At 68.7% G+C, this 57,671-nt stretch carries 47 protein-coding genes and 1 pseudogene (1 of these 48 running past the window's edge); 16 read left to right on the top strand and 32 right to left on the bottom strand.

Features of this window, described 5'->3' with window-relative positions:
• From ACIREI_RS00240 to adh, 5 genes are all read left to right on the top strand, one after another.
• Nucleotides 1-136 carry the 3' end of an APC family permease gene (locus ACIREI_RS00240; RefSeq protein ID WP_403325456.1) on the top strand. Its footprint begins 1,361 nt before the window's first position, so the window shows 136 of its 1,497 coding nt (coding positions 1,362-1,497); its start codon lies beyond the left edge, outside the window; it ends in the stop codon at nucleotides 134-136.
• Nucleotides 133-1,143 (top strand): acetamidase/formamidase family protein, encoded by a 1,011-nt coding sequence (locus ACIREI_RS00235; RefSeq protein ID WP_403325455.1) that lies wholly within the window; start codon nucleotides 133-135, stop codon nucleotides 1,141-1,143. Before ACIREI_RS00240 ends, ACIREI_RS00235 begins: the two co-directional genes overlap by 4 nt.
• 39 nt (nucleotides 1,144-1,182) lie before the next feature.
• A complete protein-coding gene (locus ACIREI_RS00230) occupies nucleotides 1,183-1,782 on the top strand; it encodes an N-acetylmuramoyl-L-alanine amidase (protein ID WP_403325452.1) in 600 nt (199 codons plus the stop codon).
• 119 nt (nucleotides 1,783-1,901) lie between these two features.
• On the top strand, nucleotides 1,902-3,188 hold the full coding sequence (locus tag ACIREI_RS00225) for a GAF domain-containing protein (RefSeq protein WP_403325450.1): 1,287 nt from the start codon (nucleotides 1,902-1,904) through the stop codon (nucleotides 3,186-3,188).
• Between the two features lie 104 nt (nucleotides 3,189-3,292).
• Complete coding sequence (gene adh / locus ACIREI_RS00220) at nucleotides 3,293-4,816, top strand: aldehyde dehydrogenase (RefSeq protein WP_403325447.1); 1,524 nt, start codon at nucleotides 3,293-3,295, stop codon at nucleotides 4,814-4,816.
• A 162-nt stretch (nucleotides 4,817-4,978) separates the two neighbouring features.
• Here the strand turns inward: adh and ACIREI_RS00215 are convergent, their stop codons facing one another.
• Entirely contained in the window at nucleotides 4,979-6,367 is a 1,389-nt protein-coding gene (locus tag ACIREI_RS00215) for a tyrosine-type recombinase/integrase (RefSeq protein WP_403325445.1), read from the bottom strand.
• Nucleotides 6,364-6,561: a helix-turn-helix domain-containing protein gene (locus tag ACIREI_RS00210; protein WP_365357412.1), complete on the bottom strand. Its 198-nt coding sequence runs from the start codon at nucleotides 6,559-6,561 to the stop codon at nucleotides 6,364-6,366. The genes ACIREI_RS00215 and ACIREI_RS00210 overlap by 4 nt, the downstream gene beginning before the upstream one ends.
• Nucleotides 6,562-7,689: 1,128 nt before the next feature.
• Between ACIREI_RS00210 and ACIREI_RS00205 the strand changes: the two genes are divergently transcribed.
• Genes ACIREI_RS00205 through ACIREI_RS00195 form a run of 3 tightly spaced genes read left to right on the top strand, consistent with a single transcriptional unit; the run spans nucleotide 7,690 to nucleotide 11,377 of the window.
• Nucleotides 7,690-8,442, top strand: coding sequence for a TnsA-like heteromeric transposase endonuclease subunit (locus tag ACIREI_RS00205; protein ID WP_403325442.1), 753 nt, complete (start codon nucleotides 7,690-7,692; stop codon nucleotides 8,440-8,442).
• Entirely contained in the window at nucleotides 8,439-10,328 is a 1,890-nt protein-coding gene (locus ACIREI_RS00200; RefSeq protein WP_403325440.1) for a Mu transposase C-terminal domain-containing protein, read from the top strand. Before ACIREI_RS00205 ends, ACIREI_RS00200 begins: the two co-directional genes overlap by 4 nt.
• Nucleotides 10,325-11,377: a TniB family NTP-binding protein gene (locus ACIREI_RS00195; RefSeq protein WP_403325438.1), complete on the top strand. Its 1,053-nt coding sequence runs from the start codon at nucleotides 10,325-10,327 to the stop codon at nucleotides 11,375-11,377. The genes ACIREI_RS00200 and ACIREI_RS00195 overlap by 4 nt, the downstream gene beginning before the upstream one ends.
• A gap of 771 nt (nucleotides 11,378-12,148) precedes the next feature.
• On the opposite strand, the gene ACIREI_RS00190 is transcribed toward ACIREI_RS00195, so the two are convergent.
• Entirely contained in the window at nucleotides 12,149-14,221 is a 2,073-nt protein-coding gene (locus ACIREI_RS00190) for an NB-ARC domain-containing protein (protein ID WP_403325435.1), read from the bottom strand.
• Between the two features lie 254 nt (nucleotides 14,222-14,475).
• A complete protein-coding gene (locus ACIREI_RS00185; RefSeq protein WP_403325432.1) occupies nucleotides 14,476-14,910 on the bottom strand; it encodes a hypothetical protein in 435 nt (144 codons plus the stop codon).
• A 1,020-nt stretch (nucleotides 14,911-15,930) separates the two neighbouring features.
• Here ACIREI_RS00185 and ACIREI_RS00180 point away from each other — a divergent pair.
• Nucleotides 15,931-16,794, top strand: coding sequence for a reverse transcriptase domain-containing protein (locus ACIREI_RS00180; protein WP_403325429.1), 864 nt, complete (start codon nucleotides 15,931-15,933; stop codon nucleotides 16,792-16,794).
• Nucleotides 16,794-17,360, top strand: coding sequence for a group II intron maturase-specific domain-containing protein (locus ACIREI_RS00175; protein ID WP_403325426.1), 567 nt, complete (start codon nucleotides 16,794-16,796; stop codon nucleotides 17,358-17,360). The genes ACIREI_RS00180 and ACIREI_RS00175 overlap by 1 nt, the downstream gene beginning before the upstream one ends.
• 247 nt (nucleotides 17,361-17,607) lie before the next feature.
• Here the strand turns inward: ACIREI_RS00175 and ACIREI_RS00170 are convergent, their stop codons facing one another.
• Nucleotides 17,608-20,220 (bottom strand): NACHT domain-containing protein, encoded by a 2,613-nt coding sequence (locus ACIREI_RS00170; RefSeq protein WP_403325424.1) that lies wholly within the window; start codon nucleotides 20,218-20,220, stop codon nucleotides 17,608-17,610.
• 525 nt (nucleotides 20,221-20,745) lie between these two features.
• Between ACIREI_RS00170 and istA the strand changes: the two genes are divergently transcribed.
• Both istA and istB read left to right on the top strand, forming a co-directional pair.
• On the top strand, nucleotides 20,746-22,383 hold the full coding sequence (istA, locus tag ACIREI_RS00165) for an IS21 family transposase (protein ID WP_403325421.1): 1,638 nt from the start codon (nucleotides 20,746-20,748) through the stop codon (nucleotides 22,381-22,383).
• The gene (gene istB, locus ACIREI_RS00160) at nucleotides 22,380-23,168 is read left to right on the top strand and encodes an IS21-like element helper ATPase IstB (RefSeq protein WP_403325418.1); all 789 of its coding nucleotides are present in this window, start codon (nucleotides 22,380-22,382) and stop codon (nucleotides 23,166-23,168) included. Before istA ends, istB begins: the two co-directional genes overlap by 4 nt.
• A gap of 6 nt (nucleotides 23,169-23,174) precedes the next feature.
• Here istB and ACIREI_RS00155 read toward each other — a convergent pair whose 3' ends face one another.
• The 3 genes from ACIREI_RS00155 to ACIREI_RS00145 form a co-directional block, all read right to left on the bottom strand.
• Nucleotides 23,175-24,023 carry a hypothetical protein gene (locus ACIREI_RS00155; RefSeq protein ID WP_403325415.1) on the bottom strand — a complete coding sequence of 283 codons (849 nt, stop codon included), beginning with the start codon at nucleotides 24,021-24,023 and terminating at the stop codon, nucleotides 23,175-23,177.
• 1,793 nt (nucleotides 24,024-25,816) lie between these two features.
• On the bottom strand, nucleotides 25,817-26,707 hold the full coding sequence (locus ACIREI_RS00150) for a DUF5655 domain-containing protein (protein WP_403325412.1): 891 nt from the start codon (nucleotides 26,705-26,707) through the stop codon (nucleotides 25,817-25,819).
• A 701-nt stretch (nucleotides 26,708-27,408) separates the two neighbouring features.
• Nucleotides 27,409-28,248 carry an NAD(P)H-binding protein gene (locus tag ACIREI_RS00145; protein ID WP_403326835.1) on the bottom strand — a complete coding sequence of 280 codons (840 nt, stop codon included), beginning with the start codon at nucleotides 28,246-28,248 and terminating at the stop codon, nucleotides 27,409-27,411.
• Between the two features lie 81 nt (nucleotides 28,249-28,329).
• Here ACIREI_RS00145 and ACIREI_RS00140 point away from each other — a divergent pair, with 81 nt between their 5' ends.
• Nucleotides 28,330-29,175, top strand: a complete 846-nt coding sequence (locus ACIREI_RS00140; RefSeq protein WP_403325409.1) for an AraC family transcriptional regulator — start codon at nucleotides 28,330-28,332, stop codon at nucleotides 29,173-29,175.
• A gap of 32 nt (nucleotides 29,176-29,207) precedes the next feature.
• On the opposite strand, the gene ACIREI_RS00135 is transcribed toward ACIREI_RS00140, so the two are convergent.
• From ACIREI_RS00135 to ACIREI_RS00090, 10 genes are all read right to left on the bottom strand, one after another.
• Entirely contained in the window at nucleotides 29,208-30,086 is an 879-nt protein-coding gene (locus ACIREI_RS00135) for an NAD(P)-binding domain-containing protein (RefSeq protein ID WP_403325406.1), read from the bottom strand.
• 53 nt (nucleotides 30,087-30,139) lie between these two features.
• The gene (gene mftF, locus ACIREI_RS00130; RefSeq protein WP_403325403.1) at nucleotides 30,140-31,540 is read right to left on the bottom strand and encodes a mycofactocin biosynthesis glycosyltransferase MftF; all 1,401 of its coding nucleotides are present in this window, start codon (nucleotides 31,538-31,540) and stop codon (nucleotides 30,140-30,142) included.
• Nucleotides 31,537-32,313: a mycofactocin-coupled SDR family oxidoreductase gene (locus tag ACIREI_RS00125; RefSeq protein ID WP_403325401.1), complete on the bottom strand. Its 777-nt coding sequence runs from the start codon at nucleotides 32,311-32,313 to the stop codon at nucleotides 31,537-31,539. Before ACIREI_RS00125 ends, mftF begins: the two co-directional genes overlap by 4 nt.
• Complete coding sequence (gene mftE, locus ACIREI_RS00120) at nucleotides 32,310-33,026, bottom strand: mycofactocin biosynthesis peptidyl-dipeptidase MftE (RefSeq protein ID WP_403325399.1); 717 nt, start codon at nucleotides 33,024-33,026, stop codon at nucleotides 32,310-32,312. Before mftE ends, ACIREI_RS00125 begins: the two co-directional genes overlap by 4 nt.
• Nucleotides 33,023-34,264 (bottom strand): pre-mycofactocin synthase MftD, encoded by a 1,242-nt coding sequence (gene mftD, locus ACIREI_RS00115; protein WP_403325397.1) that lies wholly within the window; start codon nucleotides 34,262-34,264, stop codon nucleotides 33,023-33,025. Before mftD ends, mftE begins: the two co-directional genes overlap by 4 nt.
• A gap of 17 nt (nucleotides 34,265-34,281) precedes the next feature.
• Entirely contained in the window at nucleotides 34,282-35,538 is a 1,257-nt protein-coding gene (mftC, locus tag ACIREI_RS00110; protein ID WP_403325395.1) for a mycofactocin radical SAM maturase, read from the bottom strand.
• Between the two features lie 21 nt (nucleotides 35,539-35,559).
• Nucleotides 35,560-35,844 carry a mycofactocin biosynthesis chaperone MftB gene (gene mftB / locus ACIREI_RS00105; RefSeq protein ID WP_403325393.1) on the bottom strand — a complete coding sequence of 95 codons (285 nt, stop codon included), beginning with the start codon at nucleotides 35,842-35,844 and terminating at the stop codon, nucleotides 35,560-35,562.
• Nucleotides 35,844-35,966: a mycofactocin precursor MftA gene (gene mftA, locus ACIREI_RS00100; RefSeq protein WP_403325391.1), complete on the bottom strand. Its 123-nt coding sequence runs from the start codon at nucleotides 35,964-35,966 to the stop codon at nucleotides 35,844-35,846. Before mftA ends, mftB begins: the two co-directional genes overlap by 1 nt.
• A gap of 39 nt (nucleotides 35,967-36,005) precedes the next feature.
• Complete coding sequence (locus ACIREI_RS00095) at nucleotides 36,006-36,872, bottom strand: mycofactocin-coupled SDR family oxidoreductase (protein WP_403325389.1); 867 nt, start codon at nucleotides 36,870-36,872, stop codon at nucleotides 36,006-36,008.
• A gap of 145 nt (nucleotides 36,873-37,017) precedes the next feature.
• The gene (locus ACIREI_RS00090) at nucleotides 37,018-38,100 is read right to left on the bottom strand and encodes an LLM class flavin-dependent oxidoreductase (RefSeq protein WP_403325386.1); all 1,083 of its coding nucleotides are present in this window, start codon (nucleotides 38,098-38,100) and stop codon (nucleotides 37,018-37,020) included.
• A gap of 1,358 nt (nucleotides 38,101-39,458) precedes the next feature.
• Between ACIREI_RS00090 and ACIREI_RS00085 the strand changes: the two genes are divergently transcribed.
• A complete protein-coding gene (locus tag ACIREI_RS00085) occupies nucleotides 39,459-40,319 on the top strand; it encodes a mycofactocin-coupled SDR family oxidoreductase (RefSeq protein ID WP_403325383.1) in 861 nt (286 codons plus the stop codon).
• A gap of 341 nt (nucleotides 40,320-40,660) precedes the next feature.
• Here the strand turns inward: ACIREI_RS00085 and ACIREI_RS00080 are convergent, their stop codons facing one another.
• From ACIREI_RS00080 to ACIREI_RS00020, 13 genes and pseudogenes are all read right to left on the bottom strand, one after another.
• On the bottom strand, nucleotides 40,661-41,191 hold the full coding sequence (locus ACIREI_RS00080) for a zinc-binding dehydrogenase (protein ID WP_403326833.1): 531 nt from the start codon (nucleotides 41,189-41,191) through the stop codon (nucleotides 40,661-40,663).
• 199 nt (nucleotides 41,192-41,390) lie between these two features.
• A pseudogene (locus ACIREI_RS00075) lies at nucleotides 41,391-41,618 on the bottom strand (alcohol dehydrogenase catalytic domain-containing protein); the annotation flags it as partial.
• A gap of 178 nt (nucleotides 41,619-41,796) precedes the next feature.
• Complete coding sequence (locus tag ACIREI_RS00070; RefSeq protein ID WP_403325381.1) at nucleotides 41,797-42,015, bottom strand: SDR family oxidoreductase; 219 nt, start codon at nucleotides 42,013-42,015, stop codon at nucleotides 41,797-41,799.
• Nucleotides 42,016-42,034: 19 nt separating this feature from the next.
• Nucleotides 42,035-42,391 (bottom strand): SDR family NAD(P)-dependent oxidoreductase, encoded by a 357-nt coding sequence (locus ACIREI_RS00065; RefSeq protein WP_403325378.1) that lies wholly within the window; start codon nucleotides 42,389-42,391, stop codon nucleotides 42,035-42,037.
• 3 nt (nucleotides 42,392-42,394) lie between these two features.
• Nucleotides 42,395-42,949, bottom strand: coding sequence for a flavin reductase family protein (locus ACIREI_RS00060; protein ID WP_403325376.1), 555 nt, complete (start codon nucleotides 42,947-42,949; stop codon nucleotides 42,395-42,397).
• Nucleotides 42,950-43,018: 69 nt separating this feature from the next.
• Nucleotides 43,019-44,110, bottom strand: a complete 1,092-nt coding sequence (locus ACIREI_RS00055; RefSeq protein WP_403325374.1) for an LLM class flavin-dependent oxidoreductase — start codon at nucleotides 44,108-44,110, stop codon at nucleotides 43,019-43,021.
• 372 nt (nucleotides 44,111-44,482) lie between these two features.
• Entirely contained in the window at nucleotides 44,483-45,775 is a 1,293-nt protein-coding gene (locus ACIREI_RS00050; RefSeq protein WP_403325371.1) for an aspartate aminotransferase family protein, read from the bottom strand.
• Between the two features lie 46 nt (nucleotides 45,776-45,821).
• Nucleotides 45,822-46,163 (bottom strand): cupin domain-containing protein, encoded by a 342-nt coding sequence (locus ACIREI_RS00045; protein WP_403325369.1) that lies wholly within the window; start codon nucleotides 46,161-46,163, stop codon nucleotides 45,822-45,824.
• 201 nt (nucleotides 46,164-46,364) lie between these two features.
• Complete coding sequence (locus tag ACIREI_RS00040) at nucleotides 46,365-47,873, bottom strand: flavin-containing monooxygenase (protein WP_403325367.1); 1,509 nt, start codon at nucleotides 47,871-47,873, stop codon at nucleotides 46,365-46,367.
• 61 nt (nucleotides 47,874-47,934) lie between these two features.
• Nucleotides 47,935-48,813, bottom strand: coding sequence for an alpha/beta fold hydrolase (locus ACIREI_RS00035; RefSeq protein ID WP_403325365.1), 879 nt, complete (start codon nucleotides 48,811-48,813; stop codon nucleotides 47,935-47,937).
• A gap of 442 nt (nucleotides 48,814-49,255) precedes the next feature.
• Nucleotides 49,256-50,743, bottom strand: coding sequence for an APC family permease (locus ACIREI_RS00030; protein ID WP_403325362.1), 1,488 nt, complete (start codon nucleotides 50,741-50,743; stop codon nucleotides 49,256-49,258).
• Nucleotides 50,744-51,387: 644 nt separating this feature from the next.
• Nucleotides 51,388-51,513: a hypothetical protein gene (locus ACIREI_RS00025; protein ID WP_403325359.1), complete on the bottom strand. Its 126-nt coding sequence runs from the start codon at nucleotides 51,511-51,513 to the stop codon at nucleotides 51,388-51,390.
• A 1,127-nt stretch (nucleotides 51,514-52,640) separates the two neighbouring features.
• On the bottom strand, nucleotides 52,641-53,612 hold the full coding sequence (locus ACIREI_RS00020; RefSeq protein ID WP_403325356.1) for a helix-turn-helix transcriptional regulator: 972 nt from the start codon (nucleotides 53,610-53,612) through the stop codon (nucleotides 52,641-52,643).
• A 619-nt stretch (nucleotides 53,613-54,231) separates the two neighbouring features.
• On the opposite strand from ACIREI_RS00020, the gene ACIREI_RS00015 reads away from it, so the two are divergent.
• Nucleotides 54,232-55,440: a saccharopine dehydrogenase family protein gene (locus ACIREI_RS00015; RefSeq protein WP_403325354.1), complete on the top strand. Its 1,209-nt coding sequence runs from the start codon at nucleotides 54,232-54,234 to the stop codon at nucleotides 55,438-55,440.
• A gap of 250 nt (nucleotides 55,441-55,690) precedes the next feature.
• Nucleotides 55,691-56,455, top strand: a complete 765-nt coding sequence (locus ACIREI_RS00010) for a transposase family protein (protein WP_403325351.1) — start codon at nucleotides 55,691-55,693, stop codon at nucleotides 56,453-56,455.
• Nucleotides 56,456-57,469: 1,014 nt separating this feature from the next.
• On the opposite strand, the gene ACIREI_RS00005 is transcribed toward ACIREI_RS00010, so the two are convergent.
• Nucleotides 57,470-57,671: transposase (locus tag ACIREI_RS00005; protein WP_403325348.1), on the bottom strand; the 202-nt coding region annotated here is incomplete at its 5' end.

The raw sequence follows: 57,671 nt of genomic DNA, 5'->3' as shown, positions 1-57,671 counted from the left end.
GTGGATGGCGGCCGGAGTCGTGGTGCTGGTCGTGCTGATACGGCGCCACCCCGGGCGCATAGCGGAGACCGCCCGCGTGCACCTTGACGACCCCTCTCCCACCGGCCTGCCGCAGAACGGAGCTGTGCAGCGATGAGCGACCCCAGGATCCTGACCGTGCGACCCGAGCCGGGCGAATACGCCTGGACGTTCGGCGGCGCACCTCCCGTGGCGCGCATCGCACCCGGCACGGTCCTCGACCTGTACACGGAGGACTGCTTCGCCGGGCGGGTGCGATCGGAGAAGGATCTGGTGTCGGAGGTGTGCGAGTTCCCCTTCCTCAACCCGCAGACCGGTCCCTTCCACGTCGAGGGCGCCGAGCCGGGTGACACGGTCGCTGTGCATTTCGTGTCGATCGAACCGGCCCGGGACTGGGCCGCGTCGACGACGGTCCCGTTGTTCGGGGCACTGACCTCCACGCACACCACGGCCACGCTGCAGCCGCCGCTCCCGGAGACCGTCTGGATCTGGCAGCTCGACCGGACCCGACGTACGGCGCTGTTCCGGGCGCACGACAGTGACATCGAGGCCGAGCTGCCCATGGACCCGATGCACGGCACGGTCGGGGTGGCGCCCGCCAATCTGGAGGTGCGCTCGGCCCTGGTGCCCGACGCGCACGGCGGGAACATGGACACGCCCGAGATGCGGGCGGGCGTCACCTGCTACCTCGGGGTGAACGTCGAGGGCGCGCTGCTCAGCCTCGGCGACGGGCACGCCCGGCAGGGCGAGGGCGAGACCTGTGGGGTGGCGGTCGAGTGCGCGATGAACACCGTGGTGATCGTCGAGTTGCTCAAGGGGCTCGCCACGCCCTGGCCCCGCATCGAGTCGGACACGCACATCATCTCGACGGGTTCGGCCCGGCCGCTGGAGGACGCGTTCCGGATATCCCAGCTCGATCTGGTGCGGTGGCTGGTGCGCGACTACGGGTTCGGTGAGCTGGACGCCTACCAGTTCGCGACCCAGACCGTCGAGTCGCCGCTGGCCAACGTCTGCGACACCAACTACACGTGCGTGGCCAAGATCCGCAAGGAGTGGCTTCCCGCGCGCGAGACGCACCGCGGCCTTCATGCGCGGCTGCGGGAGACGGCAGCGGCTCTGCGCTGAGCACACCGGCCGACCTCAACTTCGAAAGGCAATCCCCCTTTGGAACGCGCGAGACCACGACCCAGTCGACGGCACATCCTGCAGGGCACCGCCCTGGCCGCCGTCCCGTATGCCCTGCTCCCCGAGCGGCGGGCCGGTGCGCATGTCCCGGCACCGGACTACCCACTCGCCGCTTGGCGACCGGCGAGCACGTCCAACTACACGGTGGCGAACCGCCCCACGACCCACCAGATCGACCGGGTGATCATCCACGTGACCCAGACCACCTACCGCAACACCCTGTTCGTCTTCGAGCGCCCCGAGAAGAAGGTGTCCGCCCACTACGTCGTCCGGTCAGGAGACGGACACACGTCCCAGTGCGTCCGTGAGGCGGACATCGCCTGGCACGCCGGGGACTGGGACCACAATGCGCGCAGTATCGGCATCGAGCACGAGGGATGGGTGGACCAACCCGGCTTCTTCACCGGCGTCATGTACGAGAAGTCGGCCCTGCTGACGGCGGCGATCTGCGAAAAGTACGGCATCCCCAAGGACCGGGAGCACATCATCGGGCACTACGAGGTTCCGGGCACCGATCACACCGATCCCGGCCCGCACTGGGACTGGACGCGCTACATACGACTGGTCAACTCGGCCTGAGGCCGGTCGAACCCGCCGAACCGGTGTGCGCCGTTCAGGTGTCCCCCGTCGAAAAGGTTGTCCGCCCGCGTACCCGGAGTGACGATGTCCCCAGCCGCATCGCCTTCCGGGAGGCCGAGTTGACGGATCCGTGGGTGGCCCTAGAACCGGGAGCCGACCCCGCCGAGCGTGTCCGGGTACTGCGTCGTGCGCATGAGACGTTCACCGAGGTGGGCACCGTGCCGCAGCCGGTGCGTTCCGTGGTGGCCGACTCGTGGCGGCGGTCCGCGCGGGCCGGGGTGGGCCCGGACGGGACGGCGAGCGTGGAGCTCGCGGACAGCGATCTCGGCGCCTATCGCGCGGAACATCCGTTGGCGCGGGTGATGCCACTGTTCCGGGAGCTGCTGGGCACGTTCGCCGCCGACGGCGAGCATCTGCTCGCGGTGTGCGACGCGCACGGCAGGCTGCTGTGGGTCGAGGGCCATCCGACGACCCGGCGCCGGGCGGGGCGGATGAACTTCGTGCCGGGTGCGCGGTGGGCGGAGACCTCGGTGGGGACGAACGCGCCGGGCACGGCGGTCGCCGTGGACCGGCCGGTGCAGGTGTTCGCGGCCGAGCACTTCATCCGCCAGGTCCAGCCCTGGACCTGCGCGGCGGCGCCGGTACACGATCCGCGCACCGGGCGGGTGCTCGGGGCGGTGGACATCACCGGCGGGGACGGGCTCGCGCATCCGCACAGCCTGGGGTTTGTGCAGGCTGTCGCGCGGGCCGCGGAGTCCCATCTGGCGCTGCTGGCCCCGCCGATGCCCGCGGCCGACACACCGGAGTTGTCCGCGCTGGGCCGCGACGAGGCGCAGTTGCTCACCGGTGGCCGCCGCGTCAGGCTCAGTCGCCGGCACAGCGAGATCCTGGTGCTGCTGGCCCGTCACCCGGAGGGTCTGACCGGGGACGAGCTGCTGTGCGCGCTGTACGAGGACGAGTCGGTGACGCCCGTGACGCTGCGCGCCGAACTGGCCCGCCTGCGCCGGATGCTCGGCCCCGGGCTGCTCGCCTCGCGTCCCTACCGGCTCTCGGTGCCGGTCGAGTCGGACGTGGCGGTCGTCGAGCGTCGTCTGGAGACCGGTGCGGTCACGGGTGCGGCCATGGCGTACGCCGGCCCGCTGCTGCCCGGTTCCCAGGCACCGGCGGTGGTACGGCTCAGGCGCCGCCTCGCCGACGGGCTCCGTACGGCGTTGATCGCCCGCCGCGACCCCGACCTGCTGGCCGACTGGGCGCACGCGCCGTGGGGCGAGGACGACCTCGACGTATGGCGAGCGCTCGCAGCGGTGCGCCCTACGGCGGCCGTGCGGTCACGACTGGCCGCGCTGGAGTCCGAATTGTCCGCACTGTCCGTACGGCCCGCCTGGGAGCGCCGGCCGCCGCGCTGACCGCACCCTGGTCGCGCGCAACGTACTTGCAACCTCGGCGTCCCTAGCCTCGCGCCGAGAGCTGCCCAACGGCGGGCAGCGCTGCTGCAGGGAGGCAGGCCAGCATGACCCGTTACGCGGCGCCCGGCACCGACGGCGCGATCGTCTCCTACCAGGCGCGCTACGACCACTTCATCGGCGGAGAGTACGTGCCGCCGATCCGGGGGCAGTACTTCGAGAACCCGTCGCCGGTGAACGGGCAGCCGTTCACCGAGATCGCGCGGGGCACGGCGGAGGACGTGGAGCGGGCGCTCGACGCGGCGCACGCGGCCGCCCCCGCGTGGGGCAGGACCTCGGTGACCGAGCGGGCCGACATCCTGCTCAAGATCGCCGACCGTATGGCGGCCAACCTGGAGCAGCTGGCGGTCGCCGAGAGCTGGGAGAACGGCAAGCCGGTGCGCGAGACGCTGGCCGCCGATATCCCGCTGGCCATCGACCACTTCCGCTACTTCGCCGGCGCGATCCGCGCCCAGGAGGGCTCGCTCGGCGAGATCGACGACGACACGGTGGCGTACCACTTCCACGAACCACTCGGCGTGGTCGCGCAGATCATCCCGTGGAACTTCCCGATCCTCATGGCGACGTGGAAGCTCGCCCCGGCCCTGGCCGCGGGCAACGCGGTCGTGCTCAAGCCGGCCGAGCAGACCCCGGCGTCCATCCACTACTGGCTCAGCCTGGTCGCCGACCTGCTCCCGCCGGGCGTGATCAACATCGTCAACGGCTTCGGCGTGGAGGCGGGCAAGCCGCTGGCGTCCAGCCCCCGGGTGGCCAAAGTGGCGTTCACCGGCGAGACGACCACCGGCCGCCTGATCATGCAGTACGCCTCGGAGAACATCACCCCGGTCACCCTCGAACTCGGCGGCAAGTCCCCGAACATCTTCTTCGGCGACGTCTGGGCGGCCGACGACGACTTCCGGGACAAGGCGCTCGAAGGCTTCACGATGTTCGCGCTCAACCAGGGCGAGGTGTGCACCTGCCCGTCCCGGGCGCTGGTCCAGCGCGGCCGGTACGCCGAGTTCATGGAGGCGGCGGTCGCCCGCACCGAGCAGATCAAGACCGGTCACCCGCTCGACACGGACACGATGATCGGCGCGCAGGCCTCCAACGACCAGTTGGAGAAGATTCTCTCCTACCTGGACATCGGCCGGCAGGAAGGCGCCAAGGTCCTCACGGGTGGCGAACGCATCGAGCACGAGGGCGAGTTGAAGGGCGGCTACTACGTCCAGCCGACCATCTTCGAGGGCGACAACCGCATGCGGATCTTCCAGGAGGAGATCTTCGGTCCGGTCGTCTCGGTGACGTCCTTCGACGACTTCGACGACGCCATCAAGATCGCCAACGACACGCTCTACGGGCTCGGCGCGGGTGTGTGGACGCGGGACATCAACACCGCGTACCGCGCGGGCCGCGCCATCCAGGCGGGCCGCGTGTGGACGAACTGCTACCACGCCTACCCGGCGCACGCGGCGTTCGGCGGCTACAAGGGCTCGGGCATCGGGCGTGAGACGCACAAGATGATGCTGGAGCACTATCAGCAGACGAAGAACCTGCTGGTGTCGTACTCGCCGAAGAAGCTCGGCTTCTTCTAGAGGCACGAAAAAAGGCGCCTGACCTGGGCTTTTGCCCGTCAGGCGCCTTTCGCTCGGCCCGCTCAGAGCAAGGCCCGGTTTACGTCGTAACTCCCAGTTCCTCCCACCGCTATCCCGCTCCTGACCAGCTCTTCCGGACCAGTCACGGACCAAAACCCCGACTCACCCCTCACGCGCCGCGCCCTGGCTGACGCGGTCCCACTCCTGCATGGACTGCTCAATCAGCCGGTTGGCCTGCTCCCTGACGCCGTCCAGGAACTTGGCGTAGTGCCGGAAGAGGACCTCGATGCTCTGGCCGGCGCGGCGAGCGCATTCGGCCGGGTCCACACCGGAGTACAACCAGAACGAGATCCCGGCGTGCCGGAGATCGTAAGGCCGCTTGGCCAGCCCAGAGGTGAGTTCCGTGCGGGTCAGGACGTACTTCCGTGCCCGCGCCCACGTCGTGCCATATGCAGCCGCGTCCACGTAGTTACCGGCCTGGTTCCGGAACACCCGACCGTCCGGCGCCACGCCGAACCGTTTGATGTGCGCACGCAGGATCTGCACGAACTGCGGCGGGATGGGCACAGGCCGGGTCGAGGTAGCCGCGCGGCGCTTGAGCGAGTGCACCTCGTGCACCGCGCCGTCGTCCGTCCACTCCTTACCCGCGGTGATGACGCCGCCCGACAGGTTGAGCAGCCCCCACCCGGTCTCGGGCAGATGACACTGGTCGAGCCGGAGGTGAATCACCTCCGCCGGCCGCATGGCCGCGTAGTACATACAGCCGAAGAACGCCTCCAGGTGCGGGCCGCGACCACGCTGCTGAGCAACCGCCGTAAGCAGCCGGGCAACTTGGGCCGGATTGGGGACGGCAGCCGGGTCCACCTCCTCGTTGACCGCCGGAGCGTTCCACCTGAGCCCATTGAGGGGGTTGTCCGTGAAGTAACCTTTCTCCACGGCGATGTTGAGCACTTCGTTGAACGCAGCCCGCTTGCGCCGCGCTGTCTTGGCCGCAGCCGCTTTGCCGTCCAGCTTGCGACACAGGGCGTCCAGCGCCCGTCGCAGCACATCGGCTTCCGAGAGAGCACCGACGGGCAAGGAGTTTCGCTTCAGCCAGTCCAGGGCCTTCCGCCACTCCTCGGTCGGCTCTTGGGCCCATGCCTTCTTGTTGAACGCCCACGAGTACAAGGCCCGCCGCAGCACCCGTGGTTCCGGATAGCTTGCGCCAGGTTGCACCAGGGCAGGCGTGATGGTGGCGAATGCGTCGGCCAGGGTACGGCGGGTGTTTCCCGGGGTACGGTCCCACCGTTGATCGATGTATTCGTGGGCAAGGTCGTACCACGTCGTTCGCTGTTTGATGGCTCGCAGCTCGGACGCCGGCAGACCCGTGTGCTCATCGAAAGGCTCGCCCTCGCGCGCCGCCGTCATCAGCTTCGCGTGCCGGCTCTCGGCGAGCCCGATGGTCATGAACGACTCTGATTTTTCGCGTCCGTTGACCGTCCACCGGACCATAAACGCCTTGCGCCGGTCAGGGCGCTCGCGTATGTCCCAGAAACGGACGTTGTAACTCATCGCCAAGTGTCAAAATCTCTCTCGCACGCGTCCCACCAGGCATCCAGATCTGTGCGACGGCACCGGAGTTCGCCATTGGGCAGCTTGATCATGCGGGGGGCTTGCCCGCGGGCGCGCATGCGGTAGAACGCCGACGGACTCATACGGATCTCCGCAAGAACCTCGGCCAGCTTCAGCGCAGGAGGACGAGCCATGCAATTTCACCTTCGTATTGAGAAAGGCTTCATGCCGAAAATTCACGCGTGCATTGATACGCAGCACAGACCACCCGTCCTACAGGGCCATCCATTGTGGAGTGGCCGATAAAACACAGCGGGGCATCACGAATCGACACAGCGTGGGATTTTCCTCACGACGCACAGGCGAGCAGCCAGGGAGGAGACCTGGCGTAGCAAGCAGCCAGCCAAAGCCGTGGGCATGAAGGCGCGGTCATTGATAGGGCAGCAGGCGGCAGCAGCGCCCTATACCTCCTCGCGAATGCGTGCGGCACTGCCAACTGCGTCCGCCACGACTCCACCACCAAGCACAGCCGAGTGCGAACACCATCAATGCTCTGCACGATCACCGGTTTCGCTAACCGGGGATCGTCTGCTATGTATCGCGCAGCACGAAGAGGGGGTCGTCCATGGACACCCTGTCGTCTCCGTCAGGACGACAGCCGGTAGCACCGGAGAGCGGGGATCGCTCCGTCCGTGACGACCATCAGAAGCCCGTCTTAGGTGAGTCGGCTGAGGCTACGGGCCACGACCCGCTCGGGGGCTCCAACGGCTCGGGCGACTTGTCGGGGTGCGGCTCCGGGGTGCACCGCGACGTGCGCGACAACCACTCGATCACGACGGTAGCCCTGTTGCACCAGGTCCTCCCCGAACAGCCCGGCCGCGCAGGCGCAGAGACACAGCGCCGTGGAGAGCGCGCCATAGTCTTCCGTCTCCTGCGCGGTCCACGCATTCAGAACGCCGAGCACCAAGAGGATGGGAAGAGTGAGGCGAGCGGATCGGAGAGCGGGATTCGGCAGACGGGCCTCCTTGGAACGGGTCTCGGCGGCGAGACTGAGTAGAGCGGGAGTACGGGCTCCCAAGGCGTGCGGCCTGCATGCCGGTCGACCTAAAGCCCGCATCCCTTCACTGACCTGGTGTTTTCCGGGACGTTGTACGTTGACATGGTCCCGGCGGAGGTTCCAGTCCCTTGGGGCTCTTTCTCGTCTGCCGTGGGCGAATCCTGTCCTTTGTCATCCAATCGAGGCGTTTGACAGCGAACCCAGTCGTTTCGGCTTCTCTGACAGTGAATCTAGTCGTGAGGGGTGAGCAGGCTGGGGGTGCCGTATGTCGGTATCGGCTGAGGCGGACGAGGTCGTGCCGTACGTCGAGGTGTCGTGCGTGGAGGGCAAGCGCGAGCGTCGACGACGTCCGCTGTTGGACTGTGTGTCGGTCAGGTTCGAGGACGCTCGTCCGGTACGGCCGTTTCGGTGGCCGCCAGGTGGGCGCCATTTCCCGGGCTGGTACTGGGCGGCGACGACCAGGCAGCACGTCGGCTTCGAGTCGTGGCTGGAGCGGGACCGTCTCGTTCTCATGGACTTCGACCCCGCCGTGGTGGGGATCGCCTCCCAGCCGTTCTGGCTGCACTGGCACGACGGGACGCGTGAGCGCCGGCATGCCCCGGACTTCTTCGTGCGCCGCGCGGATGGCTCGGCCGTGGTCGTCGATGTCCGCGCCGACGATTGGATCGCGCCGCGCGATGCCGCAGCGTTCGAAGTAACGCGCAGGGCCTGCGCCGAGGCCGGGTGGGGCTTCGAGCGGGTGGGGACGCCGGAGCCGGTGCTGCTGGCGAACGTGCGGTGGCTGTCGCGCTACCGTCACCCCCGCTGCCGTCAGCGTCCGGTCGCGGTCCGGCTGATGGAGGTTTTCTCGCAACCGGGACCGCTCTTGTCCGGGGCCGATAGGGCTGGCGACCGGCTCGCGACGCTACCCGTGTTGTTCCACCTGCTGTGGCGGCAGGAGCTGTCCGCCGAGGGGTTGGCGGTCGAGCTGATGGGCCCGCACACGGTCGTGCACCTGGCCAGTGGGGGCGCCAGATGACAGAGGAGGGGCGGCGGGTTCCGCCGACTGCCCGGATCGCAGAGTTCCCCAAGACAGCCGCTGACCAGGCCCGTTGGTGGGAGAGCCACATCCTGGAGGTGCTGCACGGTTTGCCGCCGGATGCTCCCCAAGGGGCAGTGCCGCGACGGGAGTTCGACCCCAGGCTGCACTCGCTGGCTGAACGAGAGCGGGCCAAGGCGGCCGAGTTGACGGCGGCGGGCCATCGGGTGACGGCCAGTGGCATCAAGCAGCGGCGTCATCGCTATCGCCGCGACGGGCTTGTCGGGCTGGCCGACGGCCGGTCGGCCAAGCAGCTGCCCCCCTTCGGCCGGATCGCCCCCGCGGTGGTCGAAGCGATGCGGCAGGCGATCGACGAAACGGGCGATGCCTCCTCAAGGACGATCGGATTCATCATCTGGCGGACGAAACAGATCGTGGCGTCCGGCGAGGATGGCGACGGCATCGAGCTGCCTACGGATCGCACGCTCTACCGGCTGTTCGACAAACTGGCTGCCGGGACACATGCGACCGGCTCGGCAACCACACGCCGCTCGGTGCATGCGCGTCCGGCCGGCCCGTTCGGGGAGGTGCCGGCCGTCGCGCCGGGCGAGTTGATGCAGATCGACTCCAGTCCGCTGGATGTCCTGGTGCGGCTGGACGACGGCATCGCGGAGAAGGTCGAGTTGACCGCTCTCGTCGATATCGCGTCCAGGTCGATCACTGCTGCGGTGCTGCGGCCGACGACGAAGGCGGCCGATGCCTCCGCCCTCGTGGCCCGCAGCATCACGCCGGAGAGGGTGCGTCCGGGCTGGCCGGAGTCACTACGCATGTCTCGGTCGGTACTGCCGCACCGGCGAATGCTGGCCCTGGACGAGCGGCTGGAGCATGCGGCTGCGAGGCCGGTGATCGTACCGGAGACGGTCGTCTGCGACCACGGAAAGGTGTTCATCTCGCACAACTTCCGGGCTTCCTGCCGCTTTTTGGGCATCACGCTGCAGCCGACACACAAGGCGTCGCCCTTCGAGAAGGGAGTGATCGAGAAGACCCTGGGCTCGGTGGCGACGCTGTTCGCGCAGTTTGTCACGGGTTACACCGGCCGATCGGTGGACCGCCGCGGCCGACACTTGGAGGACGGGCCGTTGTGGTCGCTGCCCGAGCTGCAGGAACTGCTGGACGAGTGGATCGTCGCTGTCTGGCAGAACCGGCCGCATGACACCCTGCGCGACCCCGACGCACCGAAGCGGGCCTTCTCGCCGAACGAGAAGTACACGATGCTGCTGGAGTCGAGCGGCTACGTTCCAGCCCCGCTGAGCGGTGAGGACTACGTCGAGTTGCTGCCGGAACGGTGGCAGGCGATCAACGCCTACGGCATCAAGATCAACCACCGCACCTACGACAGCCCCGAGTTGAACCCGCTACGGCGTCAGCGCTCCGGGGTCGCGGAGAAGAAGGGCTTGTGGGAGATCCACCACGACCCCTACGACGTGTCCCGGATCTGGGTACGCGACCGACGCGGCGAGAACGACCGGTGGATCACCGTGTTCTGGCGGCACCTGCACCGCGTTGGCGTCCCGTTCGGCGAAATGGCCTGGGACCACGCCCGCCAACAGGTCCCGGGCGGCAACGAGGCACAAATCGCGGATGCGGCGGCCACCCTGCTCCAACGCGCCCACGACGGCCCCCGAGACGAGAAGAACCCTCCGGCCAAACGGTCTCAGAAAGATCGCCGGGTCGCCGCCCGCACCCGGGCGACCGCCCCGGGCCGGGAGATCCCCGATCCGCCGGCCGACAGCGAACCGACGGATGAGGACACCGACACCTCGCTGGCCAAGGTCATCCCGTTGGGTCTGTTCGACCCGCTTGCCAACCCCTGGAGGCGCCCGTGACCATCTCCAAGCCGGCAGCCCGGCGGACCGTATTGCGGGAGGCCGACGCCGAGGCCGGCCGACAGTTGAACACCCTGACTGGATGGCGCAGGTTCATCGACGGGCCGCCCGCACCCCCGGCCCTGTCGTCCCGGAGCGCTTGGCAGCGAAAGCCAGCGTCCGAGCGGGACCTCTACGACGAAGACCGCCTGGACCACCACGCCCGCATGCTCACGATCGCCACCTCGTTCGTCGAGAAGACGGCGATCTGCGGCCGCCGACTGATCCTGCTCAACCGCCACGCGATCAGCGCCCGCCGTGGGCTGATCGTTTCCGGCCCGGCGGGCACCGGCAAGACCATCGCCATCACCCAGCTGGGACGCTCCCACGAACTCCTTGACCGGGCCCGGCACCCACGCGTCACAGACCGCATCCCGGTCGTCTACGTCACCGTCCCGCCTGCCGCGACCGCCCGCATGATCGCAACCGAGTTCGCGCGCTTCCTGGGCCTGCCGGTGCGGGCCCGCTCGAACATGACCGACATCATCGAGGCCGTGGTCGGCGTCTGCACCGACACGCGCACCGGTCTGGTGCTGGTCGATGAACTCCACAACATCTCGCTCACCAGCCGCCACGGCGCCGAAGTCGCCGACACTCTCAAGTACTTCTCCGAGCGCCTGCCCGCCACATTCGTCTATGCCGGCATCGACATCGCCGAATCCAGCCTGCTGTCCGGGACGCGAGGCGCCCAGATCGCCGGGCGCTTCACCCTGATCCCCTCCCGCCCCTACCCCTACAACAACGAATGGAAGGGCCTGGTCGCCACGATGGAGGACGCCCTGCGGCTGCACGACCACCGCCAGGGCACGCTCACGGACATGGACCGCTTCCTGCACGACCACACCGGCGGCATGATCGGATCCCTCTCCCACGCCATCCGCGGAGCCGCGATCGACGCCATCCTCACCGGCACCGAGAAGATCACCAAGAAGAGTCTCCAGAGCATCCCGCTCGACCACACCGCCCACACCACGGCGTCGATGGCCACGAAGACCGCAACGTCCCGATGAACAGCGAGCTGCCGCCCCGGTTTGCGCCACTACCGGTCCGGCTCCGCCCCTGCCTTGGTGAATCCGCCGATTCGTACATCCGGCGCCTGGCTCGCGCCAACCATCTCAAGCCCAGCTTCCTGCACTGCTATCTCTCCGGCCCACCGCAGTGGTTCGCCAGGCCGCTCCTCGAACACCTCGCCGCGGTCGCAGGCCACTCGCCCGAGGCACTCGAGCGTGCCCTTGCTGACGCCGGCGCCCTGGGCGGCGCCAACAGACCACGCCGACGCCTCCCCAGGAAAAATCCCTTCGCTCAGCGCCAGGACCTGGCGCACCGCATCGCCCAAGAGGCCCTGAAAGGCACACGGATCCGCACGCTCGCAAAGCGCTACAACCTCCGCTGCTGGGACATCCGCTTCGCCCTGGAGATCCCGCGCCTGACCACCAGAGACGGGGCAGCTGGCCGACCCCATCACAGGCAAACTCGCCGACCTGATCGAGAGCATGATCAGCAGAGATCTGAACAAAAGGCAGATCTGGATAGAACTCATGGACCACCACGACTACCTGGTCAAATACCACAGCATCCGCCACTACATCGACTACACGCGATCCCGAACGACATCAGCACCAGCAGACTCGTTGACATCCAATCCAGTCGCCGCAGGTCAGCGCGCCGCACACGACTAACTTCGCTACCAAAGGGCAACCTTGTACCTTGTCATCCAATCGAGGTGTTTGGTAGCTAACCCAGCCATATCGGCTTCTGTGAGGGAGGTCGTGCCCGCAGATTCACCGGTTTCGGGCGCGTTCCTCCCAGTGGGCCAGTTCTTCACGTGTGGCCAAGATCCGGGGATGGTCGGGGCCGAGTATCTGTATCTGCTGGTTCAGCAGGTATGTGAGGGACGCCGCGGCCCCGGCAGCGTCTCCAGCCCGGCCGCGCCAGTGCGCGTGGCCGTGGTGCGCGTCAAACACCTTCACCCAATTGGAGAGCGCCGTCAGATCTTCCAGGCCGCTCCGGTACGGGCCAGTGCCGCCCTCCTTCGGATGCTGGAGCCCACCGTGCTCGCCCAGTACGCGGATCAGATCGGTCAGGAGTGCCTCATACGCCATCGCCGCCCCGTACGGGTTCCCTGACTCGCCCTGCCAGCGTGCGAGTTCGGCCCGTGCGCCGAGGATGTCCGGGGAGTTCGGGTACGAGTGGTGTTGCAGCAAGGACAGGAGTTCGGCGTATGCGGCTACCGCACCGGCCGCGTCACCCGCGGCGCCGCGCCAGCGGCCCAGGGCGGCCCGGGTGTCCAGGGTGCGTTTGTGGTGGGGGCCGAAGAAGCGGCTCTGCTGGTCGAGGATCGCTTCGTACGCTGCCACGGCCCCGGTAGCGTCGCCGGACTCGCCCTGCCAGTGGGCCTGACGGAGACGGGCGAATTCGAGGCCCGGAGAGTAGGGGCCCTGGCGGTGAAGTGCCTCACCGGCCAGCCGCTCGAAGTAGGCGACGGCTGCCTGCGCCTGGCCGGTCGTCCCCAGCACCTCACCGAGGCGGTAGAGCAGGCCGTGGTCGACCGGGCTCGGGCCGTTGCCTTCGAGGCCGGAAAACGCATCGGGTCCGTGGTAGGACCAGCCCGCCCAGAGAGCCGAATCGGCGTGTCTGCGGAGCACGTCGACGGCGTCGCGGAGTACCGGGGCGAAACCGGGGTCCTTGCCGTGCGCGTCGGCAGCCTTCTCCAGTGCTGACGCGACTGTCCTGCCGAGCTTCCGTACGCGATCGGCGGGCAGTGACTCGCGCGTCGCGCGCTGTAGTACCGGGTGCACGCGCACCGCGCGATAGGAGGCGCCTGGTGTGTAGTCGATGATCCCCAGGCGGTCCATCAGACGGAGCGCCCCGCGAACCTCGTCCGCCTCGAGCATCTGGAGCGCAGCGTGACGCTCGTCCGGCCGGAGCATCGGGCCGGATGGCGCGGTGGCGCGGTGTTTGTGGAGGTACTCCGCGGCGGCGGAGTTGTGGAAGACGGATTCGGGCATCCCCGCGTCAGGGAGCAGAGAGGCCAGCTCCAGAAGCGGACGTGCCAGGTCGCCCGAGGGCATCCTGTCTGCCCGCTCCAGCGATGAACGCCACGCCTCGGGTACGGCGAAGTCCTGGTCGTCGGGCAACGCACCGGGGCCGGGCACGAGTTCAGCGAGCGGCTGCCCGCGGCGAGGTCGCCCCCCGTCCCGCTCGCCGGGCCCGCTGAGCAAGTCGTACTCGTCCAGCAGGCGGACATACGCCGCCAAGCCCAGCCCGGCGCCTGCCAGATGGGCAGCGGCCTGCGACAGGGCCAGCGGCAGGTATCCCAACGTATCTGCGAAGGCGGCGAGTTCATCGGCCGCAGCGTCCGTACGCCCGTACTCGGCCAGCACCTCGGCGAGGTAGGCAGACGCCTCGTGGGGCGTGAAACCCGCCACGGGGACCACCAGGCGGTTCAGCCCGGGCTGGGCGACGTCTCGGCGCCGTGTGGTGACCAGGACCTGGCCGTCCGGGTGATCGGGCGGCCACAGGCCCCGCAGATCCTCGGGGTCGACCACGTCGTCAAGGACGATCAGCCAGCGGCGTCGCGCACCCTCGGCGCCAGGCCGCAGCCAGGCGAGGAACGCCTGCGCCCCACGTTCGCTCGCGGCCGTGCCCGAGCCGGTGGCCGTGTCCGTCCCGGTGATCTCGGCCATGGCCTGGGCGTATCCGGCGACGACCGCCATACGGTCGGTGACCGTGACCCACACGAGCAGATCGACCTGCTCATCCCGCCAGGCCCCGCGCGCAATCCGGGCCACCTGCTGCGTCTTGCCCACACCCGCGGTGCCGACAAATACCGTGCAGCGCACGGCGGTCGACACGCCCGCGGTGTCCACCGGCCCCGTGAGCCCCGTGCCCTCGTCGAGCGCGGGACGCGGCTGAAAGCAACGCACCGCAGCCGGAATGACTCCCACGAGAAGCGGCCACGCCGCGGGGGGACGGGAATTGCCGTAATACGAGATCTGGTCGGCGCGCCCGACGGCCACGCCGTGGTGACTGGCCTGGACGACGTGTGACGCCGACGCGGTGGAGTCGGCGGAGGAAGGGAGCGGGCTGGGGTGGTCAGCCGGTTCGTTCAGCCCTGGAACGAAACCGGCGGTGGAGGGGGGCCCAGGTGCACACCTCCGTTGATCACTCCAGCGGCGACCGAGCCGTTGTCGGAGCTGACGTTCAGGTCCCGGCCGACGGCCAGGCTGCCGTCCCCGACGACTGTCCCGGACGCACGGTGTGCGTCCAGCAGCGACTGCAACTCCGCGGTGGCACGGTCGCGTTCCTCCTGCGCGAGGCCCTCAAGAAGGCCCTCGAACCGGGCCTGCCACAGCGCCTCCTGTCGGATGCGGATCCGCTCGGCCGATGCGCCGTCGTTCGCGTCCAGCGTGGCCAGGTCGGCCGCGGTCTGGTCCAGACGCGCCAGTTCACCGGACTCTCGCTCAGCGTCCCCACGCCCGAACCACACAGCCACCCGCCGACGGAACCCCTCCCAGGCATCCGTGCCTGCGGCTTGGACCACTGCGGTTCCTCCGGCGGTCGCCAGTACCGTCAAAGCCTCTGGCAGCACGCGCCATCCCCCTTCCGTGCTGATCGCCAACGATGTCGTTGATCTTACCTTCGGTGCCTGCCTCGCCACCGGGTGGTTTCTTCACTAAGGGTTCGCACGGACGTAGCCGCACCCGATGCCGATCCAGTACCCCGTTCGCTCCGGCACCCCCGTCAGCCGGTACGAAAACGGCACGAGTGACGTCAGAGGTTGCTTAATATCGATCATGGTGGTTTAGCCGTGCCCGCGCGTGTGTCGTGTGCCCGGGACGACTCTCGCGGAGACCGACCTAGCCGCCTTGACATCCAAGTCAGTCGGCCCAGGTCAGCGCGCTTCACACGACTAACTTCGCTGTCAAAGGAGTGCGCCACGAGGCGCTACGCAATCGAGTGGAGGTGAAAGACCTTCTCCTCCGGGCCGTCGCAGCGGCCTGGTGAAGCTGGGGGCAGCCCGGCCCGGGGAACGCCGGGGAGGGTGGCAAGCGGCCCCGACAACGGCGGGACGTGCCGGGACTACCGGACGGCGTGGGTCCGTCTAGCGAGGTCAGAAGGTGTAGCGAGAGCGAACCAGTGGATGAAGCTCCGTAAGCAGCGAGCCGGCTCAAACCTGGTGGATACGGGCCGGTATGCAGCGCGTGACTCGGCCGTCCTCGGGTGGACGGGTCAACTCCGAAGCCGGATTTCCTTTTCCGGTGGGGAGGCCACGTTGAAAGCCTGCGGCGTAGGCGTGGCGATGCTGCCGGAGTAGAGCTGGGCGCCTCCCTGACCGATCGATTGCATGGTGAACGTGGGAACCATCCGCGGTCGCCCGAGCTGCCGGACAGCCAGTTCGGTGGTGGGCAGGCCCGTTGCCGACTGATGGCTGTGGGTGGGGCGGAGGCCCCGTAGTAGTCGCGGGAGTAACGACCCGTCGTGGAGACCGGGAAAGCCGGTCGCAGGGCCAAGGGGGCCAGCAAGTCAGTGGCTGACGTACTGGAATGTCGGGAGGTCGCCGGTGAATACCGACGAGCAGGAGCGCGCCTTGTATGAGGCGGAGCGCCGGGTACTGAAGATCCAGACCAAGCTGCACCGTTGGGCCCGTGGTGATCCTCATCGCAGGTTCGGCGATCTGTTCAATCTCGTTGCCGACCCGGGCTTCCTGCTGGTGGCTTGGGATCGGGTGCGGGGCAACAAGGGTGCACGCACGGCCGGGGTGGACGGACGCACGGCGTCGTCCATCGCGCTGTGGGTGGGAGTCGAGGAGTTCCTCGATGTGCTGCGGTCGCAGATCAAGGACCGCAGTTCCCAGCCCATGCCGGTGCGGGAGCGGATGATCCCCAAGTCGGGCGGCAAGCTGCGTCGTCTGGGGATCGCGACGATCACCGACCGGGTGGTGCAGGCGTCCTTGAAGCTGGCGCTGGAGCCGATCTTCGAGGCGGATTTCCTCCCGTGCTCCTACGGGTTCCGCCCGAACCGCCGGGCTCATGACGCGGTGGCCGAGGTGCGCCTGCTCACGTCCAAGAAGTACGAGTGGATCGTGGAGGGCGACATCAAAGCCTGCTTCGACGAGATCTCGCACACCGCCCTGATGGAGCGGGTGCGAGCACGCGTCGGGGACAAACGCGTCCTGGCCCTGGTGAAGGCGTTCCTCAAGGCAGGCATCCTCAGCGAGGACGGCCTGCTGCGGGACAACGACACCGGCACCCCGCAGGGTTCGATCCTGTCGCCGTTGCTCAGCAACGTCGCACTTTCGGTCCTGGACGAGCACATCGCCCAGGCCCCGGAGGCGCCGGAACTGACCTCAACGAGCGCCGCAGGCGTCGACGCCGAGGTCTGCCCAACTACCGCCTGGTGCGGTATGCGGACGACTGGTGCCTGATGGTTCACGGTACCAAGGCAGACGCCGAGGCGCTGCGCGACGAGATCGCGGAACTCCTCTCCACGATGGGCCTGCGGCTGTCGCAGGAGAAGACTCTGATCACCCACATCGAGCAGGGCCTGGACTTCCTCGGCTGGCGCATCCAACGCCACCGCAAACCAGGCACCAACCGGTACTACGTCTACACCTACCCGGCCAAGAAGGCCCTGCGGGCCATCATGGTCAAGGCCAAGACGCTGTGCCAACAGGTCGGAACGAACCAGCCGCTCGACGCCCTGCTCGCCAGGATCAATCCGGCGGTGCGGGGCTGGTGCGCCTATTTCCGGCCCGGGGTGTCCTTCGCGACCTTCTCCTACCTGCGCAACTACTTGTGGCACATGGTGTGGAGATGGGTGCAGCGCAAGCACCCCAAGACGGGTCGGAGGAAGATCTTCCGCCGCTACTGCGGCCGCAGATCCTGGTGGACTGGTGAGACCCGGGAGTTGTTCAACCCGATCACGGTAGGCACCACTCGCTACCGCTACCGGGGCATGGCGATTCCCACTCCCTGGGACGCCACGGGATGAGGGCAACCACCACGAAGCCCCTCGGGGCTTGTGGAGAGCCGGGTGCGGTGCCAAGTCGCATGCCCGGTTCGGGAAGCGGCTCCGGGGAAACGGACCGGTCGAAAGACCGGCACCGCACCCCGGGCCGACTTCACCAGAACTGTTGTCCTTTGTCATCCTGTAGGATCTCGCGCTCCATGCCGTAATCTCACGGCCAATGCCGTGCGGATGCCGCATACGGCATGGTGGTGAGACTGCGATTCAGAGGTCACCGTCGGCGCGTGCCAGCCGCATGGTGCCGCTGGAGTTCGACGTGTCGGAACTGGTACACAGCGCCGGACTGGCGAAGTACCCCACGATGCTCGTGAGCGTCGGCGAGAAAATCCATCAGCCGCCAGGGCAAGCGATGGCGTACTGCCAGATAGCCGCGCGCGATGAAAAACGAGCCTCCCGCGGTCTGGTTCCAGGCGACTGCGAGGCCGACCAAGATTCCGACCAAAGATCCTATGACTAGGGCACGCAGCAGCTTGGGAACGGTCATGACCCAGTCGACGGACTCCCAGCCGTACCCGTCCGGAGCTGTGGGCGCGAGCTCCGGCGAGGAGGCACACCAGACCACGAGCCCGAGAACGACTGCCACCGCTGCTGCCGTTACCCGGCCAAGCCTGCGGAATGTGCGATGGTCACGTGTAAGGAGCGCGGCCGGTGACGGAGCGCGTGTTAGATCGGCGGCTGCTCCCTTGATGCCCTGGGTGATACCACCTACGAGGCAGTACGCGGCGAGGGCACCTGCCGCAAAGGTGGAACCAAACGAAGGAAGCCCGCTCATCCTGGTCAGGTCGGCTGCGAGTCCTTTGGTGAGTCCCAGTTGGAAGAAGAGCACCGACCACGCCGGCGCGATCACGGCGAGGCCCCCACCCAGGCCGGTCAGCAGACCTCCCCAGTCCCAGGACCACCGTGCGTTCGCCGCTGGCGGTGCCTCGTTGCGGCGCCTGGCCTGCCCAGCCGCTAGGCCCCCGGCAAGCCCGAAGAAGCCCGCCAACCCCAGGCCGAGTGGCAACAGGTCCCATGGCCTTGCGTAGTCCAGCGTCTGAACGTACATGTAGCCAGCACCCAACACGATGCCGAGGAGGGCCGCCCCCCAGCTCCATCGGAGCCCGGAGGTGTGCTCCGCGCCTGCTCGTCTGGCCGCGAGCCCGGAGGCGAGCTCGCCCATGAGCCCCCCGACGAATCCGTAGATGAGGCCGGTCGTCAGCACCTCGCAGGTAAAGGAGTACTGGTAAGAGGCAAAAGCATCGTCCCCGTAGCCGAGTACCGTGCTCGTTGCACCGATCGAGGCGCCGATCAACCCACCGGGAATTCGTCCCGCGAGCCCGCCGGCAAGACCTGCGATCAGCCCACCTGAAGAAGCCTGCACCCACCCCATTCCAGGCGCGTAACGATCGTCCACCCAGAGGGGCAGGTGGGCGCTGGCCTGTTCGATCACCCAGGTCACGGTGCACTCCATCGCACCTGCGAGTACCCCAAGGATCACCAGCGGCAACCAGCTCGGAACTGCACGATGCAGGTGCCACCAAGCCAGGTCAGCGGAGCCGACCTGTACGCGCTCCATATGTCGGGCGAGCCACCGCAATGCTCGTTCCGCCTGTTCGGCGGACCACGGTGAGCGAATCCGCGGGTGGGCGCGGTAGGCCGCGGGCACGAACGCTGCGAGCAGGTGGGCCTCGACGGCTGCCCGGTTGGAGAGCGCCGGGTCGTCCAGCAGTTCGTCGGGGGCCGGGATTTCGTCCGGGGACTCTCCAGTGCGAGGGTTGTAGATGGAACGTGCCAGGAAGATCATCAGAGGTGTGCTCAGTGCCTGGGACACAGGCCCGTCGGATCCCAGGCTATGGACTACGCGGTCCCATCGGGCCGCAGCTGGCGTTCCGGCCCCTCCAGCGTCCCGGCGCAAATAGGCGGCGATCTCGGCGGGATCTAGCGGGAGCAGTTCGATTCCCGCCGCGCCGGTCAACTTGCGCGGGAGCCCCGCGGTGGCAGCGGCCGCCTCGCCGTATTCCGTCACCCGGCTGGAGAGAACCACGGGCTGGCCCGCCGGAAGGGCACTGTTGATCTGATCAAGTGCCGTGCTCCTGCTCGCTGCCGGCAGTTCGTCAAAGCCATCCAGCAGCGGAAGTACGAGTCGGTGCGCCAGGAGAGCTTCAGCGCGGCTTACACCACCGAACGCGTCCGGGCTGCGAGCCGCGAGTTCCTCGAAGTCCTGCAACAGCCGATCCACCAGCCACGATTGGAGATCTTGCCCGGCCGGATCCCACGATGACAGCGTAAACAGCACTGGAACGGGGGTGCCTGGGGATCGGCCTTCCATGAGATCAAGCAGCAGCCGTACCAGCAGCATGGTCTTGCCCGAGCCGGGACCGCCGAGGACTACCAGCCGCTGGGTGGGTACCCGCTCACGGAATACACGCATGATCTGCCTCCCGCTGCCCGCGAGTTCGGCTGGCTCGATCGCCCAGCCCGACGCCGTGGGCCCCGAAACAGCGCGCTGTTCCTCCGCGAGTCGCCGCAGAAGGCCCCACTGCTCTACCAGGCACTCCGGTGCCTCGCGCCATGCGACGGTAAGCGGCCGGGGATCGTGCACACCCCGCACCCCTGCCTCCGCCTCCCACTGGCGGCGCACAGCTACCGCCAACTGGTCGGCGATGGCCTCAAGAGAGGGCTCTGCAGGAGGTGCCGAGCGGCTCGAACGCAGCGCAACCCACGACAGATACAACCCGGCAGCTGTAGGCGACAGCGTCACTGCTGTCTCCGCCGTCGACAGATGAAAAGAGTGCGTCAGCCACAGAGCCCCCGCCGCGCCGCCGACCGCCAGCAGGAGGTACACCAAGCCCACACGACGCAGACGAATGCCAGGTTCCCCCACACCCAGTGAACGATCCGGCCGTATCCAAGTCACATGCGGCGAGAGGACAGCCCACCCGCTCCGCGGCGCCCCGCACAGTCTGGGACGGGTCTGAAGCACCCAGCGGAAGATGGCGCGATCGTGAGACAAAACCTACTGGCCAAGCTGTGAGACCGTCAGAATCGCCGCAGATCACAGCACCGCTACATGCCGCGAACAGTGAGCTCCTACACCAATCGAGGCGCTTGACAGCGAACCCAGCCGCTTCGGCTTCCCTGACAGTGAATCTAGTCGTGAGGGGTGAGCACGCTGGGGGTGTCGTATGTAGAGGTGCCGTGTGTGGCGGGTGGCTAGGGCGGCGTTCAGCGGACCCACCGAGGCGACCCCAACTGGCCCCAACTTGGGGGGCGTTCGGGGGCACTGAGGGGTGGTGGCGAGGCGAAGTGGCCCCACCTCGGGTCTTGCGGTGCCACGGTGGATGTGGTCCGCCGAGGGTGGGTGCTGCGGATGTCCCTGTCCAAGCAGGAGCTGTTCGACCGGCTCCGCCGCGACAGCTGGCAGCAGCAGCTGTCGATCCGGGCGTTGTCGAGGAAGTACGGGGTGCACCGGCGTCTGGTACGGGAGGCGTTGGCCTCGCCAGTGCCTCAGCCGCGCAAGCGGCCCGTACGGATCTCACCGCGGATGGAGCCGTACAAGAAGACGGTCGACGAGTGGCTCCGTGCTGATCTGGAGGCGCCGCGCAAGCAGCGGCATACCGCCAAGCGGATCGGTACGCGGCTGGAGGAGGATTTCGGCGTCACGCTGCCCTACACCACGGTGCGCGACTTCGTCACCGCCCGCCGTCGGGCGATCGCCGAAGAGGGGGTGCCGGTCGAGGGCTTCCTGACCCGGCACAACGCCCCCGGCGCGGACGCCGAGGTCGACTTCGGGGAGGTCTGGGTCGACTTGGCCGGGCAGCGGGTGAAGTGCTACCTGTTCGCGTTCCGCCTGGCCTACTCAGGCCGGTCGGTGCACCGGATCTCCCGCTCCTGCGGGCAGCAGGCGTTCTTCGAGGGACATGTGCACGCGCTGACCGTGCTGGGCGGTGTTCCGGCAGGTCAGGTGCGCTACGACAATCTCACCCCGGCGGTCAGCAAGGTCATGTTCCGCAGCCGGCTGCGCGAGGAGAACCCGAAGTGGACCGCGCTGCGCGAGTTCTATGGCTTCACTCCGTTTTACTGCGAGCCAGGACTTCGCGGCGCGCACGAGAAGGGCGGAGTGGAGGGCCAGGTCGGCTATTTCCGCCGCAACTACCTCACGCCTGTCCCACGCGTGGAGACGCTGGAAGATCTCAACCGGCAGATCGCCGGATTTGAAGCACGGGAGTTGGAGCGTCGGATTGGCTCGCGGATCCGCACGATCGGCCAGGACTTCGCCCGCGAGGCCCCGCACCTGCTGCCGCTGCCGGCCGAGCCGTTCGAGACGGCCATGACCTTCCAGCCGCGGGTCGACCGCTACAGCCGGATCACCGTGAAGATGTGCTCCTACTCCGTCCCGGTCCGGTTCATCGACCGGAAGGTGACCGTCCACTTGACCGGCGACACCCTGGTCGTGTTCGACAACCGGCGCGAGATTGCCCGTCACGTCAGGCTCGCCGGCCGGGGTCTGGAACACCTGGTTCTGGACCACTATCTGGAGGTGCTGCTGCGCAAGCCCGGCGCGCTTCAGGGCTCCGAGGCACTGCACCAGGCCCGCGCCGAAGGCACCTTCACGGCCGAACACGAGGCGTTCTGGGCCCTGGCCAAACAGCAGCTCGGCGAGAGCGAAGGGACCAAAGCCCTGGTCAGGATTCTGCTGCTGCACCGCCATCAGCTGCACGCCGACGTGATCGCCGGCCTTCGTGCCGCGGTCGACCTGAGCAGTTGCAGTGAGGATGTGGTCGCCCTGGAAGCCCGCAAGGCTGCCCAGGCCGCCGGCCGGGCCCCCACCGTCACCGCCACCCCGGCACCGCCGGACCCCTTCGAGCCGCCCGGCCCGCAGCTGCCGCAGGTCAGCCACCTCAGCGCGCGTCGCCTGGCCGAGCCCCTGCCCGAAGACGCCCGCCCTCTGCCCCGCCTGGAGCAGTGGGACGAACTGCTCCACCTGCGCCGGAAGGATTCATCATGACTACCGCTCATCACGCGCTCACCGCCCAGGCGTCCGACGCCGCGATCGACACCGCCTGCCGCATGCTCCGGCTGCCCACCATGCGAGCCCAGGCCGCCGACACCATCGCTCGCGCCGAACGCGAGGGCCTCTCTTACGCCGGCTTTCTCGCCGAGCTGCTGATGGCCGAGTGCGAGGACCGTGACCGGCGCTGGGCCGAACGCCGCATCCGGGCCGCCCACTTCCCGCGCGAGAAGTCCCTGCGCGACTTCGACTACAGCGCCAACCCCAACGTCGACCCGGCCGTCATCCATAACCTGGCCACCTGCGACTGGATCACCAAGGGCTACCCGCTGTGTCTGATCGGGGACTCCGGCACCGGCAAGTCCCACCTGCTGATCGGCTTGGGCACCGCGGCCGCGATGGCGGGCTACCGCGTCCGCTACACCACTGCGGCCAGCCTGGTGAACGAACTCGTCGAGGCCGCCGACGACAAGCAACTCGGCAAGACCATCGCCCGCTACGGACGCGTCGACCTGCTCGAAATCGACGAGCTCGGCTACCTCGAACTGGACCGCCGCGGCGCCGAGATGCTCTTCCAGGTGCTGACCGAGCGGGAGGAGAAGAACAGCATCGCCATCGCCTCCAACGAGGCGTTCACGGGCTGGTCCAAGACGTTCACGGATCCGCGGCTCTGCGCGGCGATCGTGGACCGGCTCACCTTCAACGCCACCCTGATCGAGACCGGCACCGAGTCCTACCGCCTCGCCCGCACCAAAGCGAACCGGACCAGCAGGGCGAAATAGGCCGGTTCATGCGGCAGTGCGGGCATCTGGTGGTGCGAGGACGGCACGAGCCTCCCGGCTCAAGGCGCCGAGTCCGATCACGGCCTCGGCCACCTCCGATCCCATCTCCAGCTGGCGCCACAGCTCGTGCAGTGCCCCGGAGATGTCCCCGCTGCCCGTGAACCGCCGTTGCGCGATGTCCAGGTCGCGCAGCCAGCCGTCCAGATAGGGGTCGGCCGTCAGCCGGGATACGTACTCGTCGATCTGGGCGGCCAGATGTGCGCTCAGCCATGCCCCACCGGTCTCCAGCAGCCTGCTGCGCACGGTCGTGTTCAAAAACGACCAGTGCGCCGCCACTTCCGCCACTGCCGGCACGGCCTGGCTGCCCGGACGCACCGCGGCGCGGAACTCCTCCAGGGCGTGTTCCAGCGTCCCGTCCGTGAGCTGCTGCCGGAGCTCAGCAAGAGCACCGTCGTCCCGGTTCGGCTCCCAGCCATTGAGAGCTGCCTGCGCAGTCCGCTCCACAGCGAGCAGCCCGGAGGCCGCGTCGTCGAGACGAGCCGCAGGGCCGGGGACCAGCCGGGGCACGGACGCGGCGAAATCACCGGCCACCCGCATGGCCAGACGCCGCCCGGCACGGGCTTCCACCGCCTCGGCCTGCACCATGGCCACCCGGTTGAGGACCACCAGGGCCAGCGGGACACCGAACGCCGCGGCCGTCACGGACGAGAAGACATTGGTAAGGAACGCCTTGTCCGCCCAGAATCCCGCGTGATCTCCCCACCAGCCCAGGCCGAGCAGCACCGCGCCGACCGCCCACAGCGCCACGCACCCAACACGCAGCCCGCGCGGCGTCTCGTCCCAGATCCCCCGCACCCGCCCCGCCCCTCCCCGAACGGCTTGATCACCAGCACCCAGACGCTACACCGCCCACTTCGCCGTCAAGCCAGTGGTCCCAAATCAACCCGCTCTCCGGAGCCACCTCGCAACGCCTGATCTTCACCAATCATCCTATAAATGGGGCCAGTTGGGGTCGCCTCGGTGGGTCCGCTGAACGCCGCCCTAGCCACTCGGGGGTCTCCCAGGTGGTCGTCATCAGCCCAGGAGGGTTGGAAACCGCACGAGGGCGGCTGGAGCAGTCTCGCTCGGGTCGAGTCTTCATCAGCCCAGTAGGGTTCGAAACTAGGGACTGCGTTCCAGGCACACGGTCAGGTAGCGGGTCGTCACGAGCCCAAGAGGGTTCGAAACACGATGTCGATGCCCAGCGCCCGCTCGATGCCCGGGTCTTCATCAGCCCAAGAGGGTTTGAAACTAGTGCCGGAATACCGCGACGATCAGCCCGTCCTTGTCGTCATCAGCCCAGGAGGGCTCGAAACGTGAGCATCGTCCGGATCTGAAAGGCTGTCGGGGCCAGCCCAAGAGGTTCGAAACTGGCTCTGCAGAACGGATCGGATGCGCTCCAACTCGTCGTCATCAGCCCAGGAGGGTTCGAAACATGCGCAGGCAGCAGGTGTACAGGAGCAGTAGCAGCGTCGTCATCAGCCCAGGAGAGTTCGCAACATGGTCGAGATCATTGGCGGGCCACTGAGCAGCGAGGTCGGCATCAGCCCAGGAGGGTTCAAGACGTGGAGTGTTCGTGGCCAACGTCGTCCAGGAGCATGGTCTTTATCAGCCCAATAGGGTTCGGAACGCCTGCAGCTCGGCCAGCCCGTCCGTGGGCATGACGTGTCGTCATCAGCTCAAGAGAGTTCGGAACCTGATGTCCTTGCGGACCTGCGTATCTCCGATGCCGGTCGTCATCAGCCCAGAAGGGTTCGAAAGGTGAGCTGGCCGGGGTACGCACCGGTGCAGATCACGCGTCGTCGTTCAGCCCAGGAGGGTTCGTCGTCATCAGCCCAAGAGGGTTTGCAACGACTCCAGGAGGGCCAGCCCGTAGCCCTCAGAGCGGATCCTCATCAGCCCAGGAGGGATCGTAACCGGTGCCACACCGACGGGCCGGCATAGCCGCAGACGTCATCATCAGCCCAGGAGGGATCGAAACTAGTACGAGCGGCTGGTGAGCGCGTCTGGCGCACCGTCGTCGTCAGCACAGGAGGGTTCGCAACGCGAGGATCGTGGCCGCGGCCGTGCCCCAGGAACCGGTCGTCATCAGCCCAGGAGGGTTCGCAACACCGGTCCGGGGACCCATGCGAGGGAGAGGCCGTGCGGGGTCGTCATCAACCCAGGAGGGCTCGCAACTTGACGGGGATCTGGTCGAGCAGCGCGGCGCCCCATGTCGCCATAAGCCCAAGAGTGTTCGAAACTACACCCGTCGTACGGACGACCTGCGCTGGTGGGCGTCGTCATCAGCCCAGGAAGGTTCGAAACGCGTCCTTGTACAGGCGGGCGCCGGCGCGCAGGGCCGGTTGTCATCCGCCCAGGAGGGCTCGAAACCTGGGGAAGGCGTGGGTCACCGGGTTCCCGCTTCGTCTCTCGTCGTCAGCCTAAGAGATTCCGCAACGGCACCACGGGCAGGGCGATACATAGCACGGGATCCCCGGTTAGCGAAACCGGGGATCCGCCGCACTATTGGTGGTCCACCGCCATCCCTGCACGTCGCGTCGAAAGGCACCATCACAAGGACTCACAACTCCACACTCCGCTCGGGCCAACGCGCCAGCGAGCGATCCCTACGCCGCGGCGTAGCTGAGACGGAACAGGTCCTGGGCCCGCTCCAGGTCCCGCTCCGTACGCAGCTGCACCTCCAGGTCACCCGTGCCGTGGTGGCCGAGCCCCGTCACGTCCCGAGTGAAGCCGGGCACGATGTCGACCGCCTTCGGGTCGGCCTTGAGGTAGACGAGGAGCTTGGTCTGCTGCGGCGGGCAGACGCAGGCGAAGTTCCGCAGCCGCTGGTACGCCGCGTACTGCTTGCGCTGGACCCGGGTGATGCCGTCCCCGAGGCCGAGCAGCACCTCGTCGACCGCTTCGGCCAGCTCCGCCAGGGCTCCGCCCTGCCTACGGGCAGGCTTCGCCCCGGCCGCGCGCCGGCGGATCCGCCTTGCCGTGTCCGAATGCCCGGTGACGGAGGCCACGGTCTCAAGGCCGATGAGGTCGTTGCCGAAGTACCGGTAGCGGACCAGGTCGATCGAGCGCCGGTGCTCACGCACGGCGTGCGCGTCGTAGCGGGTGAAGTCGCCGGCGACACAGATCAGACGGGGTGCGCTCCACAGGATCTGGGACGCGGCCGACGCCCCGAATCGGTCGCGGACCAGGTTCCGGAAGGCGTCCTTGTGGGCCATGAGCCACGCCATGTAGTACAGGCCCTGGTTGATCACACCGGCATCCGTGCCGCGCTTGTACTCGACGACCACGGGTGCGAAATTCTCGTCGACTCCCAGTGAGTCAATCCGCCCGCCATCAACGCAGTCGATGACGTACTCGCTCGCCAGGAACCGCACGCCCAGCATTGTCTCCATGTGCGCCTCGATGAGGTCCTGCACATCCGCCTCGACCTCAGCAAGGCGCGGCATGACCTCGGTCACGCCTCTATTCGTCGTGTGGAACAGCTTCAGGCCTGACACCTTCCCCTCCTCGGCTCGGTGATCACCAACGCCGATGAGGTACAGGTTTGTTTCCGCGAGGGGCTTCGGAGTGTGAGATCCTACGTACGGCCCGGTCGGAGAACGCACGCGTCCCCCGGCCACCAGGGATCTACGATTCCCCCATGTGTCCCCCGCGCCCTGGGGGACAGCGCAAGGAAGCTGCGTTTTCGCAGGTCAGCCCCCGTAGCTCAGTGGATAGAGCACGTGCCTTCTAAGCGCCTGCTCCGTCGAAAGACGCCTACTGGTTCGGCGTCATCCCCGTCCTCGCCGAGTCCGCGAGCCACTACGGCATCCACGCCAACGAGATCGCCCGCGCCGGAGCCATCGGCCAGATCCTGCACATGATGGGCCCCACCTCCGCACCGCTGTGGGTCCCGCTCAGCCTCGTCAAGGCCGACCTCGGCGACTTCCACAAGACCGCCCTGAAGTGGGGAATCCCGTCTCGCTCACCTACATCCCGCCTTCGCGCTCCTCACGGGCGCCATCACGATCGCATTAGAAACGCGTGCCGGTGCGGGCAGGGCGAGGGGGCCTGCCCGCACGAACGCGCTCAGGCTCGGCCACTTCGCCGAATCCCGCGAGCGCTCACCGAACTGGGCCAACCAATGGGCGGACTGCAGCGGCAGGTCCACATGAATCCACATGAAGGGGGTCCGGAACTCAGTACGGCCTCGGCACTCTTATGCGTGCCACTTACCGGCTGCTGCGGTGCGCACGACGTAGTCCTCGAACGGCGCGGGTTTTCGGCCGAGGACGCGCCGGACGTCGTCGGTGGTCTGGCGGCCGATCTCGTGTTCGCCGAGAAGGACGAACATCCCCGAGACGTACTCCGCGACCTCGCGAGACAGCCCGCCGTCCACGAGCATGTCGGCGTACTGCTCGGGTGCGACCTGCCGGTAGGCGATCGGCCGGTCCGACGCCGCGGCGATCAACGCCGTCGCCTCGGCGAAGGTCAGGCAACGCGGCCCGGTCAGTTCGTAGGTCTGTCCTTCATGGCCCGGCTTCGTCAGCACCTCGGCCACGACCGCCGCCACGTCCTCGATGTCGATGAACGGCTCAAGGACCTCGTCTCCGGCCGGCAGGGCGAGTTCGCCGCCGAGCAGAGGTTCGGCGAAGACGTCCTCGTCGAAGTTCTGGGCGAAGTTCGACGGCCGCACAATGGTCCAGTCCAGAGACGACTGGCGCACCACCCGCTCGGCGTCCTGCACCTCCTGGCCGAACGCGGAATCCTCCCAGGCATCGGCCGCGCGAGCCGACAGCAGGACAAGACGCCGCAGCCCGAGGGCCTGAGCCCGCTCGACGAACTTGCCCATGGGCCCGGGAGCGGGCGGCGCGACGACGTAGGCGGCGGTCGCGCCGGTGAGTACGGCGTCCCATCCGTCCGGGTCCGCCCAGTCGAAGCGAATGGCGCTTGAGCGCGACACCGGACGTACACGTTCACCGAGGAGCCTCAGGCGCGCGCTTACTCGGCGACCAGTCTTCCCGGTCGCGCCGACCACTACGATCATGTTTTCACTCATGAACCCATTCAAACGCCCACTTCTGGACGCATCCATAGCCACAAAGCCAGTAGACCTTTGCGTTCGTCTAAGCTCAGGGGCATGGATGCGTTCGGTGACCTTCTTCGTGGTGTGCGTTCCCATGGTTCGGTCTTCGGCTACTCGACGCTCTCCGCTCCGTGGTCTGTCGATTTCGTCGAGGGGGCCCCACTGACGTTGTGCGTGATCGTCGACGGCGGCGGATGGATCGTGCGGGAGGGGCAGGAGCCGCTGCGGGTCGCGTTCGGTGACTGTGTCGTCGTCCGCGGGCCCGAGCCCTTTTCCTTCCGTGACGCGAAGGACACCACCGCGGCAATGGTCACCGGCGCCTACCCGGTGCACGGAGAGATCGGCGACCGGCTGATGGAGGCACTGCCACCCGTGCTGCGGGTCCCCGTCGACGCCGATGAGGATGCCGCCGCGGTGGCACGCTTCCTCGCCTCCGAGGTGGCCGCCGACCGGCCAGGGCAGCAGATCGTTCTCGACCGGCTCCTCGACTGGCTGCTCGTCTGCACCCTGCGCGCCTGGTTCGACGACCAGCGTGAATCAGCACCCCCGTGGTATTCGGCCCAGCACGACCCGGTCGTCGGCCCGGTACTGCGGCTCGTCCACTCCGAGATCGGCGCCCCCTGGACCGTCGCCGCGCTGGCTCGACGTGCTGGCGTGTCCCGCGCCACCCTCGCCAAACGGTTCACCGACCTGGTCGGCGAACCACCCCTGACCTACCTGACCCGGTGGCGCATGACAGTCGCCGCCGACCGCCTCGCCGACCAGCCCGACCTGAGCATCGCCGCCGTGGCACACGAGGTCGGCTACGCCGACGCGTTCGCCTTCAGCAACGCGTTCAAACGCGTGAAGGGGGTCAATCCCAGCACCTACCGCGCCCAGGCCCAACGGGTCGCGCGGTGAGCTGAGACCACACACCGACAGGGGCGGTGGGGCTACCCCTGGCTCGCCCGGCTCTTGCGGAGGAGCTCGGCGTAGATGGCGGCGAAGTCCGCGTCCGCTCCGGCCTCGTCACACGTGGAGCGCATCTGCCGCAGCGTCGCCTCAAGGACGCGCGCGTCGATTCCGGTCTCCTTCATGGAGGACGCGACACCTTCGATGCCCGCCAGGTAGACGCCGAGAGTGGCCTCCTCCGCAGTGAAGTCGTCGCGGGCGATCTTCTGCTGCGCCGTGGTCAGGAAGTCCGCGACCAGGGGGAACGCGTTGAGGAACCGGGGCAGTAGCGTGGCAGCCGGGAGGCCGTGGGACTCACCGTAGGCGGCCGCTTCCATCGCGGCGGCCAGGATGGGGGTGGTGAAGGCCAGCGCGGCCTCGCCCATGACATTGGCCAGCTCGACGGCCGTTCCGAGGTGGTCCGTCCCGCCCGCGAGGGGCTGGAGGATCTCACGGTGCGTCTCCCACGCCTCCTGGGACCCCGAGTAATGGATGACCGCGTCCGCGCTTCCGATCTGCGACGGGTAGCACAGCAGGACACCTTCGAGAAGCCGGCCCCCGCGCCCCACGACCTCGGCTTCGAACGCGACGGCCGCGGCGGCGCCACCGGTCGTGAAGTTGACGATGTCCTTGCCGTTCAGGGAGCCCGGCTCGGGCAGGAGCCCCACAGCGGTGTCGTAGCCGAGGACGGTGAGCACGGTCACCGGGCTGGCGGCGATGGCGGCCGCCGCGTAGGGCGCGCACTGTGCGCCCAGGGCTTCCAGCTCACCGGTCCTGCCAGGCGTGCGGTTCCAGACGGTGACACTGCGACCATCCGCGAGGAACTTCCTGGTGATGGCCGAACCCATCTTGCCCATACCCAGGACCGAGACATCCGTCATGGTCGTGATCTCCGTTCAGTCGGTGACGATGGATCTCAAGTGCCTTCGCCCGCTCACTTCTTGTGCGGGAACCTCGGCACCAGACACTTGGCGTCCCTCCGGCGCAGCGCGCCCCACCACAACCCGCCTCCGTACGCGAGGTTGTCGAGTTGCCGGGCCACGACCCATGAAGGGTGAACCGGGCGTCGCAACTCCGAGAGCTGGACCGCCGTGTCCACGACCAGTGCGCTGACGACGGCGCGCCGGGCCGAGGAGCTCACGCATGCCGCGGCGGCGGCCAACGGCCAGCTGTGGCGCACCAGCAGAGCGGCCTCCTGCCGGACGGCCCAGCCCGTGCCCCGCGCTGTCAGCCGCGCCGCGAGGTGGCCCTGCCCCGTGGTGTCGGACAGTGTCCGGCGCAGGCGTGCGTGCGTGGTGACCAGGCAGGCCGCCGCGAGCGGCCAGGACCAGCGGCGGCGCACCAGAAGCGCGGCGGCGCTCAGTGCGGCTACGGGCGGTACGACGGCGGGGGCGACGGTCGTGCCGTGCCGCGCGGCGAGGTCGGCGCCGCCGGTGCCGTACACGAACTTCCGGCCCAGCCACGCCCTGACCGTCGGACGCGCGTCGTGGAACGCGATCTCGGCCGGGTCGTAGCGGACGACGAGCCCCCGGTCGACGAGCCGCCAGACCAGGTCGACGTCCTCGCCGACGCGCAGCGCCGGGTCGAAGCAGTCGCCCAGGTGCTCGACGCGTCCGACGAGACACGCGCTCGGCAGCCAGCCGACCGCGGCGCCGGGCCGGACCGAGCACGGCCGGTGCCCGAGCGCGAGCGACGACGCCTGTTCGTCGTACCGCTCGAACCAACGCGGCCTGGTGGTACGGGACTTGCTGCGCACCAGGGGGCCCACCATGGCCACCGAGGGGTCCGTCAGGTGCCGTGCCAGCCGCCGCAGTGTGCGGGCGGTGACCTCGACGTCGGAGTCCACGAAGGCGACGAGTGGCGTAGCCACCGCACGCAGTCCCGCGTTGCGTGCCCCGGCCGGTCCCGCGTTGTCCGCCAGGGTCACGAGCCTGGCTCCGTGCCGTGCCGCCACGCGCGCCACCGCACCGGGGTCCTCCGAGGCGTCGTCCACCACCACGCAGGTGAGCGGGCTCAGGGCTCCGAGTGCCCGGTCCAGCTGCTCGGGCCGGTCACGCACCGGGATGACGACGGTCAGGTCCGCGGCAGGTGGCACTGTGCTGTCGAACACAGGGTCGGCGATGTTGGCGTCGAGCAGTCGCCGGGCGAGTGTCCCGCTCACGGCGTCACGTACCCGCAGCAGGTCGCCGTCGAGTGCCGCGATCGCGCAGTCGCTGAGCCGGACCAGCCGCAGCGGCGAACCTCCCACGAGCGTCCGGCCTCGCTCGCGGCGCAGCACGTCACGGCGCACGCGGACAGTGAAGCCGTCGGGGAGCACGCGCCGGGCCGTGGTCACAGCGGGTACCCGCCGTCCGCGTGCACGACACCACCGTTGAGGACCACCCCGGCGGGAGAGCAGCAGAAGGCGACGCAGGCGGCCATCTCGTCCGCGGTGATGGGCCGCCGGATGGCCTGATGGGCGACGAGATCCGCCACGTCCGCGTCGTCGTACAGCTCTGCCGTGCGGCGGAGCATGGCGGTGTCGGTCGAGCCCGGGGAGACGGCGACGGCGGAGATCCCGGTGCCCACGAGGTCGGCGGCGAGTCCGCGGACCATGCCCACGACCGCGTGTTTGGCGGCGTTGTAGGCAGCGAGGTGGAACATGCCGTGGCTGCCCGCAGCCGAGGCCACCGCGACGAACCGGCAGCCGCCCGGATCCGGACCGGCCAGCATGCGCGGGACCGCCACCACGGCGGTGTTCCACACGCCTTTGGCGTCGATGTCCCACAGCAGGTCCAGTTCGTCCTCGGCCGTCTCCCAGAGGGGAGAGCCGCCGGCGACGACACCGGCGGCGGCCACGGCCGCGTCGAGCCGCCCCCAGCGGGCGACGGCCGTGTCGGCCGCCGCCTTCAGGGCGGCGCGGTCGCGGACGTCCGCCACCCGGGTCACGACGTGCTCGTAGGGCGCGGCGACCGACTTCAGGTCGTCCTCGGTGGGCATGGGATACGGCACCGCCGCGGGCCCGGCACACCAGTCGAGGGCCAGCACGGCACAGCCGTCCTCGGCGAGGCGGCGGACCACTGCCGCGCCTATCCCGCGGGCCGCGCCGGTGACCAGAGCCACCCTCATCCGACCGCACCTCCACTCCCGGCACCGGCGAGGGCGGGGAGAACTGCTCGTACGCGTCCGGCGACGTCCTGCGCCATCTCCTCCAGCAGGTGCCGTCCCTCCTTGGCCGAGGCACCGGCCGGGTCACCGAGGACACCATTGGCCGAGACCGCGCCCATGCCTCCGGCGAGCAGATGAGGCATGAGCTCCTCGAGCGGCGCGGTGTTGCCCGCCCCGGCGAGGTCGAGGCGCACCGAGCGGGGGATCAGGTGAAGCATGAGGGAGGTCTCGGTCCGGCCCGCGTGCGGGTCCGCCTGCCGTGTCGCGCAGGGCAGCCACATGGCGTCGTGGCCTTCAGCGACGAGCTGTCGGATCGCCCCGTCGAGAGCCCGCAGGTTGCCGCCGTGGGCGTTGACGAAGACCACGCGTGCCGCCCATGTCCTGAGCGACCGGGCGAGTTCGAGGATGACCGTCCTGAGCGCCTCGGTTCCGATCGAGCTGGTTCCGGCGAACTGCTGGTGCTCTCCGCTGGCGGCGTAGGAGACCGGCGGTCCGACGAGCACGTCGTCACGGCCGAGGAGGTCCGCGGCGCGGTGCGCGACGGCGTCGGCGATGACGGTGTCGGTGTTCAGCGGCAGGTGGGGTCCGTGCTGTTCGATCGAGCCGACCGGGACCAGGACGGTCGCCGCCCGCGGGAGGGCGAACGTGGTGGCGTTCGCGAGTGAGCGGCTCACCGGGACGTGCCGCTCGTACCGAGTGCGCGGTCGAATCCGTCCGGCACTACGAGCAGTTCCGGGCTCAGCTCTCCGATCGAGGCCACGCCCATGCCGAGCAGGGCGGAGTCGATGCCGCCGCGCAGGATGTCGAGGACGTTCTCGACGCCGGCCTGGCCGTTGGCCGCGAGTCCCCACAGGTACGCCCGGCCGATCATCACCGCTCTCGCGCCGAGCGCGAGGGCCTTGACCACGTCGGATCCGCGGCGGATGCCCCCGTCCATGACGACCTCGATCTGGTCGCCGACGGCCTCGGCGACGGGCCGGACCATGCGGATGGCCGCCGGTGTGCCGTCGAGGTTGTTGCCGCCGTGGTTGGAGACCGAGATGGCGTCGACGCCGGCGTCGACCGAGCGGAGCGCGTCGTCGACGCGGCTGACGCCTTTGAGCATGAACGGCTTGCCGCTGATCTGGTTCCACTGCTGCCGCATCCAGGCGACGTCGTCCCAGCTTGGAGGTGGGGTGGTCATCCACTCGTAGTAGGCGCCGAAGAACGTCGGCGCGTCCCCTCCGGGCGGGGCGAGGTTGGGGGCGGTGAGGTCGGGGATCCGCCCGCTCCTGCCGAACTCCCACAGCCAGCGCGGCCTGGTGACGACCTTGGGGGCCATCCGCACCATGGTTTTGAGGTCGACCTTCTCCGGGATCTCCGGGCTGCCCCAGTCGCGGCCCATGGAGAAGGACCAGTCGAGGGTGGCGATCAGCCCGGCCGCACCGGCGTCCGCCGCGCGCTGCATACGCTGGGTCATGACGTCGCGGTCGCCGGTCCAGTACATCTGGAAGAACGTCGGGGCGCCGGTGGCGGTGACCTCCTCCACCGGGCGGCTGGCGAAGTTCGACAGTCCCATGACGGTGCCGCGGGCCGCTGCGGCTCGAGCCACGGCGACCTCGCCGTCGGGGTGGACGGCCTGGACTCCGGTCGGGCTGATGAGCACGGGCAGGGAGATCTCCTGGCCCATGACCGAGCTTTCCATCGTCCGCTTCGCGTTCTGCCCGGCCACCACGGGCGCGAGGCCGATCTCGGCGAAGGCGGCCTGGTTGTCGGTGACGCTCTGGCCGCGCTCGGAGCCGGCGGCCAGTGCGCCGTACACCGGCGCGGGAAGTCGCTTGCGGGCCCGCCGCTGGGCGACCGCGACGGATTCGAACCAGGGGTTCTGCTTCCACGGGTTCTCGATCTTCGGGAGCCGGGCGCGCTGGGGCATGGGGCGTTCCTTGTGTGTCAGTGGCCGGGGTCGGCAGGGGCGAAGCCCGCGAGCGGGCTCTGCGCGCAGGCCGACACGGGCGGCGTGCCGGGCAGGGTGAGCGCGTCGGGACGGGGGCCGAGGGTCAGCATCACCGGCTGGTTGCGGGTGGGCGCCGCCCTGGAGTGGTCCTGGCTGGGTGCCGGGACGGTCCGCGCCGGATCGGCGAGGGCGCTCTCGCCGTAGCCCTGGACGCATTCGGGGTCCGGTCCGTCGAGCGGCAGGCCGGTGAAGAACTTCGCGGCCATGCATCCACCGCGGCAGCCGTCGTAGAACCGGCACGACGCGCAGGCGCCGCCGGTCTGCGGCGAGCGGAGTTCACGGAAGAGCGCCGAGGTCTGCCAGACGCGCTGGAACCCGCCGTCGTGGAGCACGTTGCCCGCCAGGAACTGCTCGTGGATGGCGAAGGGGCAGGCGTAGACGTCGCCGACCGGGTCGATCAGGCACACCACACGTCCGGCCCCGCACAGGTTGAGGCCCGGCAGGGACTGCCCGAACGCCGCGAGGTGGAAGAACGAATCGCCCGTCAGCACGTCCTCCCCGTGGGCCATCAGCCAGTCGTAGAGCTCGCGTTGCTGTTCGGGGCGGGGATGGAGTTCGTCCCACACGTCGGCGCCGCGGCCGGAGGGGCGCAGGCGGGTCAGGCGCAGGGTGGCGCCGAAGCGGTCGGCCACCGCCTTGAACTCGTCGAGCTGGCCGATGTTCTGCCGGGTGCAGACGACGGAGATCTTGGCGTCGCGGAAGCCGGCGTCCGCCAGGTTCCGCAGGGCGGTCAGAGCCGTGTCGTAGGAGCCGGGGCCGCGTACGTAGTCGTTCACCTCGGCTGTCGCACCGTCCAGGGAGATCTGTACGTCGACGTAGTCGGTGCCGGCCAGGAAGCGCGCGCGCTCGGGCGTGAGGCGGACGCCGTTGGTGGAGAACTTCACGCCGACCTGGTGGTCCACCGCGTACTCCAGCAGGTGCCAGAAGTCCGGGCGTATGGTCGGCTCACCGCCCCCGATGTTGACGTAGAAGACCTGCATGCGCCGCAGTTCGTCGATGACGGCCTCGCACTGCGCGGTGGTCAGTTCGCGCGGGTCCCGGCGGCCACTGCTGGAGAGGCAGTGCGCGCACTCCAGGTTGCAGGCATAGGTGAGTTCCCAGGTCAGGCAGATCGGCGCGTCCAGACCCAGCTCGAACTGTTGGACGAGTGAAGCGCGGGCAGGCGGCTGCGGCCGCTCAGGCGCGGTGGTCATGCGGTCCCCTTTCCCGGGCTTTCACGAGCTTTCATGAGCTTTCCTCGGGCGGATCACGTCGGTGGCGGCCAGGGCGCGCAGCGCCGCGGCGTACGCCGTGTGCTGGGAGGCCGGGACACCGGCCGCGCCCAGTGCCGAACGCACGTCCGGGTGCGTGTCGAGCGCCCGGACGACCCGCACGAGCTCCGGCCGCTTCAGAAACGTCAGCTTGCGGTTGCCGAAGTGGTAGGCCAGCGCTCCGAACGGTTCCGGCCGCAACGCCACCGACGGCGACAGGTTCCACGGCTCTCCCAGCAGCGGGTCCATCAGTAGACGCCGCACATGCCGTCGATGGAGACCTCCTCGATGAGGTCGTCGCTGGTCAGCTCGGCGGCTGACGCGTCCTCAAGGACGGGGGCCGGCTCGGTCCTGTCGTCGTCGTTGCTCATGTTCCTGCCTTTCGTCGGTCGTTCGGTGCCGCTTGCTTCTCAGCCCTCGGCGGGTGGGATGACGGCCTGCATGTTCGTGCGCGGGAGCACGGAGTGGCCCGCGTCGACGAAGAAGTGCTGACCGGTCACGTTCGAGGCGAGCTCCGAGTTGAGGAAGAGGGCCACCCGGGCCGCCGCGTCCGGCTCCTGCATGGGCATCGGCAGGGCGTTGAAGTAGTAGCCGGCCTGACGCATGTGCTCCAGGGTGCCGCCCTCGTGACCGGCGTACAGGTCGAGCATCCCCTGCCACGACGTCATCGCCGAGTTGATGAACCCCGGCTTCATGGCGTTGCAGCGGATTCCGTACGGGGCCACCTCCAGGGCGATGGACTTCATCAGCCCGACGACGCCCGCCTTGGCGGTCGAGTAGTGGGCGATCAGGCCGTCCGGGTCGTCGGCGTTGGACGAGGAGGTCAGGACGATGGACCCGGCGCGGCGCTCGATCATGTGCGGCATGACCGCCTTGGCCGTCCGCCATACACCGGTGAGGTTGACGTCGATCATGTCCTGCCACATCTGCTCGGACATCGTCCAGACGCCGTCCGCGCTCAGGATGCCCGCGTTGGCGATCACGGCGTCGATCTTCCCGAACTCCGCGATACCCCGGGTGACGGCGTCGTCGAGAGACTGCTGCGACCGGACGTCCGCGACGGCGCCGACGGCCTTGCGGCCCAGCCCTTCCACGAGCCGGACGGTCTCGTCCAGCTCCTCCTTCTTGCCCAGCCCGTAGGGGACGGTGTCGATGTCGGCGCAGATGTCGCTCACCACGACGTCGGCTCCCTCGCGGGCCGAGGCAAGGGCGTGAGCGCGCCCCTGGCCGCGTGCCGCGCCGGTGACGAAGACGACCTTGCCGTCCAAGAGTCCCATGAGCACCCCTTGTTGCCGTTGCCGTTGCCGTTGCCGTTGCCGTTGCCGTTTTGCCGTTGTCGTTGCTGTCGCCGTTGCGGCGGGGGAGTGTTCTCCGCTGCCACCAGCCGTGCTCCGGCACGCACACCGGAGCACGGGCCGACGGCTACCGAGCGGCGAGCAACCTCTTCACGCGCTCGGTCACGGCCGGGACCACCTCAGTGCCCAGCAGCTCCAGGTGGCGGCGGTACGCCTCGGGCTCGTCGTGGAAGTCGAAGTTGTAGAGGAGCAGGCTGCCGTACCCGCCGGAGCTCTCCTGCTCGGCGACCAGCTTGTCCGCGACGGTCGAGGGCGAACCGACGATCCACGAGTGCGCCAACAGCTCGACCGTGACGTCCTCGGCCTTCAGCCCCGGGAACATGTGCAGGATGGCCTTCAGGTTCTGCGGGATGACCCATTCCTCGTACATCCGGCGGCGCGGACCGGACAGGGCCAGCTCCCTCGCCTCCTCGTCGGTGTCGGCGACGATCACGTCCCGCACCACACGCCACTTCCGCCGGTCGGGGGTCAGCCCGGCGCTCGCGGCTCCTTCGGAGTAGGCCGACCAGTGACTGGCCAGGTACTCGTCGCTGAACGCGATGGACATCGGGATGTCGCCACGGGTACCGGCGTCGCGGATCGTCGAGGACGCCGGCGAGAAGCCGGCCAGCGCGATCTCGGGGCCGCCGTCCTGGTAGGGCCGCCAGTGGCCGCCGAGGCTCAGCTCCCCGAGCGCCGGGATGTCGACCTGGAAGTACTTGCCCTTGACGGTCAGTGCCTCGCCCTTGGTGGCCCAGATCTTCCGGATGAGCTCTTGGCCCTCCGCGAGCATCTCGTGGTTCTGGGCAAGCAGTTCGGTGCCGAACAGCTGCGCGTCGGTGGGGAAGGCACCGGCGCCGAAGCCGACCATGAGCCTCCCGCGCGTCATGTGGTCGAGCTGCATCAGCCGGTGCGCCAGCGCGACGGGGTTGTGGTACGGCAACAGGTTCGCGGCCGTGCCGAGCCGCAGCCTGGTCGTCTCCCTGGCCACCGCGGCGATCTGGAGCTCGGGGGCGCACCAGCGCTCGTACCCCACAGTGAAGTGCTCGGAGAACCACGCCTCGTGGAAGCCGTACTCCTCCCCCCACTGCGCTACCTGCAGGTCCCAATCGAACCCGTCGGCCGGCGGAGTCTCCGGGAACTGGTACGCGTAGAACAGCCCGATTTCCATGGGCACTCTCCTCATGATCCGTGGTGCTGGCAGGACGGCATGACCGTCGAGTCGGCGGGGCCGATGGAACCGGTCAGACGTGGGGCGAGGAAGACCGTGGCACCCCGCGGTCTACAGCGGGTCGCCGTAGAACGTGCCGCAGCGGACCGCGCCCTGGTGACGAGGCCGATCACGTCGGCACACCCGGCCACCGCGACGACAGGGCGGCTTCCGCCGATCGCCTTGCCGTCCGTCGCCAGGCCCTGGACGACGCCGAATCCTCCGATGGGGGACACACCGTCGCCGACGCTCCGGCCGACCCGCTCCCGGAGCGCCCTGGAGTTGCTCCAACGTGGCTGCACAGAAGGGTCCTTTCCTCAGTGACCGGCCACGGCGCCGGAGAGCGGCGTCCATGACGGGCCGACGGCCTGTCGGACGATCCCGGCGTCGTTCTGCGTGATCTCGCCGATGCTCCGGTTCGCTGCCTGGCGCCGCCTGCTCCGGGCTCCACCTTCGGACAGCGCGACGGCGAGGGCATTGGCAGAGCGCGCCACGCGATCCGCGCTCCGTGACAGCCCGGAGGGCGAGTCGGGCATCACACCCGACGGTGGACAGGCCAAGGCGAACGGCGCGGCGTACACGCCCTCCGGCCCGCACCATGAATCGACCGGCGTCGGCGTAGCCCCGACGCATGGTGATGGACCGCGACCGCACCCTGTCGGCGGTCGCGATGTCATCCCGAGGAGCCCGGTCCGGGCGCCGAGGTCATGTCCCGCCTCGTGGTGTAGGCGACCTTGCTCGACGCGTTCCGGTAAGCCGCGCGCCGGCCACTCCGCGGGGACACGGCTTCAGGCACCGCGCCCTGCATTCCGGGTAGTTGATCGGCTACACCACCTGGCGGACGCCATAGGCGCCGACAACGCACCATCGCCCCTAAGGACTCACCGGGGGCGCAGTGCGGGTGCCGGCCGGCGGCGGTCTTCCGAAGCCGCCGACCGCCCCGGCCGGTGGCGCTGTCCGCATACGGCCTGGCACCCGAGCGCAATGGGCTGTTGCCGCGACCTGACATGGTCAGGTTGGCGGACCGTCCGGTACGTATGACCACCAGGAAGTGCGCGCCCGGGGCGCGGGGGCGAGAGAAGGCGGCGTGGCGTCCGCGTGTTGCGCCTGGGCGTCGGCATGCGAGCCCGGCGCGTGGCGCACTCTCGTCGGCGTCGAGGGCAGCGGCCGCGGCGGCCGGGTGCTCGAAGTACACACCGTTTTCCGGACGTTTCCACAGGCCCGGAGGCCGTCTCGGCACTGACCGAACAGATCTCCGGACTCACGACTGCGAACCGACACCTGCGACTCGACGAGCGGGGACGACGAAGGGAACGGCCATGGGCCTGTTGGACGGCAAGGTCGCGCTGATCACCGGCGGAGCGCGGGGGCAAGGGCGAGCACACGCGGTGGTGTCGGCACGCGAGGGCGCGGACGTCATCGTGGTGGACATCGACGCACAGATCGCGTCGGTGCCGTACGAGCTGGGCACCAGGGACCAGCTGGCCGAGACGGTGCGGATGGTGGAGAAGCTGGGCCGGCGCGCGATCGGCGTGGTCGCCGACGTGCGCTCGCAGCGGGACCTCGACGATGCCGTCGCCCAGGGGATCGCGGAGTTCGGCAAGATCGACATCCTGATCGCCAACGCAGGCATCATCAGCCTCGGGCCGGTGCACGAACTGACCGACGAGCAGTGGCAGGACACTCTCGACGTGAACCTGACCGGCGTCTGGCGGTCGGTCAAGGCGGTACTGCCGCACATGATCGAGCGGCGCGGTGGATCGATCGTGATGACCTCCTCCATCAACGGCGAGGAACCGGCGGAGGAGCACGGCCACTACACCGCGTCCAAGCACGGTGTGCTCGGCCTGATGAAGACCGTCGCGCTGGAGGGCGCCCGGCATGGCATCCGGTGCAACGCCATCAAGCCCGGCGCGGTCTGGACCGCCATGGTCGAATTCCAGGAACTCCTCGACAAGTTCGCCGGCCAGGAGGGAGCCGGCACGCCCGACATGCTGGAGCCGGCGGGCTACCACTACCACGCCCTCCCCCAGACGCTCATGGACCCCGAGGTGTGCGCACACACCGCGCTCTATCTCAACTCCGACCTCGCCTCCGTCGTCACCGGCGCCGCGATTCCGGTGGACGCCGGCCACCTGCTGCTCCCCGGTTTCAACCACGCCCCGACCCGGCCCGAATGACACACCACGCGAACAGCCGGGGCGCGCACGCCATCCTCCCCGAACCGACCACCCCGCACACCGGGGGCCGGGCCAGGCCACGGCGGTGACCCGCGCCGGTGTGCGGGACGCGTATTCCTCATGCGTGTCCTGACGCCGGAGGACGGGCCGCAGACGAACATCGTCTGTTCTCACAGCGGCGACGATTTCCGCCGGTACCGCTGTGGGCCGTCGGGACTCGGGATCGACGTAGACATGGTCGAAGCGCCCGAGAACGTAGGGCTCGCTCCCGCTTGTCTCCGCTACGACGTCCAGAGCGGCGAGCCTGGTGACGTCGCCACACCGTTCACTGAGCCAGCATGTCAGGATTCAGCCCGGTTCGCGGCCGATGCCCCCGGTCGCACGAACTGCCGCACAGCCCGACCGGACGCCAGCTCGTCGAAAGCACCGTTGATCTCGTCCAGCGGAAGAACGGAGGAGACCAGGCGGTCCACCGGCAGGCGTCCGGCCTTCCACAAGACGATCATGGCGGGGATGTCGACGGCCGGTTGCGCCGTCCCCATGGACGACCCCAGCAACCGCCGGTTCTCCGCCACGATGCTCAGTGCGGGAAGTTGAAGGACCGCAGCCGGGTGGGGAAGTCCGACCGAGACGGTGCCGCCTCCGCGGCCGGTAATCGCGTAAGCACTCTCGAAAACCACGGCCGAACCCACCGCCTCGAATGCCCAGTCGAATCGATCGGGGGCTATCTCGTTCATCAGCGTATCGAGGTCCTCCGGAGCGCAGGCGTGCGTCGCGCCGACCGCTGGGGCGAGCTGTCGCTTGGGCTCGACCGGATCGACGGCCACCACGGGCCACGCGCCCGCTGCGGCGGCCGACATCAGTGAGGCCAGTCCGACGCCCCCGAGCTCCCGGGACGACGACCGACTCTCCGGGACGCACGCCCGCGGTGCGGGTCACCGCGCCGTAGCCCGTCAGCATCGCGCAACCGAAGAGTGCGGCCGTCTCGAACGGAACATCCGGATCGATGACCACCAACGACGAGCGGTCGACCACCGCGTGCGTCGCGAACGCCGAGACACCGAGGTGATGGCGGAGCACCTGCACACCATCACGAAGCCGGGAGCCGCCGCCCACGAGATCACCGGCCGAGTTGGCGGCCGCGGCCGTGGTGCACAGCGCCGGTCGGCCCGACCCGCAGAACTTGCAGCTTCCACAACTCGGCACATGGACGAGCACCACACGCGAGCCGGCCTGGACGTCACGAACACCATCGCCGACGCGCTCGACGACGCCGGCCGCCTTACGACCGAGCAGCATCGGCAGGGGGCGGGGCCGGGGTCCGCGAGTTCGACGGATACGACCTCCAGGGGACGCACGTCCCGGTAGGGAGGTGCGGCTGGGGCAGCGCGCAGTACCGCGCCCCTGATCATCATGTGACTGTGGCCTTCCCGCCGGGGTCGGACGTGGGCGGACTGGAATCCGGCTCCGGTGCCGGTCAGGCGAGCAGACTGCCGTCGACCGGGAAGACACCGCCGGTGGAGTACGACGCCAGGTCGGAGGCGAGGAAGACGACCATCTTCGAGACGTCCCCGGGTTCGGCTATGCGGCTGGTGGGCTGGGCCTGGAGCCACTGGTCGAAGTCGAACCACTCGTTCTGCTTGAAGTGCTCCATCTCCTTGGCGAACATCGCGGTGTTCACCACCGAGGGGGCCACCGCGTTGGCGCGGATGCCGTCACCTGCGTAGGTCAGAGCGACGGAGCGGGTGACACTTCCACTCCTCGTCGGTCGTCGACTCGACGTCGGACAGTTCACAGACACCGGCGTTGTTGACGAGGACGTCGATCCGGCCGTACCGCTTCAGAACGTCGGCGACGGCCTTCTCCCAGTCCGAGGTCTCGCGTACGTCGAGTCGCGGGTAGCTCGCGTCGGCGCCGGTCCCGCGGAGCTCCTCGGGGACGCCCTTGCCGAGGTCGTCGAGGATGTCGGTGAGGACGACACAGGCTCCCTCACGGGCGACGTGCCGGGCGTGCGCGGCACCTCGGCCACGAGCGGCACCGGTGACGAGGGCGATCTTGTCCTTGAGCAGCATGGTTCAGACTCTCTTCTTCGTGGCGGGAATCGGAGCGTCGGCATAGGCGGGGTGGGGCTGGCCCCCCAGGTGGCGGATGCCGCGGAAACGGCTGCCGTAGAAGACCATCGGGTCGTCGGCTTCGTGCTCCACACACAGGTCGAGGATCCGCATGACGGCGATGATGTGATCACCCGCGTCGTACGAGGCGTCGATTTCGCACTCGAACCAGGCGTGTGTGTCCTCGAGTACGACCGCGCCGGAGGCGAGCGCCAGCATCCCGATCCCGGCGAACCGGTCGCCGTCCTTCGACGAGAGACGCTGCGCGTGCTCCCGCTGCTCGCGGCTGAGCACGCTGATCCCGATCGCACCGCACCGGCGCAGCCGCGGCCAGGTGTTCGAGCTCTGCTGGATACAGACGCTGAGCAGCGGTGGTTCGAGGGAGACCGGCATGAAGGCGGAGACCGCCATCCCGACGGGCTCCTCGCCGTCGAGGGCACATACCGCCACGACGCCCGTCGGGAACTTGCCGAAGGCATTCCGCAACGTCCTGCCGTCGAGCGACGCATGTTCCCGCATCTGGGTCCTCTCTCTTCTTCGTGGGGCCGGGAGCCTTCGGCGCCGTGTGACACCGAAGCCGGCCGGAGTTCATGGGGCTGTCGGTCGGCCGGTCAGGTCGGCCACGAGCGGCGCCACCTTGGAGCCGGTCAGCTCCCAGCTGCGGCGCCAGGACTTGGAACTGCTTCTGGCATGGGAGGCGCCGATGAGCATCCCAAAGCCTCCGACGTGCTCGTAGAGGTCGCGGATCTTCAGGGCCACGGTCTCCGGCGAGCCCACGATCGCGAAGTTGTCGATCAGCCACTCCGGCGTGACGTCGTCGGGGTTGGTGCTCGGGCCCGCCAGCAGCTCGACGATGCCGATCGACTTGAAGACCTCGATGTTGTAGGCGCCGATGGTGCCGAGCGAGCCGCCCAGAGCGAGCTCACGGGCCTCCTCGTCGGTGTCGGCGACGAACCAGTCGCGCGTGATGCGCCAGTCGGACCGTGACGGGGTGAAGCCGGCAGCCGTCGCCGCGGCGGCGTACGTCTCCCAGTGCATCGTGAGGAAGTCGGCGTGCACGGCCTGGCTGACCGGGTTGAAACCACGACGCCCGGCCTCCGCCAGCGTGGGCGAGTGCGGCTGCATGCCGGTCATGAGGCGCTCAGGGCCGCCGTCCTGCAGCGCCTTGAGGTGAGGGCCCGCGATGTGCTCGTCGTAGGCCGGCATGTCGACGTTCCAGTACTTGCCCTCGATCCGCCACGGGCCGGGCCTGTGGAAGATTTCGTCGATGATGTCGAGGGCCTCGGCCAGCATCTCCGGGTTGTTCTTGCCCGTGTCGAACAGCTGCGCGTCGCTCGGGTAGGCGCCCGGCGCGACGCCGGCGATGTAGCGCCCACCGGTCATGTGGTCGAGGAACAGCATGCGGTGCGCGAGAGCGACCGGGTTGTGGTACGGGAGCAGATGGCCGAGGGCACCGAGCTTGACGCGGCGGGTGACCTGCGACGCCGCGGCGATCATCAGGTCGGGGGCGGGGCTCGGCTCGGCACCGAGCGTGTGGTGCTCGGCGAAGTACACCTCGTCGAGGCCGTACTCGTCGGCCCAGGCGGCGGTCTGCACGCCCCAGTCGATGACCTCCTTGAGGGTCTCGTGCCCCGCCGCGTACTCCAGGGCGAACGGGACGTTGAACACCGCGAACTTCACGACAACCTCCACATGGAGACGGACTCGTAGGACGCCTCGAGGAAGGCTGGCGCCTGGCCGAGCCGGCGCGAGACGGCGACCGACTCGAAGCAGGGATTCGGTCTCCACCGGTGCTGAGCCCGCGCCGGGCAGTGCTGGGACATTCGGCGTTCCCTTCCTGCCCTGTCGACGGAGTCGATCACCGGCCGATCCCCCGGAGGCGAGGCCTGGCGGCCGCCTCCGGCCCCCCATCCACGCCACGGCGCAACACCCCATCGAGGGCGAGTACAGCGATCGTCCCCGCCGGGCCACGACTGCGGATTGGCTCAGGGAGCCAGTCGTTTGCGTGCCGGCGTCAGCTTCACTGGGCACGTCGCTGGATCCGGCAGGACTTCAGGGCGCCTGAGGCGGGCCCACGGTCAGGCCCGCGGCGACGCACGCCTCCTCGAAGGCGGTGATCGTCGCGTCGATCTGTTCCTCGCTGTGCGCCATCGACACGAACATCTCGCCACGGGAAATCATGAGCACTCCGCGCCGGACCAACTCCACGGTCAACCGGCCGAGGTCTTCCTCACTGCCCCGCCCCGTGGGCGAGATGCCGACGACCGATGCGACGCCGTGCGCCCGCAGCGGAACACCGAGCCGCTCGAACAGGTCGGCAAGGCCCCACCGCAGTCTCTGAGAGAGCCGCTCCAGACCCTCGTAGGCACCAGGCTCCGCCTGGGCCGCCATCGTCGCCTTCACCGCGGCGAGCGCAACGGGATTGCCGTTGTAAGTACCGGCGTGCACCACTCCGTCCATGACCTGGTCTATCAGCGCGGCGCGACCGAGCACGGCGCTCTGCGAGAAACCGTTCGCGATCGCCTTGCCCATCGCCCACAGGTCGGGAGTGACACCCCAGCGCTCCGACGCGCCCCCTCGGGCGACCCGGAAGCCGCTGACGACCTCGTCGAAGACGAGTACGACGCCGTGCTCGGCACAGGAGGCTCGCAGCGTCTGCAGGAACTCCGGATCAGGCTCCACGCCCCCGCCGCTGTTCAGAATGGGGTCGATGAGCACCGCCGCGATGTCCAGCGACTCCGCGCCCGCGAGTGTCAGCCGTACGGCCTCGGTATCGTTGAAGGGCAGGACGATCAGGTCCTCGATGGCTCGCGGGTTCTGGCCCCTCGTGTTCGGCGTGGCGCGCTCACCGGTGGTGTGGAAGGCGACACTCGCCAGCACCGTGTCGTGCCAGCCGTGGTAGGCGTGGACGAACTTCACGATCCGGTTCCGAGCGGTCCATGCGCGAGCCAGCCGCAGGGCGATCTGAACGGCTTCCGTCCCGGTGTTGCTCCACAGCAGCCGCTCGGCGCCTGGGACGGCGGCGAGGACCGCCTCAGCCGCTTCGTACTCGAGCACATGGCCTGTGCCAGGCATCTGCATCCGCGGCAGCACCTCCCTCACCGCGGCCAGCACGCCGGGATGCGAGTGCCCGAGCACCATCGGCCCCCACCCCCCGATGTAGTCGATGTACCCGCGCCCGTCGATGTCCCGCATCACGGCGCCTTCAGCCCGGTCCACGAAGATCGGGTACGGCTTCATGGCGGCGCGCAGCCCCGAACTCACACCGCCGCCGATGCTCTTCTTCGCTCGCTCCCACGCGGCGGCCGAACTCGGGGCGATGGTGCTGTCCGGATGAGTCGTCATGATTCGTTCCCCATTTTCCGGCCGAAGGTGATGGTGATCGAGCCGCTCACGACATGCGGTGGACGACGACCTTGCGGATCGTTTCCAGCGTCGTCCAGCGGCATGTGTCGCCGGGCGCGAGGACGCCGGCGTCGCCGGGCGCGAACTCGAGAACGCGGCCGTCGGGGAAGTCGACGCGCGCTCGCCCGCTGACGATCACAAAGGACTCGTTCCCCTGGACGCCCTCCAGGACGCCCGGGGTCATCTCCCAGATCGCGCCGGCCTCGCTGCCATCGTCCCGCTTCCACAAGAGGGCGGCGTTGATGTGGGTGCCGGGTGTGAGCCGCTCCGGGGCAGTCGGGTACGGCTGAAGGGCGATCTCCGCCGGATTGAAGCTGTTGCTCTCCACAAGGACTCCTCTACGACAGATCCGTCGGACGGGCTGGTGTCGGCGTCGACCGGTCGCACCCGCTGGGACACGGCCGTTCCGTCCCCGCGACCGGGGTCCGGCAGCGAGGGCCCACGTCCGCCCCCTCTGACTCTGCCCGCGCGGGTCCTTCGCTGGATTGCGGCCGGGCGCCAACGCATCGCACGCGAGTGCCAGTCGGCGTCACTCGCCGGCGAGTACCTTCGTCGACGCGTAGACGGCCGGGTCGAAGGTGGCGCACTCGTCCCGGAACCGGTGGGCGAAGTCGGGCCATGAGAGCGTGGCCCGGCCGTTGCGCGGGTCGAGGTACCAGCTGCTGCAGCCGCCTTGGAGCAGTACCGTCCCGGCCGCACGTCGATCGAGCTCGCGGCCGAACGCCTCCTCGGAGTCCTGGCTGACCTCCAGCGGCGGTCGACCGCTCGCCCGCCACCAGTCGAGGGCGCCCATGACATGGTCGACCTGGGTTTCGATCATGTAGATGAGGGAGTTGTGCCCGAGGCTCGTGCCCGGTCCGTTGAGCATGAAGAGGTTCGGGAACCCGGCCACGGCCACGGAGTCGTAGGCCTGCATGCCGTTGTCCCCCCAGTGCTCGGCGAGGTTCTGCCCGCGCCTTCCGACGATGCGGCGGGAGGACGGCAGGTCGTAGGTCTCGAAGCCGGTGGCGAAGACGAGTACGTCGAGTTCGTACTCGCTCCCCGCGGCGCTGACCGCCTTCGTGTCGTCGACGGCGGCGAGCGCCGAGGTCTCCAGGCGGACGTGCGGCCGCGTCATGGCCGGGTAGTAGACGTCGGAGGCGAGGATCCGCTTGCAGCCGATCTCGTAGTTGGGCGTGAGCTTCGCCCGCAGCTCCGGGTCAGGAACCTGGTTCTCCAGATGGCGGAGCGCCATGGCCCGTGCCTCCGCCAGGAAGGAGGGCAGCAGGCGCCTGGCCGCGAAGTTGTAGTCGCCTCCCCAGAACAGGACTTCCCGCATCTCGCGCACGGTCGTCTCGTCCCGGCGGAACAGCTGCTTGTCGGACTCGGAGAACGCCCGGTCCCGGCGCGGCCTGACATACGGCGCGCTCCGCTGGAACACGACGACCTCGGTGGCGACCTCGGCCAGCTCGGGGATGATCTGGAGTGCGGAGGCACCGGTACCGACGACGCCGACCCGTTTGCCGTCCAGCGGTGTCCCGTGGTCCCAGCGGGCGGAGTGGAACAGCGAGCCCCGGAAGGTGTCGAGCCCCGGCACATCGGGGAACTTGACGTCGGTCAGGTGGCCGGTCGCGGAGACGAGGATCTCACTGACGAAGTCGCCGTTCGACGTGTGCACGAACCAGCGCCCGGTCTCCGCGTCCCACTTCGCCTCAAGCATGTCCGCGCCGAGGACCAGGTGCGGCTCGATGCCTTCCTCGCGAGCGGCATCGCGCAGATAGTCCCAGATCTCGCCGCCGGGCGAGTACATCCGCGACCACTCGGTGTTGATGCGGAACGAGTACGAGTACAGGGGCGACGGCACGTCGCAGGCGACGCCCGGGTAGGTGTTGTCCCGCCACGACCCGCCGACGTCGTCCGCGCGCTCGATGACGGCGAAGGACTCGTGGCCCTGGCGCCGCAGCTGGATGCCCATGCCAAGGCCGGAGAAGCCGGCACCGACGATCAGGATCTCGACCTCGCGCGGAGCCTGTGGCTGGTGGGTTGACGAATCGGACACGTGGTCTCCTTTGACGTGTCGTCCAGAGAAGCTCAGTAGATGCTCGGCCGTGTGCGGCGCGTCAGGGCCGGCGCGCGGGCAGGACGGATCCGGCGGGGTGACGGTCGGGCGCCGCGTTGAACGTGGAGAGAAGGTGCACCAGCTCCGACGCGCGCTCGACGACCATGGCGTGACCGGAGGTCACCTCGGTGTACCGCGCGCCCTTGATCGCACCGAAGAGCGCTTTCGCCTGCCGTCGGGGCGTCATCTGGTCGTCGGTCCCCGCGACGATCAGGGTGGGGCACTCGACACGCGGCGCCAGGCCGGTGAGATCGACCGTCCGGTTCATTTCCATCTGCGCACGGGTGGCGTCGCTGGTGGCGACGCCGGCGACGATGCGCTCGATCTCGGCCGAAGTCCGCAGGCGCAGAAAGACATCGCTGAAGGCGCAGTAGGTCATGTACCGGCCGAGAGTGTCGAAGTCTCCTGTCTTGTGCAGCGCGAGCCAGACCTCGTTGCGGAGCAGCTGGCCCGGCGTGGTCTTCATCCAGCCGGCCATCAGGACGAGCTTGTCGACGAACTCCGGACGGGTGGCGGCGACGGTGGTCGCGACGACCGCGCCGAGCGAGTACCCGGCCAGGGCGACCCCGCGTCCCGGCAGCACCTGCTCGACGACCGCGGCGACCTGCTCCGCGTAGCGAGCCGGGCCCTCCTCGGGAAGTGCGCCGGCGGGAGTGTCGAGGTCGATCGCGATCACGCGCTGCGCGGTGGCGAGCATCGGGAAGAGGAAGCGGAAGTGGAGAACTGTGGACCCGCCGGTGCCGTGCAGGAGGACGACCGGCATGCGGCCGGGGTGCTCCTCCAGCGAGTCGTAGTAGGTGACGCGGGAGGAGCCTACGTCCACAGTCCCCGTGCCCGGTCCTCCCAGGTTCGCGAGCAGGCTCTCGTCGGTCGACGTCATCCGTCCTCCCACCTCGTAGTTGAACGTCCGGTCCTACGACACCCGCAGTCGGCACGTCGGCCAAAGACCTCGCACGCCAGCCGATGGGATCTGTGTGCCAGATGCCCGCCGGCTCCCGGTCGGCGCGGTGGATCGGGGCGCTGTGGCGCTCCCTCCCCGACCACCTGTGGGCACGGCTGCGCGGTCCTGCGCATTCATATGGCTGCTGTCCCGAGGCATCTCCCGTGCGGCCCCCGGCAGGCCGGCAGCGATTGCCCCGCGACGCCGGGCGAGGGTGGCCAGATCGGACCTTCCGGCCACCGTGCGCTGTTGCCTCAGGCGTCGGCCTTCGGCTTCGCGGGGTGGCTCCGGCAGGTGGCGACGGACTCGCTCCGTGCGGAACGGATTCACCTTGCCGGATCCTCCCGTACCACACGGAGCGATGTCCGCGGGGTGCCACCGGTCAGGTGCCGCCGGTGCCCGGCTTCCGCGTGCCGCCGGCGAGCGGTGTCGCGTCCTCACCCGTGGCGGTGGCCCGTCCCTCGTCGGCGCCCGTCGCCGAGACCCGGCGCCGGGCCACCGCGAAGGCGGCCACCAGGACGAGGATGCCGAGCGGTACGACCCACGTCATGTCGTCCGCCGGCGGGGCGGGCGGGTTGATGACCCCGTTGACGTACAGGTAAGCCATGGCGAGGAAGCCGACGACCGAGCCGATCGCGGCCACCGGCGAGAACACCCGATCCCGGGCCATGAGCACCAGGGCACCGGCCGTGATCAGCAGGTACATCGGCACCCAGCAGTACACGATCGCCACCGCGACGGCACTGTAGGAGCTGAGGAAGTCACCGGCCGCCGCGTACGTCCCCATCAGGAACAGGTACGCCAGCACCAGCAGTGTCACGATCGCCGCCACCGGCGTCTGCCGGCGACTCATGGACTTCACCCAGGCCGGCATCATGCGGTCGACACCGAGCGTCGCGAGGTAGCGGGACCCGTAGTTGGCGAACGCGACCAGTGCGGCGAACGTCGCGATCGCCAGGATCAGGTCGGCGGCGCCGGAGAACCACGAGGGCAGACCCGCGAGCCCGGCGAGCGCGGACGCCGGGGAGGCACCGGCCGCAAGCGCGTCCGCCGTCGCCGCCATCCCGGGCACCTGCAAAAAGGTGGCCACCAGGTACAGCACACCGAGCACGACGGGTACCGACATGAGGGCCAGCGGGACGTTGCGCTTGGGGTCCCGCGTCTCCGCGGCGAGAGCGGTACAGCTCTCGAACCCGACGAGGAACGCGATGCCGGCGGCCATGCCCTGGAAGACGCTGCTCACCGGGAGGTCCGCGAGGCGCAGCTGCTCGCCGAGGTGCAGTCCGGTCGTGGTGGCGCTGTCGATCGTGATGAAGGCGACCACGGGCACCGTCACGATCGTGGCCCCCACGATCACCCACAGGGATGTGTCGAGGCCACGCGCGGCGATGAGGCCGACGATGACCAGGGTCAGCCCCAGGATCAGCGCCTGCATACCGAACCCGAACGCGTTCTGCACGCCCAGGGTGGTCAGGAAGCTGCCCAGGTAGATGCCGACGATGTTGGACGTGCCTCCGAGCTGCATGACGAACCCGAGGAGCAGCGCCGCCGCCACGATCACCTGGGCCCAGGGCCCGAAGACCTTGCCCACGTAGGAATAGAGGGAACCCGTCGCGACGTACCGACGGGCGAACACGGAGACACTCAGTCCCACGGCGATCACCGCGATCATGGACAGCATCGCCGCGGGCCAGGCGATGAAGCCGCCGTTCTGGAAGAAGAGCAGCGGCGCGGTCGACATGCCAACCGCCGGGATGAAGGAGGCCACCGCCAAGGAGACGAGCTGTGGCCGACCGAGACGGCCCCGGTCGAGCTCATCCGCCAGAGGTACGGAGCCGTCCCCGCTGTTGCTGGTGAGTGGCTCGGTCATGTCGTCGCCTCCTCAGCTCGGCAGTGCCGCCGCGCGGAGGGTGCGGGTGTCCGGACGGGTGGCTTCATGGAGAGCTCCTGGAGGTGGTCCGCGAATCGCGGTGAGACGGCGACAGCACCTGTGGCCGCCTTCGAGGGCATCGTGCGGAGAGAGGCGTGGAGGAGAGGGCGCTGGCTCGCCTGCTCGCTCTGGGAAAGGTGCGCAGGTGCCGGTCCGGGGGCCCGTGTGTCCGGGTGCGACCGCGGGCCCTGTCTTGGCTGGAATTGTGCGGACGGGCGAGTGCCGGGGATTGGCTCAGACTGCCAATCGATCGGGCGAGGGCGACGCGAGGCGCCCACTCCCGGCGGGCGTGCGGTACTCGGCTCTCGACCACCGACACGTCGGTGCCGTCATGCGCGGCGACCCCGGCCTGCGGGCGAGCCGGCGGGGACCGGCATCCGACGCGCACCCGGTGAGAGACGCGGGACCGCACGCCCCCCTGGGCACGGCAGCTTCTTCGGGACGGCGAGTGGAGCAGGCACTGCCAGGTGCGAGGCATAGCGTGGGACGGGGGCGGCGGGACAGGATCCTGGCGGCTGCGACGGGATGTGTGCCGTCGGCTCGCCTGAGGGGCCCGTTCCTGCCCTGGCTGCCTACGCGGTATGTCATTCCGGCTGGACCGGGGCGTGGTTGAAGCCAGGAAGCAGCAGGTGGCCGCCGTCCACCGGGATGGCGGCGCCGGTGACGACGGAGGCGAGGTCGAGCTGAGGTAGAGCGCGGTGTGCGCACACCTCGGGGTTCATCCTCATCTGGGGGGGAGGCCGTAGGGGTAGCCCGCCGGCTCCAGTATGTCGGGAGTGCCGGCTCCCTCCTGGCCGGCGAACTTGTCCAGGACTTCCTGAATTTCGGCCATGGCGGTCCATACCGTGCCGGGCCTGATGGCGTTGCACAGGATGCCGTACCGAGCGCCCTCCGGCGCGACAGGGATGCTCGTGGATGGCGAACGGGCAGGCGTAGACGTCGCCGACCGGGTATCAGGCACACCACACGCACCGCCCCGCACAGGTTGAGGCCCGGCAGGGACTGCCCGAGCGCCGCGAGATGGAAGAACGAGTCACCCGTCAGCACGCTCTCCCCGTGGGCCATCAGCCAGTCGTAGAGCTCCCGTTGCCGCTCGGCGCGGGGATGGAGCTCGTCGCACACCTCGGCGCCGCGACCGGGAGCCCCCCCCCGATCGCCCTGTCCTATGTCGCGAGGCCCGGGACGACGCCGACCTGTCCCGCGGCGCCAGAGAGTCCCAAACGCATGCCCGTGACCAGCTCCTCGAAGATCAGCAGAGCGCCCTTGTCGTCGCAATGGCGCCGCAGACGATAGGCACCGGCGAGTTTGATGATGACGTCCCTGCCGGTGGGCGCGCGCCGGACGCAGCTCCACCTGGACGGCCTCGGTACCCGTGTTGGTCCACAGCATTCGGTCGGCCCAGCCCAAGGCGGTGAGGAACCTCTGAGCGGCGACGACCTCGCTGAGGTTGCCGCCGCCGTACTGGACACCGACGTCGGTCTGGGCATCAACGGCCGCGGTGAGGGCGGGGGCACGTGGCCCAGGAACATCGGACCTCAGCCAGGACGTAGTCGACGTAGCCGGTCCCGTCGACGTCCCTGAGCCGGGGCCCCTTGCCGGACTCGGAGTAAAGCGGGTGCGTGCGTGCGGGCCGCGTCCCGAACGTTGCACCAGGAGCCCGGCCACGGCCTCCGAGAACCCCACCGGCAGCACACGCAGCAGATGTCGGCGGGCCTGGGCGCGGACGTGCGAGAGCACGCCCACGTCAGGAGACTCGCGGACTGGAGCCCGTCCGCGTCCGGCACGGATGGAATCACGACTCCTACCTCTCTGCTGCGGTGCGGGCCCCGGAGAACGGTCAGGCGGTGGCCTCGCGGCAGGACTGGCGGTAGGCGGTCGGAGTGACTCCATGGACACGCTTGAACTCGGAGATGAACTGACTGGCATCGGCATAGCCCCACCGCATCGCGATGGACTGCACCATGTCGTCGGTCGCGATGACATCACGGCGAGCCCGGTCCAGACGCCGACGCCGAACCATCGCCCCGAAGGACTCACCCGTGCCGCCGAACAACCGGTGCAGGGACCGAACCGAGATCCCGTGCCGCTCGGCGACCTCCGCCGGCGAAGGCTGACCCAGATGCAGACGCTCCTCCACCCAGCGCACGATCGACAGACGCATCCCCTCACTCACTGCAGCACTCGACGTCTCACCACGGTCGTCCAGCACACTCGACAACACCTCGACGATCGCGTTGCGAGTCGCGGCGACCACCGCCAGGCCCATGCGATCGGCCTGAGCGACCGCGGCGAGCGTGAGCGCACGAAGAAGCTGCAGCGGAGCCGTGTCACTCCGGTCCACCACATCGCCCATCACCTCAACGAGATCGCAGCGGCCCAGCGGCAGGACACGCTTGGGGACCAGCAGGACCGTCTGTGCCATAGGAGTCAGGACCTCGGTCTCCGCGAGCACCGTGGTGTCCCAAATGGTGATCGGCGCACTGAGCAAGCGCTCGCTATTTTCACCGAGCGTGACCCTCTCCGTGAACGTCCGGGTGGTCACTGCCACTCCGAGGTAGCCACGGCCCCGGGAGCCGGGCCTCCAGCGCGCCTTGAAAGGGTCGGCTTCCAATTCCACGACTGTCAGGTCGGCCAGGCTGCGCCGACGGATGCGCCCGCGATAGGTCGTGAGTCCGTCCGGGAACCACACGGACTCGGCGAGCAGGCCCGTGGCGCAGGCCTTGCGCCACGACTGGACGATCTCCGAGTCGACGGGACCGACAGCCTGGAACCGGCCGTCAGACCGGGCGGTCACCGCTACCTCAGCCATTTCCAGCCTCCTGCAAAGAGCAGATTCAGTCAGGGGCAGAGTGTGACACCAAGTTACGCTTTGGGTCACTACCTCGTATCCGGAGCGTTTTCTCTGCCTGGGCTTGATCACACCTCTCGCTCGAGCGGGAGTCGGGGCAGGTGTGCGCGTATTCCGGCCGTGTGGCGCGCTCGACGACAACGAGCGGCGGTGCCGCTCCGATTGGCGCCCTGCCCGGATGAGTTGGCACGGTCACCCAACCACGCGTGCTGCCCGGACGCGATACTTCCGTACTACGACGCCCGACCGGCGGGTATTTGGCGGCGATCGTGCTACCCCGCAGGCCCATGAGCACCAGAGGTGCCGAGTGAACCGCGCTCCTCGTACTGGGCGAGCAGCGGGTGTCGGCGCAACCGTTGGCCGCTGGGCCGACCCGCACAGTTCTGCTCACACCGCAAAGCCCCCTCCCGACGGAACGACGGAGACCCCATGGCCAATCTGTTCCCGCCACTTGCCCAACGCGTCGGACTCGTCGTCGAGCGACGTCCGACGACACCGGCCACGACGTGGGTCTCGTCCACGAGGGACGTGGCCCGCGCGGGCTCCACGCCGGGTTCACCACGATGGATGAGGACGGCCGATGACCGCGCGTGGTGAGGGAGACCGCGACCGTTCCGACGAGCAGGTGGACGCGGCCGGTCGCGGGCCGATCGTGGTTCTGGGGGCTGCGGGTGCCGTCGGCCTCGCCCTCGCCCAGGATCTCGTGAGCACCGGAGGTCTGCGGCTGCGGCTCGTTGACATCGACGTCACGACGCTGCGCGGGCTTGCCGGCGATGACGTCGAGGTGATCGAGGCGGACGTCCTCCAACCAGGAAGGGCCGCCGAGGTGCTCGACGGTGCGTCACTGCTCGTCAACTGTCTGAGCTTCGTGCTGTTCGACCAGGTTTTCGCGATGGCGATCGATGCGGGCATCGACTACACGGATCTGATCTCCGAGCCCTCGGAGCAGCAGGCCGCGCAGGCCGCGGCGCGGGGAATCACCGCGGTTCCAGGGCTCGGCCTGAGCCCCGGGCTGAGCAACATACTTGTCGGTCACGCCGCCCGGTCGATGCGCGTCGAGGAGGTGGAGATCCTGTTCGCCCTGTTCCGGACTATGGCGGCGAGTCGCGGCGCGTTGGACACCATGCTGTGGGAAGGGGCTGAGTACAGTCCCGGCCGCACGTACTACCTCGACGGGAAGCATGTGCCCGCCGGGCCCTTCGACGGAGCCCGAGTCGTTGACTTCGGCGGCGCGTTCGGGCAACTGGAGGTGTATTACAGGCCGCATCCCGAACCGACGTCCCTCCCGAGGAACTTCCCAAGCATCCGGTTCGCCGCGGTGCGGGGGACGTGGCAGCCGGAGGTGATGAACGACCTGCGCGTGCTGAACAAGTACGGCCTTCTCTCCAAGGAGAACCTGCCTCTCACGGCAGAGATCATCTGGGAGCGCCTCGGTGGAATCGAAAGCCCGCTGTATCACGGTCAGTCGGCCGGCATGACGGAGGTCCGGGGAACGACGGCGGACGGTGAGCGGATCGTGCGCACGTACAGGACAGCGCGGTCCGAGGACCTGCACGCCTATGCCCTGACGGGACGCTGTGCCGCTGTGGGCGTTCGGCTGATGGCCGCGCATGGCCGTGTCAGAACCGGGGTCGTCGACCCGGAGGCATACTTCGATCCTGACGAGTTCCTCGCCGCCCTCCGCGAGCAGGGACTCTTCGATGTCTCCTGGACGGACGAACCATGGGTTGCCGACCGGAAACGGCCCCTGGGCGCGGACCCGGCGCCGCTCGGCCCGAAGGGGCAATAGGGTCAAGTACCTCAAACGCCTGGGGTACGGGCGGGCCAACTTTGACCTCCTCCGGCGCCGTGTCCTGCTCACCCCGTGAGCCGATCACGCTCAGTCATCCCGAAATGTTGATCAGAGCCGAACTGAGTGGCCGTTGACAATGAGCCTTTTCCAACCTGCTTCGGCAGTAGGTCAGTTGGGCTGACAACGTGGTGAAGCCCCTGGTAGATGGGTTTTCGACCAAGAGAACCGTCTCCACCAGAGGCTTCACATGCTTGTCTACCCGTCGGGCGTCGACGTGTCCAGCTCTGCCCTCCGCTTCCTCGCGCAGCAGTTGCGGCGCCACCGCCGCGCGATCGGCTCCCGGTGGCGGCGCCTGACCGCCGGCCGCCAGGCCCTGCTCACCCTCGCCCATCTGCGGGTGGGACACACGTATGCCCAGCTCGCAGCCGGGTTCGGCGTGGGCACCACGACGGCCTACCGCTATGTCACCGAGGCGGTCGAGCTCCTGGCCACTCTGGCCCCCACCCTGGTCGACGCGGTGCGGACCGCGTCGGTGAAGGCGTATCTGATCCTGGATGGCACGCTCCTGCCGATTGACCGCATTGCCGCGGACCGGCCGTTCCACTCCGGCAAACACAAGAAGCACGGGATGAACGTGCAGGTCATCGCCGACCCCTTCGGCCGACTGCTGTGGGCATCACCGGCCCTGCCCGGCGCTGTCCACGACATCCGCGCGGCCCGAGAACACGGCATCGTCGACGCCCTCGCCGACGCCGGCATCCCGTGCTGGGCCGACAAAGGTTACCGAGGTGCCGGCGGAACGGTCCGCATTCCGTGCTGGGGACGGTGGGACAACCTCTCCACAGGACACAAGGCCGTGAACCGGTCCCACGCAAAGATCCGGGCCCTCGTCGAGCAGGCCGTTGCCACCCTCAAGTCCTGGCGGCTCCTCCGCAAACTGCGGTGCTCGACCACCCGGATCACCAGCCTCGTCCAGGCCGTCCTCACCCTTCATCTGACTAGCTCAGAGTGAGGGTGGAAAAGGCTCAATGCATGCTGATCGATCTGCCGATGTGATGAGGGAGAATCCTCACGCTGGGCATTGACAGGTCTATCAACCTTCGGAGCCACGAAGTATGACCCCTCAACAGTTGGTCGGATGGGCCATGGAAGTCGCTGAGGAAGGCTTGACTGCCGGCGAGTTACCCATCGGCGCAGTCGTGGCCACGGGAAGTGACAGGAACAGACGCTTAACCGGCGGCTCGTCCACGCCGATCTGCTGGCCATGGTTGATGGTGATCAGCAGTTTGGGCTGGCGAGAGCGTTCCGGCCCGCTGGTTCTTGCCGTAGCCCACGAGCCGCTCGCTCACGAGCCGACGAATGGCTAAAAGCAGCGGAAGCTCACTCACAGCCATACTTCGCCGGAGCCGACCCTTCGAACCGTGGTTCCGCGACCACGGCCCGGGGGCGTCACAAGATCGGAAGGCACTGGTAGGACCTGATCAACCCACCGCCGCGTCGCCTCGACCAACCGAGCCCTCACGGGACGAATTCTCAACGCAATGTCGTCGCGGCCCTGCGAGGACAGCGCCACAGTTGTAGGATCGGGCCGAAGAAACGCCGCTGGTCTCCGCCAGCGCCGGATCCACCCTTGGCGCAGCCCGGTCAGGACAGTCTTCTGCGGCCCGTCGTCGCGTCTCGAAGCAGTGCCGAGCCGTCATCGTTGTACGAGCGCAACATGCGAGCAGCGCTCATCACCACGAACTCTTCGAACCAAGATCCGGACCATACCCGGACCAGCCGTCCGCACCTTGTGAGCATCGGAGCAGTTTTCGCCGGTCAAACGGCATCCGAGCCGTGTACCGCCAGCAGACGAAGAACATTCTTTGTTCTTACAGCCCTCAGAAGCTTGGCTTCTTCTAGAGCCTGAAGTCGGGTTGCCTGGAGGCATTGTTGTACGCCAGGCAACCCGACACGATTAGCACGCTACGTGGTCACGTCCGCCGAAGTGGTGTATTGACGGCCACTCGGTGATCTCGTTTTGAGGCTATGCGGTGAGTTCGGTGGGCAGGGTGGTCTCGTCGGTTTGTGACTCGATCGGGTGGAGGCGGGCCTTGGCGAGCAGGTCGAGTCCCATGTAGCGGCGGGCCTCGGTCCACTCGTCGTTCTGCTCGGCCAGGACCGCGCCGACCAGGCGGATCAGCGCGGTGCGGTCGGGGAAGATGCCGACCACGTCGGTGCGACGCCGG

The sequence above is a fragment of the Streptomyces sp. NPDC093591 genome, assembly GCF_044764885.1.
GTDB lineage: Bacteria > Actinomycetota > Actinomycetes > Streptomycetales > Streptomycetaceae > Streptomyces.
Note: the sequence above shows the minus strand (reverse complement) of the source record. Positions and strands in the feature narration are given on the sequence as shown.

Bases quoted from the DNA above. Each gene is read 5' to 3' on its own strand.
- ACIREI_RS00235 (WP_403325455.1), top strand. From the start codon at position 133: ATGAGCGACCCCAGGATCCTGACCGTGCGACCCGAGCCGGGCGAATAC.
- adh (WP_403325447.1), top strand. From the start codon at position 3,293: ATGACCCGTTACGCGGCGCCCGGCACCGACGGCGCGATCGTCTCCTAC.
- ACIREI_RS00215 (WP_403325445.1), bottom strand. From the start codon at position 6,367: ATGAGTTACAACGTCCGTTTCTGGGACATACGCGAGCGCCCTGACCGG.
- ACIREI_RS00210 (WP_365357412.1), bottom strand. From the start codon at position 6,561: ATGGCTCGTCCTCCTGCGCTGAAGCTGGCCGAGGTTCTTGCGGAGATC.
- ACIREI_RS00205 (WP_403325442.1), top strand. From the start codon at position 7,690: ATGTCGGTATCGGCTGAGGCGGACGAGGTCGTGCCGTACGTCGAGGTG.
- ACIREI_RS00200 (WP_403325440.1), top strand. From the start codon at position 8,439: ATGACAGAGGAGGGGCGGCGGGTTCCGCCGACTGCCCGGATCGCAGAG.
- ACIREI_RS00175 (WP_403325426.1), top strand. From the start codon at position 16,794: ATGGTTCACGGTACCAAGGCAGACGCCGAGGCGCTGCGCGACGAGATC.
- istA (WP_403325421.1), top strand. From the start codon at position 20,746: ATGTCCCTGTCCAAGCAGGAGCTGTTCGACCGGCTCCGCCGCGACAGC.
- istB (WP_403325418.1), top strand. From the start codon at position 22,380: ATGACTACCGCTCATCACGCGCTCACCGCCCAGGCGTCCGACGCCGCG.
- ACIREI_RS00145 (WP_403326835.1), bottom strand. From the start codon at position 28,248: ATGAGTGAAAACATGATCGTAGTGGTCGGCGCGACCGGGAAGACTGGT.
- ACIREI_RS00140 (WP_403325409.1), top strand. From the start codon at position 28,330: ATGGATGCGTTCGGTGACCTTCTTCGTGGTGTGCGTTCCCATGGTTCG.
- ACIREI_RS00135 (WP_403325406.1), bottom strand. From the start codon at position 30,086: ATGACGGATGTCTCGGTCCTGGGTATGGGCAAGATGGGTTCGGCCATC.
- ACIREI_RS00125 (WP_403325401.1), bottom strand. From the start codon at position 32,313: ATGAGGGTGGCTCTGGTCACCGGCGCGGCCCGCGGGATAGGCGCGGCA.
- mftD (WP_403325397.1), bottom strand. From the start codon at position 34,264: ATGCCCCAGCGCGCCCGGCTCCCGAAGATCGAGAACCCGTGGAAGCAG.
- mftC (WP_403325395.1), bottom strand. From the start codon at position 35,538: ATGACCACCGCGCCTGAGCGGCCGCAGCCGCCTGCCCGCGCTTCACTC.
- mftB (WP_403325393.1), bottom strand. From the start codon at position 35,844: ATGGACCCGCTGCTGGGAGAGCCGTGGAACCTGTCGCCGTCGGTGGCG.
- mftA (WP_403325391.1), bottom strand. From the start codon at position 35,966: ATGAGCAACGACGACGACAGGACCGAGCCGGCCCCCGTCCTTGAGGAC.
- ACIREI_RS00095 (WP_403325389.1), bottom strand. From the start codon at position 36,872: ATGGGACTCTTGGACGGCAAGGTCGTCTTCGTCACCGGCGCGGCACGC.
- ACIREI_RS00090 (WP_403325386.1), bottom strand. From the start codon at position 38,100: ATGGAAATCGGGCTGTTCTACGCGTACCAGTTCCCGGAGACTCCGCCG.
- ACIREI_RS00085 (WP_403325383.1), top strand. From the start codon at position 39,459: ATGGGCCTGTTGGACGGCAAGGTCGCGCTGATCACCGGCGGAGCGCGG.
- ACIREI_RS00065 (WP_403325378.1), bottom strand. From the start codon at position 42,391: ATGCTGCTCAAGGACAAGATCGCCCTCGTCACCGGTGCCGCTCGTGGC.
- ACIREI_RS00060 (WP_403325376.1), bottom strand. From the start codon at position 42,949: ATGCGGGAACATGCGTCGCTCGACGGCAGGACGTTGCGGAATGCCTTC.
- ACIREI_RS00050 (WP_403325371.1), bottom strand. From the start codon at position 45,775: ATGACGACTCATCCGGACAGCACCATCGCCCCGAGTTCGGCCGCCGCG.
- ACIREI_RS00035 (WP_403325365.1), bottom strand. From the start codon at position 48,813: ATGACGTCGACCGACGAGAGCCTGCTCGCGAACCTGGGAGGACCGGGC.
- ACIREI_RS00030 (WP_403325362.1), bottom strand. From the start codon at position 50,743: ATGACCGAGCCACTCACCAGCAACAGCGGGGACGGCTCCGTACCTCTG.
- ACIREI_RS00020 (WP_403325356.1), bottom strand. From the start codon at position 53,612: ATGGCTGAGGTAGCGGTGACCGCCCGGTCTGACGGCCGGTTCCAGGCT.
- ACIREI_RS00015 (WP_403325354.1), top strand. From the start codon at position 54,232: ATGACCGCGCGTGGTGAGGGAGACCGCGACCGTTCCGACGAGCAGGTG.
- ACIREI_RS00010 (WP_403325351.1), top strand. From the start codon at position 55,691: ATGCTTGTCTACCCGTCGGGCGTCGACGTGTCCAGCTCTGCCCTCCGC.